Source organism: Pseudohongiella acticola, assembly GCF_001758195.1.
Classification (GTDB): Bacteria; Pseudomonadota; Gammaproteobacteria; order Pseudomonadales; family Pseudohongiellaceae; genus Pseudohongiella; species Pseudohongiella acticola.
The window spans coordinates 2,249,026-2,306,696 of the sequence record NZ_MASR01000001.1; the positions used below are offsets into that span (position 1 = coordinate 2,249,026).

51 protein-coding genes and 1 other RNA gene (2 of these 52 only partly in view) are annotated in these 57,671 nt (G+C 55.8%); 28 read left to right on the forward strand and 24 right to left on the reverse strand.

Translation table 11 applies throughout. From position 1 onward, the window contains the following. From PHACT_RS09590 to fba, 6 genes are all read left to right on the forward strand, one after another. On the forward strand, positions 1-191 hold the final stretch of the coding sequence (locus PHACT_RS09590) for a helix-turn-helix domain-containing protein (protein ID WP_070117358.1). It extends 217 nt beyond the left edge of the window; the window shows 191 of its 408 coding nt (coding positions 218-408); its start codon lies beyond the left edge, outside the window; it ends in the stop codon at positions 189-191. After that, complete coding sequence (locus PHACT_RS09595; protein ID WP_070117361.1) at positions 188-1,498, forward strand: type II toxin-antitoxin system HipA family toxin; 1,311 nt, start codon at positions 188-190, stop codon at positions 1,496-1,498. The genes PHACT_RS09590 and PHACT_RS09595 overlap by 4 nt, the downstream gene beginning before the upstream one ends. Before the next feature lie 136 nt (positions 1,499-1,634). Beyond that, complete coding sequence (gene tkt / locus PHACT_RS09600) at positions 1,635-3,632, forward strand: transketolase (RefSeq protein WP_070118276.1); 1,998 nt, start codon at positions 1,635-1,637, stop codon at positions 3,630-3,632. Positions 3,633-3,651: 19 nt separating this feature from the next. After that, positions 3,652-4,668: a type I glyceraldehyde-3-phosphate dehydrogenase gene (gene gap, locus PHACT_RS09605; protein ID WP_070117364.1), complete on the forward strand. Its 1,017-nt coding sequence runs from the start codon at positions 3,652-3,654 to the stop codon at positions 4,666-4,668. 41 nt (positions 4,669-4,709) lie between these two features. Continuing rightward, positions 4,710-5,906, forward strand: a complete 1,197-nt coding sequence (locus tag PHACT_RS09610; RefSeq protein WP_070117366.1) for a phosphoglycerate kinase — start codon at positions 4,710-4,712, stop codon at positions 5,904-5,906. 89 nt (positions 5,907-5,995) lie between these two features. Continuing rightward, positions 5,996-7,042: a class II fructose-bisphosphate aldolase gene (fba, locus tag PHACT_RS09615; RefSeq protein ID WP_070117368.1), complete on the forward strand. Its 1,047-nt coding sequence runs from the start codon at positions 5,996-5,998 to the stop codon at positions 7,040-7,042. Positions 7,043-7,531: 489 nt separating this feature from the next. Here fba and serA read toward each other — a convergent pair whose 3' ends face one another. Next, entirely contained in the window at positions 7,532-8,761 is a 1,230-nt protein-coding gene (gene serA / locus PHACT_RS09620; protein WP_070117370.1) for a phosphoglycerate dehydrogenase, read from the reverse strand. A gap of 103 nt (positions 8,762-8,864) precedes the next feature. On the opposite strand from serA, the gene PHACT_RS09625 reads away from it, so the two are divergent. Beyond that, on the forward strand, positions 8,865-10,262 hold the full coding sequence (locus PHACT_RS09625; protein WP_070117372.1) for an FAD-binding oxidoreductase: 1,398 nt from the start codon (positions 8,865-8,867) through the stop codon (positions 10,260-10,262). Positions 10,263-10,506: 244 nt separating this feature from the next. Then, positions 10,507-10,716 carry a cold-shock protein gene (locus PHACT_RS09630; protein ID WP_070117378.1) on the forward strand — a complete coding sequence of 70 codons (210 nt, stop codon included), beginning with the start codon at positions 10,507-10,509 and terminating at the stop codon, positions 10,714-10,716. 185 nt (positions 10,717-10,901) lie between these two features. Here PHACT_RS09630 and rpiA read toward each other — a convergent pair whose 3' ends face one another. Next, positions 10,902-11,573 (reverse strand): ribose-5-phosphate isomerase RpiA, encoded by a 672-nt coding sequence (gene rpiA / locus PHACT_RS09635; protein ID WP_070117382.1) that lies wholly within the window; start codon positions 11,571-11,573, stop codon positions 10,902-10,904. 47 nt (positions 11,574-11,620) lie between these two features. Between rpiA and ilvA the strand changes: the two genes are divergently transcribed. Beyond that, positions 11,621-13,210: a threonine ammonia-lyase, biosynthetic gene (gene ilvA, locus PHACT_RS09640; protein ID WP_083264486.1), complete on the forward strand. Its 1,590-nt coding sequence runs from the start codon at positions 11,621-11,623 to the stop codon at positions 13,208-13,210. A 44-nt stretch (positions 13,211-13,254) separates the two neighbouring features. Here ilvA and ppnP read toward each other — a convergent pair whose 3' ends face one another. Then, positions 13,255-13,569 carry a pyrimidine/purine nucleoside phosphorylase gene (ppnP, locus tag PHACT_RS09645; RefSeq protein WP_070117386.1) on the reverse strand — a complete coding sequence of 105 codons (315 nt, stop codon included), beginning with the start codon at positions 13,567-13,569 and terminating at the stop codon, positions 13,255-13,257. Between the two features lie 136 nt (positions 13,570-13,705). Next, positions 13,706-14,581, reverse strand: coding sequence for an archaetidylserine decarboxylase (asd, locus tag PHACT_RS09650; RefSeq protein WP_070117389.1), 876 nt, complete (start codon positions 14,579-14,581; stop codon positions 13,706-13,708). A gap of 191 nt (positions 14,582-14,772) precedes the next feature. Here asd and motA point away from each other — a divergent pair, with 191 nt between their 5' ends. Next, on the forward strand, positions 14,773-15,624 hold the full coding sequence (gene motA, locus PHACT_RS09655; RefSeq protein WP_070118277.1) for a flagellar motor stator protein MotA: 852 nt from the start codon (positions 14,773-14,775) through the stop codon (positions 15,622-15,624). A 34-nt stretch (positions 15,625-15,658) separates the two neighbouring features. Further along, positions 15,659-16,603: a flagellar motor protein MotB gene (gene motB, locus PHACT_RS09660; protein ID WP_070117392.1), complete on the forward strand. Its 945-nt coding sequence runs from the start codon at positions 15,659-15,661 to the stop codon at positions 16,601-16,603. 23 nt (positions 16,604-16,626) lie between these two features. On the opposite strand, the gene rsgA is transcribed toward motB, so the two are convergent. Next, positions 16,627-17,715 (reverse strand): small ribosomal subunit biogenesis GTPase RsgA, encoded by a 1,089-nt coding sequence (gene rsgA, locus PHACT_RS09665; protein ID WP_070117397.1) that lies wholly within the window; start codon positions 17,713-17,715, stop codon positions 16,627-16,629. Between the two features lie 126 nt (positions 17,716-17,841). Here rsgA and orn point away from each other — a divergent pair, with 126 nt between their 5' ends. After that, the gene (gene orn, locus PHACT_RS09670) at positions 17,842-18,393 is read left to right on the forward strand and encodes an oligoribonuclease (RefSeq protein WP_070117403.1); all 552 of its coding nucleotides are present in this window, start codon (positions 17,842-17,844) and stop codon (positions 18,391-18,393) included. On the opposite strand, the gene queG is transcribed toward orn, so the two are convergent. Both queG and PHACT_RS09680 read right to left on the reverse strand, forming a co-directional pair. Continuing rightward, positions 18,383-19,477: a tRNA epoxyqueuosine(34) reductase QueG gene (gene queG / locus PHACT_RS09675; RefSeq protein ID WP_070117407.1), complete on the reverse strand. Its 1,095-nt coding sequence runs from the start codon at positions 19,475-19,477 to the stop codon at positions 18,383-18,385. The two genes, orn and queG, sit on opposite strands and share 11 nt — an antisense overlap. Before the next feature lie 45 nt (positions 19,478-19,522). Next, positions 19,523-20,674, reverse strand: a complete 1,152-nt coding sequence (locus PHACT_RS09680) for a methionine aminotransferase (protein ID WP_083264488.1) — start codon at positions 20,672-20,674, stop codon at positions 19,523-19,525. Positions 20,675-20,793: 119 nt separating this feature from the next. On the opposite strand from PHACT_RS09680, the gene ovoA reads away from it, so the two are divergent. Next, complete coding sequence (gene ovoA, locus PHACT_RS09685; protein WP_083264489.1) at positions 20,794-23,196, forward strand: 5-histidylcysteine sulfoxide synthase; 2,403 nt, start codon at positions 20,794-20,796, stop codon at positions 23,194-23,196. A gap of 6 nt (positions 23,197-23,202) precedes the next feature. Here ovoA and PHACT_RS09690 read toward each other — a convergent pair whose 3' ends face one another. Further along, a complete protein-coding gene (locus PHACT_RS09690; RefSeq protein WP_070117413.1) occupies positions 23,203-24,210 on the reverse strand; it encodes an LLM class flavin-dependent oxidoreductase in 1,008 nt (335 codons plus the stop codon). 291 nt (positions 24,211-24,501) lie between these two features. Between PHACT_RS09690 and PHACT_RS09695 the strand changes: the two genes are divergently transcribed. The 3 genes from PHACT_RS09695 to PHACT_RS09705 all read left to right on the forward strand — a co-directional run bounded on the left by PHACT_RS09695 (position 24,502) and on the right by PHACT_RS09705 (position 29,810). Beyond that, positions 24,502-25,545: a hypothetical protein gene (locus tag PHACT_RS09695; RefSeq protein ID WP_139141495.1), complete on the forward strand. Its 1,044-nt coding sequence runs from the start codon at positions 24,502-24,504 to the stop codon at positions 25,543-25,545. 105 nt (positions 25,546-25,650) lie between these two features. Next, positions 25,651-26,517 (forward strand): hypothetical protein, encoded by an 867-nt coding sequence (locus PHACT_RS09700; RefSeq protein ID WP_070117423.1) that lies wholly within the window; start codon positions 25,651-25,653, stop codon positions 26,515-26,517. A 107-nt stretch (positions 26,518-26,624) separates the two neighbouring features. Next, on the forward strand, positions 26,625-29,810 hold the full coding sequence (locus PHACT_RS09705; RefSeq protein ID WP_245730674.1) for an error-prone DNA polymerase: 3,186 nt from the start codon (positions 26,625-26,627) through the stop codon (positions 29,808-29,810). On the opposite strand, the gene PHACT_RS09710 is transcribed toward PHACT_RS09705, so the two are convergent. Next, positions 29,793-30,743: a DMT family transporter gene (locus tag PHACT_RS09710; protein ID WP_083264490.1), complete on the reverse strand. Its 951-nt coding sequence runs from the start codon at positions 30,741-30,743 to the stop codon at positions 29,793-29,795. The two genes, PHACT_RS09705 and PHACT_RS09710, sit on opposite strands and share 18 nt — an antisense overlap. A gap of 141 nt (positions 30,744-30,884) precedes the next feature. Here PHACT_RS09710 and PHACT_RS09715 point away from each other — a divergent pair, with 141 nt between their 5' ends. Then, positions 30,885-32,087 (forward strand): HD-GYP domain-containing protein, encoded by a 1,203-nt coding sequence (locus PHACT_RS09715; protein ID WP_070117434.1) that lies wholly within the window; start codon positions 30,885-30,887, stop codon positions 32,085-32,087. A 46-nt stretch (positions 32,088-32,133) separates the two neighbouring features. Here PHACT_RS09715 and PHACT_RS09720 read toward each other — a convergent pair whose 3' ends face one another. From PHACT_RS09720 to PHACT_RS09745, 6 genes are all read right to left on the reverse strand, one after another. After that, positions 32,134-33,744: a DNA polymerase Y subunit UmuC family protein gene (locus tag PHACT_RS09720; protein ID WP_070117436.1), complete on the reverse strand. Its 1,611-nt coding sequence runs from the start codon at positions 33,742-33,744 to the stop codon at positions 32,134-32,136. After that, complete coding sequence (gene imuA / locus PHACT_RS09725; protein WP_070117438.1) at positions 33,738-34,490, reverse strand: translesion DNA synthesis-associated protein ImuA; 753 nt, start codon at positions 34,488-34,490, stop codon at positions 33,738-33,740. The genes PHACT_RS09720 and imuA overlap by 7 nt, the downstream gene beginning before the upstream one ends. 377 nt (positions 34,491-34,867) lie before the next feature. After that, positions 34,868-35,503 carry a 5-formyltetrahydrofolate cyclo-ligase gene (locus PHACT_RS09730; protein WP_211284389.1) on the reverse strand — a complete coding sequence of 212 codons (636 nt, stop codon included), beginning with the start codon at positions 35,501-35,503 and terminating at the stop codon, positions 34,868-34,870. Between the two features lie 41 nt (positions 35,504-35,544). Beyond that, positions 35,545-35,723: non-coding RNA, 6S RNA (ssrS, locus tag PHACT_RS09735), on the reverse strand. A gap of 103 nt (positions 35,724-35,826) precedes the next feature. Next, positions 35,827-36,150, reverse strand: coding sequence for a cell division protein ZapA (locus PHACT_RS09740; RefSeq protein WP_070117440.1), 324 nt, complete (start codon positions 36,148-36,150; stop codon positions 35,827-35,829). Positions 36,151-36,163: 13 nt separating this feature from the next. Further along, positions 36,164-36,379, reverse strand: coding sequence for a TIGR02449 family protein (locus PHACT_RS09745; RefSeq protein ID WP_070117441.1), 216 nt, complete (start codon positions 36,377-36,379; stop codon positions 36,164-36,166). A 110-nt stretch (positions 36,380-36,489) separates the two neighbouring features. Here PHACT_RS09745 and pepP point away from each other — a divergent pair, with 110 nt between their 5' ends. Both pepP and ubiH read left to right on the forward strand, forming a co-directional pair. After that, a complete protein-coding gene (gene pepP / locus PHACT_RS09750; RefSeq protein ID WP_083264491.1) occupies positions 36,490-37,848 on the forward strand; it encodes a Xaa-Pro aminopeptidase in 1,359 nt (452 codons plus the stop codon). A 55-nt stretch (positions 37,849-37,903) separates the two neighbouring features. After that, positions 37,904-39,217 carry a 2-octaprenyl-6-methoxyphenyl hydroxylase gene (gene ubiH / locus PHACT_RS09755; RefSeq protein WP_070117443.1) on the forward strand — a complete coding sequence of 438 codons (1,314 nt, stop codon included), beginning with the start codon at positions 37,904-37,906 and terminating at the stop codon, positions 39,215-39,217. Between the two features lie 35 nt (positions 39,218-39,252). Here the strand turns inward: ubiH and PHACT_RS09760 are convergent, their stop codons facing one another. Both PHACT_RS09760 and PHACT_RS09765 read right to left on the reverse strand, forming a co-directional pair. Then, complete coding sequence (locus PHACT_RS09760; protein WP_083264492.1) at positions 39,253-39,687, reverse strand: DUF1499 domain-containing protein; 435 nt, start codon at positions 39,685-39,687, stop codon at positions 39,253-39,255. 56 nt (positions 39,688-39,743) lie between these two features. After that, complete coding sequence (locus tag PHACT_RS09765) at positions 39,744-40,211, reverse strand: MaoC family dehydratase (RefSeq protein WP_070117445.1); 468 nt, start codon at positions 40,209-40,211, stop codon at positions 39,744-39,746. 123 nt (positions 40,212-40,334) lie between these two features. On the opposite strand from PHACT_RS09765, the gene PHACT_RS09770 reads away from it, so the two are divergent. From PHACT_RS09770 to PHACT_RS09805, 8 genes are all read left to right on the forward strand, one after another. Further along, positions 40,335-41,570, forward strand: a complete 1,236-nt coding sequence (locus PHACT_RS09770; RefSeq protein WP_070117448.1) for an FAD-dependent monooxygenase — start codon at positions 40,335-40,337, stop codon at positions 41,568-41,570. Positions 41,571-41,780: 210 nt separating this feature from the next. Then, positions 41,781-41,981: a hypothetical protein gene (locus PHACT_RS09775; RefSeq protein WP_070117451.1), complete on the forward strand. Its 201-nt coding sequence runs from the start codon at positions 41,781-41,783 to the stop codon at positions 41,979-41,981. Between the two features lie 242 nt (positions 41,982-42,223). Then, positions 42,224-42,961 carry a class I SAM-dependent methyltransferase gene (locus tag PHACT_RS09780; RefSeq protein ID WP_070117455.1) on the forward strand — a complete coding sequence of 246 codons (738 nt, stop codon included), beginning with the start codon at positions 42,224-42,226 and terminating at the stop codon, positions 42,959-42,961. Between the two features lie 112 nt (positions 42,962-43,073). Beyond that, complete coding sequence (locus PHACT_RS09785; protein ID WP_070117457.1) at positions 43,074-44,873, forward strand: ABC transporter ATP-binding protein; 1,800 nt, start codon at positions 43,074-43,076, stop codon at positions 44,871-44,873. 198 nt (positions 44,874-45,071) lie between these two features. After that, on the forward strand, positions 45,072-48,212 hold the full coding sequence (locus PHACT_RS09790; protein ID WP_070118284.1) for an efflux RND transporter permease subunit: 3,141 nt from the start codon (positions 45,072-45,074) through the stop codon (positions 48,210-48,212). Positions 48,213-48,214: 2 nt separating this feature from the next. Further along, complete coding sequence (locus PHACT_RS09795; RefSeq protein ID WP_070117463.1) at positions 48,215-49,537, forward strand: efflux RND transporter periplasmic adaptor subunit; 1,323 nt, start codon at positions 48,215-48,217, stop codon at positions 49,535-49,537. Between the two features lie 48 nt (positions 49,538-49,585). Next, positions 49,586-50,314 (forward strand): SDR family oxidoreductase, encoded by a 729-nt coding sequence (locus PHACT_RS09800; RefSeq protein ID WP_070117466.1) that lies wholly within the window; start codon positions 49,586-49,588, stop codon positions 50,312-50,314. A gap of 77 nt (positions 50,315-50,391) precedes the next feature. Continuing rightward, complete coding sequence (locus PHACT_RS09805) at positions 50,392-51,276, forward strand: SMP-30/gluconolactonase/LRE family protein (protein ID WP_070117468.1); 885 nt, start codon at positions 50,392-50,394, stop codon at positions 51,274-51,276. A 21-nt stretch (positions 51,277-51,297) separates the two neighbouring features. On the opposite strand, the gene PHACT_RS09810 is transcribed toward PHACT_RS09805, so the two are convergent. From PHACT_RS09810 to PHACT_RS09825, 4 genes are all read right to left on the reverse strand, one after another. After that, positions 51,298-52,431 (reverse strand): GGDEF domain-containing protein, encoded by a 1,134-nt coding sequence (locus PHACT_RS09810; RefSeq protein WP_083264494.1) that lies wholly within the window; start codon positions 52,429-52,431, stop codon positions 51,298-51,300. A gap of 123 nt (positions 52,432-52,554) precedes the next feature. Continuing rightward, a complete protein-coding gene (gene ahpF / locus PHACT_RS09815) occupies positions 52,555-54,108 on the reverse strand; it encodes an alkyl hydroperoxide reductase subunit F (protein WP_070117472.1) in 1,554 nt (517 codons plus the stop codon). 166 nt (positions 54,109-54,274) lie between these two features. After that, entirely contained in the window at positions 54,275-54,838 is a 564-nt protein-coding gene (gene ahpC, locus PHACT_RS09820; RefSeq protein ID WP_070117474.1) for an alkyl hydroperoxide reductase subunit C, read from the reverse strand. 306 nt (positions 54,839-55,144) lie between these two features. After that, positions 55,145-55,498 (reverse strand): DUF6164 family protein, encoded by a 354-nt coding sequence (locus PHACT_RS09825; protein WP_070117475.1) that lies wholly within the window; start codon positions 55,496-55,498, stop codon positions 55,145-55,147. A gap of 51 nt (positions 55,499-55,549) precedes the next feature. Here PHACT_RS09825 and PHACT_RS09830 point away from each other — a divergent pair, with 51 nt between their 5' ends. Beyond that, positions 55,550-56,521, forward strand: a complete 972-nt coding sequence (locus PHACT_RS09830; protein WP_169819435.1) for a TraB/GumN family protein — start codon at positions 55,550-55,552, stop codon at positions 56,519-56,521. A gap of 52 nt (positions 56,522-56,573) precedes the next feature. On the opposite strand, the gene PHACT_RS16335 is transcribed toward PHACT_RS09830, so the two are convergent. The 3 genes from PHACT_RS16335 to PHACT_RS09845 all read right to left on the reverse strand — a co-directional run. Then, positions 56,574-56,747 carry a hypothetical protein gene (locus PHACT_RS16335; RefSeq protein WP_169819436.1) on the reverse strand — a complete coding sequence of 58 codons (174 nt, stop codon included), beginning with the start codon at positions 56,745-56,747 and terminating at the stop codon, positions 56,574-56,576. A gap of 65 nt (positions 56,748-56,812) precedes the next feature. After that, a complete protein-coding gene (locus PHACT_RS09840; protein ID WP_070117480.1) occupies positions 56,813-57,421 on the reverse strand; it encodes a DUF3501 family protein in 609 nt (202 codons plus the stop codon). A 14-nt stretch (positions 57,422-57,435) separates the two neighbouring features. Continuing rightward, positions 57,436-57,671: the 3' portion of a rubrerythrin family protein gene (locus tag PHACT_RS09845; protein WP_070117482.1), read on the reverse strand. Its footprint extends 184 nt past the window's final position; 236 of the gene's 420 nt are visible here — the last part of the coding sequence; its start codon lies off the right edge, out of view — the gene reads right to left on this strand; its stop codon occupies positions 57,436-57,438.

Here is a 57,671-nt window from a genome sequence, read left to right on the forward strand (position 1 = left end):
GTCTGGCAGCGCTTGATGTTGCCATTCCTCCGCCAACGCCACGACCCATGGAGATGTTGCGAAATCAGCATAAGCGACCGCAGCGCGTGCGGGCCCGCCAGCCTGCTGCCGGCTCAACCGGTGCCGACACACAAGCGCCCGGCAAGAGCCAGGCAGTGAAACCCTGGGCCTGGGGGGATGAGCGAAAATGACCACGCTGGCGCAGGTCAACCTGTGGGGCAGCACGATCGGGGCGGTGGCACTCGACGAACAGTCTGGGTTGGCCGGTTTTGAGTATGACGAAGCATTCGCGCACAGCGGAATTGAGCTGGCGCCGCTGCTGATGCCATTGCCGGGTGCGAGCAAACAGGTATTTCGTTTCCCGGCGCTGGCGCCGCATACCTTCCACGGCTTGCCTGGTCTGCTGGCAGATGCACTGCCTGATCGATTTGGTCATGCCCTGATTGATGCCTGGCTTGCCAGCCAGGGCCGTCCGCCCGATTCTTTTAATGCCGTGGAAAGGCTGTGTTATGTCGGCCGTCGTGCGATGGGGGCATTGGAATTTGCGCCGGTAACCGGACCGCGAGCCAGTGGCTCGCAGCGCGTGGATATTTCGCAATTGGTTGACCTGGCCTCGCGGGTGCTGAGGCAGCGTCAGCATTTCAGTTCCCGGCTGCGTGAACAAGACCCGACCGGTATGCGCGATATTCTGCGCGTGGGCACGTCGGCCGGCGGAGCACGCGCCAAAGCCGTGATCGCCTGGCATCCGCAGACGGACGATGTGCGCTCGGGGCAATTGGACGTGGCTGCCGGCTATCAGCACTGGTTGATAAAATTTGACGGCGTCAGCGCCAACCGCGACAAGGAGCTGGCTGACCCCAAAGGTTATGGGCAGATCGAATATGCCTACTCGCTGATGGCCCGCGACGCAGGCATTACCATGTCCCAATGTCGGTTGCTGGCCGAAGGTGGACGGCAACACTTCATGACGCGGCGCTTCGATCGCACTGATAGTGGGGACAAACTTCATATGCAGTCGCTGTGCGCCATGGCACATTTTGACTACAACGCAGCAGGCGCCTACAGCTATGAACAGGCACTGCAGGTCATGCGCCAGCTTGGTCTGTCGTATGCCGAGGTCGAGCAACAGTATCGGCGGATGGTGTTCAACATCATCATGCGTAATCAGGATGATCACACCAAGAACATTGCATTCCTGATGGATCGTCGCGGACAGTGGTCATTGTCACCGGCATTCGATCTGACATTTTCCTACAATCCCGAAGGCGACTGGACGTCGCGCCACCAGATGCGCCTGAACGGAAAACAGGATCACTTTACCCTGCTCGACTTTAAAGCCTGTGCCCGTATGGCCGGTCTCAAGCGAGGGCGGGCCGAGGTGATCATTGATGAGATCACGGCGGTGGCCCGGCGCTGGCCGGAATACGCTGACCGGGCGGGTGTTGACGCCGAGTGGCGTGACCGGATTCTGCCACTGCTGCGACTGAATTTCCTGTAAGGGCGATGGCGATGCAATCGGCTATCTGCGGAAACGGGCCGGATATGTCTGGAAAATAAGGCCCAACTGCGGGAAAATACGCTTTTTCTACGACCCGAACCCCGCGTACAGGAGCTCCACTCGTATGTCCACCCGACTGACCTCGCGCAGAGAATGCGCCAATGCCATCCGTGCCCTCGCCATGGACGCAGTCCAGAAAGCCAATTCCGGCCACCCCGGAGCGCCGATGGGCATGGCAGATATTGCCGAAGTTCTGTGGAATGATTTCCTGTCCCATAACCCGGTCAACCCGCAGTGGATGAATCGCGACCGCTTTGTCCTGTCCAATGGTCACGGATCCATGTTGATCTATGCCCTGCTGCACCTGAGCGGATACGACCTGCCCATGTCGGAGCTTAAAAACTTCCGGCAACTGCACTCCAAGACTCCCGGTCACCCGGAATACGGATACACGCCGGGCGTGGAAACCACCACCGGGCCTCTGGGTCAGGGCATCGCCAATGCGGTCGGTATGGCGATCGCCGAGAAAACCCTGGCGGCCCAGTTCAACCGTCCTGATCATGACATTGTCGATCACTTTACCTATGTTTTTGCCGGTGATGGCTGCCTGATGGAAGGTGTTTCGCACGAAGTGTGTTCACTGGCCGGCACCCTGGGACTGGGCAAGCTGATCATGTTCTATGATGACAACGGCATTTCCATTGATGGCGAGGTTGACGGCTGGTTCACCGACGACACCAGCAAGCGTTTTGAATCCTATGGCTGGCATGTACTTGCCATTGACGGGCACGACGCCGAGCAGGTCAAAACAGCCATTGAAGCGGCCCGAAAAGAAACCGCACGCCCCACCATCATCCGCTGCAAAACCGTGATCGGATTTGGTTCGCCCGCCAAGAGTGGCACCGCCGGTATTCATGGCGCGCCGCTGGGCGACGATGAAATCGCGGCGACCCGCAAGCAACTGGGCTGGGAGCACGCGCCATTTGAGGTGCCGGAAAATATACAGAAGGACTGGGACGCCCGCGAACGCGGTTTCCAGGCAGAAACGCAATGGAAAGAAAAATTGGTGCGCTACGAAGAAGCTCACCCTGATCTGGCCGTCGAGTTGGTTCGCCGACTCAAAGGCGAGTTGCCAGGCCACTTTGCCGAGCGCGCCGCCGAGCATATCGCGTCGTGCCAGGAAAAAGGCGAAAGCATTGCCTCACGCAAGGCATCACAAAACAGTATCGCAGCCTTCGGCGAGATTCTGCCGGAACTGATTGGCGGCTCAGCCGACCTTGCCGGCTCCAACCTGACATTGTGGAAAGGCAGCGTTCCCATCAGCGACAGCGCCGATGGTAACTACATCTATTACGGTGTGCGTGAATTCGGTATGACTGCCATCATGAACGGGCTGGCACTGCACGGCGGTTTCATCCCCTACGGCGGTACCTTCCTGATCTTTATGGAGTACGCGCGTAACGCCGTGCGAATGGCTGCGCTCATGCAACAGCACACCATTAATGTGTACACGCATGACTCCATTGGCCAGGGCGAAGATGGCCCTACCCACCAGCCGATAGAACAGCTCGCCAACCTGAGATCAACGCCCAACATGTCGGTCTGGCGCCCCTGTGACGCCGTGGAAACAGCCGTGGCCTGGAAACACGCCCTGCTGCGCAAAGACGGTCCGACATCCCTGGTGTTCTCACGCCAGGGTCTGCCGCATCAGACACGTGACAGCGAGCAGTTGGCCGGGATAGAGCGCGGTGCCTATGTGCTGGAAGACTGTCAGGGTCAACCTGAACTGATCATCCTGGCGACCGGCTCGGAAGTGGCGATTTCGCGGGATGCGGTCAAATCCCTGCAGGACAAGGGTGTGAAAGCGCGACTGGTCTCCATTCCCTCAACTGACGTGTTTGACGCGCAGGATGCTGACTATCGCGAGAGCGTGCTGCCATCTGCCGTGCGCAAACGCCTGGCAGTGGAAGCGGCTGGCGCTGATTACTGGGCCAAATATGTCGGTCTGGACGGCGCCATGGTTTGTATGACGAGTTTTGGTGAGTCGGCGCCCGGCGCTGCATTGATGGATGCGTTTGGTTTTACTGCAGATAAAATTGTCGCTAAAGCCAATACCCTCCTGTCAAACGCCTGACGTAAAACGGAAATGTAATATGCCCTATCGGCTGGCGATCAATGGTTATGGCCGAATCGGTCGTTGTGTCCTGCGTGCGTTGCATGAAAGTGCCGCGCACCCGGATCTGCAGATCGTTGCCATCAATGACCTGACTGATGCCCGTACGCTGGCGCATCTGACCCGCTACGACAGTACCCATGGTCGATTCCATGGCGATGTATCGCTGGATGATGCGGGTCACCTGGTTATTGATGGCAATAAAATTGCCCTGCTGTCACAGTCGGATATCAGCGAACTGCCCTGGCAGCAACTGGATGTCGATCTGGTGCTGGAATGCACCGGGACCTTTAATGATCGAGCTACCGCGGAGCAGCATTTGCGTTCAGGTGCCGGTCGTGTCCTGTTCTCGCAGCCGGCACAAAGCGATGTTGATGCCACCGTTGTTTATGGCATCAACCATGATGTGCTGCAGGCATCGCACCGGGTGATTTCGGCCGCGTCCTGCACCACCAACTGCGTGGTCCCGGTGATTCAGTGCCTGGATGAAGCCTTTGGTCTGGAGTATGGCGTGATTACAACCATACACTCGGCGATGAACGATCAACCGGTCATTGACGCCTATCATCATCAGGACCTGCGCAAAACCCGCAGCGCTGTGCAGTCGATTATTCCGGTGGACACCGAAATTGCAAAAGGCATTGGTCGTATTCTGCCTGAGCTGGACGGACGTTTTTCGGCACAGGCGATGCGGGTGCCTACCCTGAACGTGTCAGCCATCGACCTGACGGTGACGGTACGCAATGCCGCAGACATTGCCACCGTCAACAAGGCGATCAGAGCGGCGGCGGCGCGCTCCATGCCACAGGTGCTGGCATGCACTGATGAACCCCTGGCGTCATGCGACTTTAATCATGACCCCAGATCTGCGATTGTAGATCTGAGCCAGACCCGGGTCAGCGGGCCGCATCTGATCAAGGTGCTGGCCTGGTTTGACAATGAATGGGCCTATGCCAATCGTATGCTGGATGTGGCCAATCTGATTCGGCAATTGTAACTGCTTTGACGACTTCTGGTCTGGGAGGACCGCGTAGACTCATGACAACATCTTCAGGCACGATCAAACGGATGCAGGACCTCGATCTTCGCGGTAAACGCGTACTGATACGGGAGGACCTGAATGTCTCGGTTAACAATGGCCAGGTCGGCAATGACACCCGGATTGTGGCGGCATTGCCGGCGTTAAGGATGGCACTGGAGGCCGGTGCCAGACTGATGGTGATGTCACACCTGGGCCGTCCGGATGAGGGTGTGGCCATCGCCGACCAGCCGGACGCGTCGCTGGCGCCAGTGGCGGCACATCTGGGGCATCTGCTGGACATTGATGTGCGCCTGGTCGCGGACTATCTGGATAACCCGCGTGACGCTGAGCCGGCAGAGGGCGAAATGGTGTTGCTGGAGAATGTCCGGATCAACCAGGGCGAAAAGAGCAATGACGAGGCATTATCGAAACAGTACGCGTCTTTATGTGATGTGTTTGTCATGGACGCCTTTGGTACCGCGCATCGAGCCCAGGCCAGTACTCACGGTGTCGCCAGATTTGCCCCGGTGGCATGCGCCGGACCCTTGCTGGCCGGTGAACTGGATGCGCTGGCTAAAGCGCTGGAAAAACCCGAGCGCCCAATGCTGGCCATCGTCGGCGGTGCCAAGGTGTCGAGTAAACTGAAAGTGCTGGAAAGCCTGGCAGAAAAAACCGATCAGCTGATTGTTGGCGGCGGCATTGCCAATACCTTCCTGCTGGCGGCCGGTTATCCAGTTGGCAAGTCACTGGTGGAAACCGACCTGGTTGATACTGCCCGGGACCTGATGGAAAAAACCAGTATCCCGTTGCCGGTTGATGTGGTGGTCGCAAAAGAGTTTTCTGCGGATGCGCAAGCCACCATCAAAAAAGTCGATGATGTCGCTGATGATGACATGATTCTGGATATCGGGCCGAAAACCGCAGCCCGGCTCAAGGACATTATCGCGGGCATGAAAACCATTATCTGGAACGGACCATTGGGTGTGTTCGAGTTCGATGCCTTTGCCGGTGGCACTGAAGCAGTGGCCAGGGCCGTTGCCGACAATGCCGGTTTTTCCATCGCCGGTGGCGGTGAAACCATCTCTGCAATCGACAAATTTGGCATCACTGACCAGGTGTCCTACATTTCCACCGGTGGCGGCGCCTTCCTCGAGTTCGTGCAGGGTGATGTGCTGCCGGCAGTAGCGATGCTGGAAACACGTGGAGCCGATTGATATACAAAATTTTTGGCCAGTGTCGTGCGACTATGCATCCGACACTGACAATACGAAATTGGAATTGGAACTAACAAGAGGAATTTAACATGGCACTTATCAGTCTTCGTCAATTGCTGGATCATGCCGCCGAGAACAGCTATGGCGTGCCGGCATTTAATGTCAATAACCTGGAACAGGTGCGTGCGATCATGGAGGCGGCTCACGAGGTCAACAGTCCGGTGATTCTGCAGGCGTCAGCCGGTGCACGAAAATATGCCGGTTCCAATTTCCTGCGACACCTGATACTGGCTGCTATCGAAGAGTTTCCGCATATTCCGATTGTCATGCATCAGGACCACGGTGTGTCGCCTGCGGTTTGCCAGCGTTCCATTCAGCTGGGATTTTCATCGGTAATGATGGATGGGTCGCTGGGTGTGGATGGTAAAACGCCGATGGATTACGACTATAACGTGGATGTGACCCGCAATGTGGTGCAACTGGCGCATGCCTGTGGTGTCTCGGTGGAAGGCGAAATTGGTTGTCTGGGCTCTCTGGAAACAGGTATGGCTGGTGAGGAAGATGGCATCGGTGCTGAGGGCAAACTGACCCATGAGCAGATGCTGACGGACCCGGAAGAGGCGGCGTCGTTTGTTGCTGATACCGGTGTTGATGCGCTGGCCATTGCTGTTGGTACCAGCCATGGTGCCTACAAATTCAGCCGTCCGCCGACGGGTGATACGCTGGCGATTGAGCGCATCAAGCAGATTCATGCGCGCATCCCTGACACGCACCTGGTCATGCATGGGTCGTCGTCGGTGCCGCAGGAGTGGCTGGCCATCATCAATGAGTTTGGTGGTGAGATTCCGGAAACTTACGGTGTCCCAGTCTCGGAGATTCAGGAAGGCATCAAGCACGGTGTGCGCAAGGTAAACATCGACACGGACCTGCGTCTGGCGTCGACGGGCGCTGCGCGTAAGTTCCTGGCGGAGAACAAGTCGGAGTTTGATCCGCGCAAATTCCTGATCCCGACCATGAAGGCGATGAAGGGCATTGTTAAAGATCGTCTGGAAGCATTCGGTACGGCGGGGCACGCCAGTCGCATTGGTAAGATTTATACGCTTGAGGAAATGAGCGATAAATACGGTTTGAAGTAAGCGCTGTACTTGTCTGAGACCGGGCAGGCCAACGGAGGGAGGACGTCAGACCGACCACCTCCTTTGTCCGTCCACCCGGCGCTTGCGGAACTCGACCTCGCTGCTACGCAGCCCGGGACTCAAACAGTCCTCGCGCTATTTCGGGTGGACGGACAAAGGAGAATACGTGGCCTGATTGGTCCGCCGTGCTTCCTCCGATACCCTGCCCTAGTGCCATTCGTCGAACTCTGCGATTCCGTTCCTGTGTAGGAGCTTATCTGCAGTAGTGCCTGAATCTGGCACAAGGGCGGGGCGGGGGTAGGTGGTGTCGGACCAATCAGGCCGCGCTTTTCCTTTGTGTTCACAGCCGATCAGCGGGAGGACTGTCTGAGTCCCGAGCGCGCAGCGCGAGGTCGAGTTCCGCCCCGCCGGCTGTGAGCGCAAAGGAAGCGGTCGGTCCGAGGCCACCTACCCCCGTCCCGACCGCCCTGAATTAAAACAAAGAACAACTTACCAGAGAACACGGCATCGAATGGTGCCAGTGATCTCCTGCAGTTTGTCCAATGCGATGTCACTGTCCTCTTCTGCTATGTCCATGACAACGTAACCGATTTTGTCATTGGTCTGCAGATACTGCGAACAGATATTGATGCCGCTTTCCGAGAAGATGCGGTTGATCTGCGACAGGACACCTGGCACGTTTTCGTGAACGTGCAGCAGACGATGCATGCCCGGGTGCGACGGCAGGGCCACTTCCGGGAAGTTAACCGAGGTAATGGACGAGCCATTGTCACTGTAGCGTACCAGTTTCTCCGCGACCTCCATGCCAATGTTTTCCTGGGCTTCCATGGTGCTGCCGCCCACGTGCGGTGTCAGAATGCAATTGTCGTACTTGCGCAGTGGCGAGATGAATTCCTCATCATTGGAACGCGGCTCAACCGGGAATACGTCCACGGCGGCTCCGGCCAGTTGTCCCGACTCCAGCACGGCAGCCAGCGCGTCGATGTCGACCACTGTGCCACGCGAGGCGTTGATCAGGATGCTGCCTTTTTTCATCCAGCTTAATTGTTCTTCGCCAATCATATTGGCGGTCTGAGGTGTCTCCGGCACATGCAGGCTGATCACATCACAGGTCTGCATCAGTTCCTTCAGGGACGGCACCTGCACCGCGTTGCCCAGGGGCAGTTTGGTGACGATGTCATACAGGTAAACCTTCATGCCCATGGACTCGGCCAGCACACTGAGCTGCGAGCCGATGTTGCCATAGCCAACTAAACCCAGTTTTTTGCCCCGGGTTTCAAAAGAGCCGGTGGCGACTTTCTGCCAGTTACCCAGGTGAGCCTGTGCATTCTTTTCCGGTACGCGGCGCAGCAGCAGAATAGTCTGACCGATAACCAGCTCGGCGACGCTGCGGGTATTGGAATAGGGTGCATTGAACACCGGTACGCCGCGTACCAGTGCCGCCTTGAGATCGACCTGATTGGTGCCGATGCAGAAACAGCCGACAGCCTGCAGCTTGGTTGCTGCCTCAAACACGCGCTCGGTTAACTGGGTGCGGGAGCGGATACCAATAAAGTGTACATCCTTGACCTTTTCAACAAGATCGTCTTCGGACAATGATGTCTTCAGGTATTCGATATTGGTGTAACCCGCTTCATGCAGGGTATTGACGGCACTCTGGTGCACGCCTTCCAGCAACAGGAAACGAATTTTGCTTTTATCCAGAGACGTAGATTTCATATCGGTGCGGTATCTCTCAGCAGGTTCTGTCAGAGGGCTCTCAAGTGCGAGGCGCACTATGGTACCATAAACACTGTCAGTAACATAAAAGGTAATCCTGGTAATGAGCGCGATGCAGCAGACGTTGGCGGCCTCCCTGGCTGAAATTGTAGGACCGGATCGGGTCAACATTGATCATGAATCCCTTCAGGTTTTTGGCAAGGACTGGACAAAGGTGCATGAGCCCAATCCCGCCGCGATCGTCTTTCCCGGATCCATTGAAGAAGTACAGGCATTGGTACGTCTGGCCAATAAACAGGGATTTGCGCTGGTGCCATCGGGCGGTCGCACCGGTTTGAGTGGTGGCGCGGTGGCGGCCAATGGCGAAGTTGTGGTTGCCTTTGATCGTATGAACCAGATTCTCGACTTCAGTGCCGTTGATCGTCAGGTGGTATGCCAGCCAGGTGTTATCACCGAGCAATTGCAGCAATTCGCTGATGACAAGGGTCTGTTCTATCCGGTTGATTTTGCCTCGTCCGGCTCCAGTCAGATTGGCGGCAATGTCGCGACCAATGCAGGCGGCATCAAGGTGATTCGCTACGGTCTGACCCGGGACTGGGTGATGGGCATGAAAGTTGTTACCGGCACCGGCGAGTTACTGGAGCTGAACCATGGCCTGGTAAAGAATGCCACCGGTTATGATCTGCGGCATCTGTTTATCGGTTCGGAAGGCACGCTCGGGTTTATCGTTGAGCTCACCATGGCGCTGGCAACACCGCCCAAAGATCCAACGGTGCTGGTACTGGCAGTGGATGATCTGGAATCCACCATGCATGTGCTGCAGGCATTCCAGGGTGCGCTGGATATCTGCGCGTTTGAATTCTTTTCCGAAAAAGCCCTGCGGCATGTGATGGCGGAAAAGGGTTTGCAGCGGCCGTTTGCGACCGAGGGCACTTTCTATGCCCTGATCGAATTCGAGAATACCAGTGAAGCCGTGCTTGAGTCGGCGATGTCGGTGTTTGAGCACTGTGTTGAGCAGGGCTGGGCGCTGGATGGCACCATGAGCCAGAACATCACCCAGGCCCGTGCTTTGTGGCGCCTGCGTGAGGACATCTCGGAGACCATATCCCGATTCACACCCTATAAGAACGACATCTCGGTGCAGGTGTCCAGGGTGCCGGCTTTCCTGAAAGAAGTAGACAATATCGTTACTGCACAGTATCCCGACTTTGAAATTATCTGGTTTGGCCACATTGGCGATGGCAATGTGCACCTGAATATTCTTAAACCTGATGCGCTGCCCAAGGAAGAATTTTTCCGACAATGTGGCGAGGTCAGTTATGACATCTTCGAAGCCGTTAAATCCTACGGTGGCAGCGTGTCGGCGGAGCACGGTGTTGGCCTGCTGAAAAAGCCCTATCTGCAATACAGTCGTAGCGAAGGTGAGATTGCCTGCATGAAGGCGTTAAAGCAGGTGTTTGACCCGAATAAAGTGATGAATCCCGGGAAAATTTTTGATTAAAGTCGGGCACTTGGCGAATTTATGAGACGGGCATCACACTTTTAACGATAATTTTATTGAAAAAGCGGATATTTCGTCGTTTTTCGTTAATAACTGTATTCCCAGCGACAAAATATAGCGGTACACTGCTTTTAGGGTTCAGTGTCGAATCCAGCAGTTGTCACATTTGTCAACTGTGTTAATAAATTCGGGATCCGCTGGAAACGTTTTCTGGTCAGTCCCTTGGAAATAGCAAGAGAGCAATATGTCACAGCAAGTAGAAGGTACCGTTAAGTGGTTCAATGACGAGAAAGGTTTCGGTTTCATTGAGCAGGAAGGTGGAAAGGACGTATTCGTCCATTTTAGTGCCATTAACGGTACTGGAAGGAAGACGCTGCACGAAGGCCAGAAAGTTACTATGGAAGTAACTCAAGGCCAGAAAGGGCCTCAGGCAGAGAACGTAAATCCTCTGTAAAATACGAAAACGCAGGGCGTAAAACCCCTGCGTTTTTTTATTCGCCCAGCATCATTTAATATCCTGGCTGTTTAGAATAGCTGGGAGAATTTCTCTTTCTCCTCATACGCACGGCGTCGTACGAATCGAGCCGGGCGCGTTTACGACCGGCGTATTGTATTCAGCCGTCGGCCTGGGTGAAAACACTACCGGCTCATGGTTTTGAGACCGTCTTTTCCGCCCAGAATCAGTTTGTCCGCAGGCCGCATGGCAAACAACCCATTAGTCACTACCCCGGTTATCTGATTCAGCTGTTGCTCCAGTTTTCTGGGGTCGACGATACTCATGTTGTGAATATCGATGATAATGTTGCCATTGTCAGTGACAAACCCTTCCCGGTAAACCGGATCGCCTCCCAGTTTTACAATCTCGCGCCCCACGTGACTGCGAGCCATCGGTATGACTTCCACCGGCAGCGGAAAATGGCCCAGCACATCAACCAGCTTGCTGTCGTCAGCAATGCAGACAAATTCTTTGGCAACTGCCGCGATGATTTTTTCCCGTGTCAGGGCACCGCCGCCGCCTTTGATCAGATGCAGATGTTCGTTGGTTTCGTCAGCACCATCGACATAAACACTGATTTCCGGCGCCGAGTTCAGGTCGATGACAGCTATGCCGAGCGCCTTAAGACGCCTCGCGGTTTCTTCCGAGCTGGCGACCGTCGCCTGAATGTCGTGTTTGAATTCGCCCAGGTATTCAATAAAAAAATTAGCCGTGGAACCGGTGCCAACGCCGACCACAGTGCGCTCATCCAGACGACTTTTTACGTAGTCTGCGGCTGCTTTTGCGACCGCTTTTTTGAGTTCATTCTGGTCCATGCTGATTTCCTGTGCTTTGCTGGCAATAAAAGGGGACGAAGGATATTATGATTCGCCATAATATCCTCCGTCCCCTTTTATTGCCACCTGAGAGGACCCGGAACAAGGCCGCAGACATGGACAAGTACGTAAAAGATATTCTCTCGGCACGTGTCTACGATGTTGCCATCGAGAGTCCGATCCATAAAGCTGCCTCCCTGAGCCGGCGCCTGGGCAATGATGTCTGGCTCAAGCGCGAAGATCTGCAGCCCGTTTTCAGTTTCAAGCTCCGTGGTGCCTACAACAAAATGTCCCGGCTATCGCCGGAAGCGGCCAAACGTGGCGTGATCGCTGCCAGTGCCGGCAATCATGCCCAGGGTGTGGCGCTGGCGGGCACGACACTGGGTATCAAGACCATCATTGTCATGCCGGTGACCACGCCGGCCATCAAGATAGACGGCGTTCGTGCGCGCGGGGGCAAGGTGATTCTGCACGGGGATACTTATAACGAAGCTGCCGAGTTCGCCATGAAACTGGTGGCAGAAAAATCCTATACCTTTGTTCACGCCTTTGATGATCGTGATGTCATTGCCGGTCAGGGTACCGTAGGCCTGGAGATTGTCCGGCAACACAGTGGTCCGCTCGACGCCATTTTTGTCCCCGTCGGCGGCGGCGGTCTGATGGCAGGCATGGCGGCCTATATTAAATATATTCGACCGGAGATTCGGCTGATTGCGGTCGAGGCGGAAGACTCCGCCTGTCTGAAAGCGGCGTTGGAGGCCGGTCGGCGGGTAAAGTTGTCACAGGTCGGTCTGTTTGCCGATGGCGTCGCGGTCAATCAGGTGGGCAAAGAAACCTACAAGATTCTCCGGCACTGTGTTGACGAAGTAGTAACGGTGACCACGGATGAAATTTGTGCTGCCATCAAGGATATTTTTGATGACACGCGCGCGGTCACAGAACCTGCTGGCGCGGTCGCGGTTGCAGGCCTTAAAAAAGCAGTACGTGAGCAGTCACTTCAGGGAATGAGCCTGATGGCACTGGTGACCGGCGCCAACGTTAACTTTGACCGGCTGCGCCATATTTCCGAACGCGCGGAGCTGGGCGAGAGCCGGGAAGCGGTGTTTGCGGTTACTCTGGACGAAAAGCCGGGCAGTTTTCGCCGCTTTGCCCGGGTACTGGGCAAACGCAGCGTGACTGAGTTCAATTACCGATACGGGGACGCCACCGCCGCGCAGATTTTTGTTGGCATTGAAATCGATGACCCGATTACCGGTCGTGACAAATTGGCTAGAGCATTGCGTAACAAAGGTTTTGACGTACATGACATGACCGACAACGAAGCCGCCAAGCTGCATATCCGGCACATGGTGGGTGGGCGTAGCGACAAGGCATTGAACGAACGGGTTTTCCGTTTTGAGTTTCCGCAACGACCAGGCGCCCTGCTGACCTTTCTGGATCTGCTGGGTGAACAGTGGAACATCTCCATGTTCCACTATCGTAACCACGGCGCCGCCTACGGACGTGTGCTGGTCGGATTGCAGGTGGCGCCGGAAGATGCCACTGCCTTTGATGACTTTGTTCGCAAGATTCCTTACCAGTTTCAGGAAGAAACCCGAAACCTTGCCTACCAGACTTTCCTGGGGAGTCAGGCCTAGACGGGCTGGCAACAAAACGGCAGCGCGGACATTGCTGTCGGTGATCAGCCGATATAGGAGCAGCAGTAGTCGGTTACCGTCATCACCTTGATGTCGAAGGCTGAGTCGGCCGGCACTTCAAACGTATCGCCGCCAGCAATCTTGCGCCACAGGTCTTCGCCGGGCAGCAGAATTTCCACCTGGCCGGACAGAATTTCCATGATTTCCTTTTTCTCGGTACCAAAACGGTATTCGCCCGGCATCATGATGCCCAGAGTCTTGACGTCACCGTTATCGAATTCGACAACCCGGCTGGTGACCTTGCCGTCGAAATAAATATTGGCGGCTTTGACGACCGTTACATTTTCAAATTTGTTCATAATCAGCTCTCATCAGATTGATTGCTTCTCGGCGAAGCCGGTGTGCCGGGTTTTCAGTCGCGATACAGACCGGGTTTGAACGACCGTCCGGGCGGGCGATTTTAGCGGGTTCGTTGGCGTTCGACCAGCCTGTGCTTCAGTCGTGGGGGGCTGATCTGGCAATGGCGGTGCCAAGCATACTGCCCATATTGATGTCGCTGCCTGCTGCCAGTGCCGCATTGAGTTCAACGCGGTTCTCGGCAAAGACGGCGATGACAGTAGAGCCAAGTTTGAACCGGCCCATCTCTTCGCCCCGGGCGATCTGCACAGCCGGTCGTTGCAGCCGGTAGTCGGTTTTGTGCAGGCCATGCCGTGCAGGGCAGACCTGGCCGGCCCAGACTGTATCAACACTGCCTACGATCATGGCGCCAACCAGAATCAATGCCATCGGACCGCAGTCAGTGTCAAAAATGCAGACCAGGCGTTCATTGCGGGCAAACAGACTGTCCACCCGCTGCGCCGTCAGCTGGTTTACCGAGAACAGTTTGCCCGGCACATAGGTCATTTCCCGCAGTACGCCCGGTAAGGGCATATGAATTCGATGATAGTGACTGGGTGACAGATAAATGGTGGCAAAACAGCCTTCGTCAAACTCTGCTGCCAGGTCGGCATCGCCACCGAGCAGGGCCTGCAGGCTGAAGCGCCGACCTTTGGCCTGTAACAACAGGCCTTCCCGCACTGGCCCCAACTGGCTGACAATACCATCGACGGGACTGACGACACTGGTGTCATCCCCTGCAATGGGCCGAGCGTCGGCTCGGAGGGCCCGGGTGAAGAATGCATTAAAACTGGCATAGGCTGACGGGTCGGGTTCCTGAGCCTGGCTCATGTCGACCTTGTAGCGGCCGATAAACCAGCGTATAAACGGCGCCTTGACCGCCGGCCACTGGCAATCTGCCAGTTTACCCGCCAGTCGCGAAAGCAGGTGCTGTGGTGCCAGATACTGAAGCAGAATAAAAAGTGAGTCGGTCATGAAAATCCTGTTCGTGCAGCCGCCTGCGCGGGCTGACATGTTCGTCCATCAAGTAGGTCAGGCGTCAGCTTAATCAAGCCGGTGCAAGGGTACAAGTTTGGCGTATTAATGCCCGTTGAGCTAATGATTTCCCGATTTTGTCCGATGTAAAAGAAGCGGCGCAATTTATCCCGTTGGAGGTTTCGCAGGTCATGTTGTTTATTATCGGTTTTGTTGTTGTGACACTGAGCGTCGCCGGCGGCTATGTCATGCACGGTGGTATTCTTGCTGTGTTGTGGCAACCCTCAGAATTCATTATTATTTTTGGTGCCGCCTTTGGTGCTTTCCTGATCTCCAACAGCATGCATCTGGTCAAGGAAACCGGTAAACGCCTGCCGCGCGCGATATTTGGATCGGCCACCAACGAAAAATTGTATCTCGACCTGCTGGGACTACTCTTTGATATTTTCAACAAGGCGCGGCGCGAAGGCATGATGTCAATTGAAGGCGACATTGAAGTGCCAGCGGAAAGCGGCCTGTTTACCCGCTATCCGGCACTGCTCAAGGACAAACGCATTATTGAGTTTCTGACTGACAACCTGCGCATCATGACCACCAGCAACATGGCTCCGCACGAAATTGAGGCCATGATTGAGTCTGAAATTGAAACCCAGTTGCACGAACTCAGTGAACCCTCACATGCAGTGCACCGGGTTGCCGATGGTCTGCCCGGCTTTGGTATTGTGGCCGCGGTTCTGGGTATTGTTATTACCATGCAGAAGCTGGGCGGTCCGCCCGAGGCATTGGGTCAGAGTGTGGCGGCGGCCTTGATTGGTACCTTTGTTGGTATTTTTGCCGCTTATGGTTTTATCGGGCCGATGAGCAATCGTCTGGCGGAAGTTGCCGAAGAAGAAATCAAGATGTTTGAATGTATCAAAGCCGCCATCGTGGCGACGTCTAATGGCTTGCCGCCGCAACTGGCCGTCGAGTTTGCTCGCAAGACACTGTACTCCGGAGATCGTCCCTCCTTCTCTGAACTGGACGAACACATCCGTAGCCGCTAAGCGGCACTGAATCTAATCGCGGAAGATAATCGTTGTGGAAAAAGCAGAACAGACCATTGTCATTAAACGCGTCAAAAAGGTGGCCGGCGGCCATCACGGTGGTTCGTGGAAAATTGCCTTTGCTGACTTTGCGCTGGCGCTGATGGCGTTCTTTCTGGTGCTGTGGCTGATCGAAAGCACCACCGAGCTTGAGAAAATGGTGATTGCCGGTTATTTCTCCGATCCACGTAGTCTGGCCAGTGATGGGGACGGCGGCACACCCTACGTACTGAATCTGGAAGGGCGGCCGCTGACGCTGCCTAATCAGGGTTTGAGTCTGGCGCTGGTGCAGGAAGACCAGGAGCAGGCAGTGGAAGCAAGCGAAGAGCTTGAATCCTTTGAATATATTGAACTTGCTCGACTGCGCGAAACCCAATTGCTGCAAAGCCTGCAGGGTCAGATGGAAGAAGTAATCGGCGGCAACCAGGAGTTTGAGTGGTTCTCCGACAGCGTGAGTATGGAAGTCACCGAAGAGGGTCTGAGCATTCAGATCATTGACCGGGAGAATCGCCCGTTGTTCAACTCAGGTTCTGATCAGATGCAGCCTTATGCGCTGGAAGTATTGTGGGCCATGGCCAATGTTCTGGAAGACATCCCCAACAAAATCAGTATTTATGGTCACACCGACAGCGTTCCGTTTGGCAACGATCTTGCTCAATACAGTAATTGGGAATTGTCTGCCGATCGTGCCAACGCCGCGCGCCGGGCACTGGTGGAAGGCGGTCTGGACTATAGTCAATTTGCACAGATCATCGGCATGGGGTCTTCGTTACCGCTGTTGCCCGACGCCCCCACTGATGCCGCCAACCGTCGTATTGTCATCATGGTGCTGAACCAGTTGGCGCAGCAACGGATCCTGGAGGGGACACGTGACTCTGAACTGGATGGTGGTGCGCCGCCGGATGAAGTGCTGCCGTCAGACCTGCCAGAGATTTTCTGATAGCCCCGGTTCGCGCCCAGGCTTCAGTTTCTGTCCAGCTCCTGCAGGATATGATGATAACTGCTCAGACGTGAAGCCTTTATTTTTCCCTGTTTGACCGCCGCCAGCAGCGCGCAGCCCGGCTCCTGTTGATGCCGGCAATCACGGAAGCGGCACTGACCGATATATGGGCGAAACTCAACAAAGCCATACATCAGCTGTTCTGCCTCAATGTGCCACAAGCCAAACTCACGAATACCCGGTGAGTCTACCAGATCGCCACTGCCTGGCAGGTGGTAGAGCCGGGTGGCGGTCGTGGTGTGAGTGCCTTTTTCGCGGCCAATGGCACGGCCTTTGGACAGGCCGCCGACATCGGCGGCACCGGCGTCATTGTCGTCATCGTCGATGCCACGCAGGGTGTTGATCAATGACGACTTGCCGACCCCGGATTGCCCGACAAATACGGCGGTTTCGCCACTGAGTAACTCACGCAGGGCATCAATACTATCGGGCTGATGGCAGGACACGCGCAGGGTGTCGTAACCAATACCGGCATACAGTTTCAACAGGTCCGATACTTTTAATGCCGCGGCATCGTCGGCGTCTTGACTGGTTTCTGCGGGCATCAGATCGCATTTGTTGAGTAGCAGCAAGGGTTTCAGACGCAGGTGCTCAATGGCCACCAGATAGCGGTCAAGCAGATTGCCAAACGGCTCGGGCACTGGCGCGAACACCACCACGACGCGATCAATATTGGCAGCGATACTGCGCTGCTCGCCACGGGCATTGGGCCGGCTCATCGCTGAATGGCGCGGTAGCAGGGCCACGATAATGCCGGTGCTGTTTCCGGTACTGTCGCCTTCCGACTGCCAGATGATCCGGTCACCGGTCACCAGTGGTGGCAGATTGCTGCGCTGGTGACAGCGAAAGAGTTGTCCGCGGGTGTCCGGGCTTAATGATTCCACGTCCAGTTGCTGGCCGTAATGACAGACTATCAGCCCTTCCTGTTCCGGGCCCAGGCTGGACTCATCAATGCCCGCATCGGCCACGGGTTCGTCACCGCGTTTGCCACGGGCTGTCTGCTGGCTGCTGATGCGCCGCAATTGCTGTTGGTTCAGTCGTCGTTTGGCCATGATCCGGCATTCTATTACAATGGCTGTCCTGTGAGACCCCGCTGGGCTAAAATAAAGCCATCTTTAAATTCGGCTGCCCATGTTTCGGCGGCCACGCCGCGATAGACCCAACCTGGACAAATAATCATGCCTGTTGTTGATAAAAGCAAAACCCTGATCTGGATTGATATGGAAATGACTGGTCTGGAGCCTGACACTGACCGGGTTATCGAAATAGCCACGATAATCACCGATGCTGATCTGAATATCCTGGCCGAGGGCCCGGTGGTTGCGGTGCACCAGTCAGACTCGGTACTGGCGGGCATGGATGAGTGGAATCAGCGCACCCATGGCGATTCCGGCCTGGTAGCCCGGGTGCGCGCGAGTTCGTCAGACGATGCCGATGCCGAGCAGCAGACGCTGGATTTCCTGCGCGACTATGCTGAAACCGGCAGCTCACCCATGTGTGGCAACAGTGTGCATCAGGACCGGCGTTTTCTGGTCAAATACATGCCCACGCTGGAGGCGTTTTTCCACTACCGTAATCTGGATGTCAGCACCGTCAAGGAGCTGGCACGGCGTTGGCGCCCGGAGTTACCGGCGGGATTCAACAAGAACAGTAGCCATCAGGCTCTGGATGACATCCGTGACTCGGTTGCCGAACTGCAGTATTACCGCAAACACTTCTTCAAGCTTTAGTCGCGTCTGCTCTGAGCGCATGCTGGCGCAAGGCCCACGCCACATGTTCGCGCACCAGCGCAGACGGGTGATGCTGTCGGCTTTGCAATGCATTCAGCACTGGAATGGTGCTGGGCGCATTGCCCAGACCAACGGCCAGATTACGCAACCAGCCTTCATAACCGGTACGGCGAATCGCTGAGCCTTCGGTGTTGCGCAAAAACGTTTCTTCGCTCCACATAAACAGGTCACTGAGATCGGTATTGTCGAGGCCATGACGGGGCGCAAAATCGGTTTCCGACGTGAGCTGACTGAATTTATTCCACGGGCAGATCAGCTGGCAATCATCACAGCCAAACACACGATTGCCAATGGCAGCACGCAATGGCTCGGGAATGCTGCCTTTCAGCTCAATCGTGAGATAGGAAATGCAGCGCCTCGCGTCCAATTGGTTGGGTCCAACAAAGGCCTGTGTCGGGCAGATGTCGAGGCAGGCAGTGCATGAGCCGCAGTGGCCGGTGACCGGTGCATCGATGGGCAAAGGCAAGTCGGTAAACAGCTCGCCGAGGAAAAACCAGGAGCCGGCCTTTTTGTTCAACAGCATGGTGTTTTTGCCGATCCAGCCCAGCCCTGCTTTTTCCGCCAGCGCACGTTCCAGCACCGGCGCGCTGTCGACAAATGCCCGGTAACCCATGGGGCCGGCAAGCTCAGTGATACCGTCCGCCAGCTTCTGAAGACGTTTTCGAATCAGTTTGTGGTAGTCGCGTCCGCGGGCATAGCGTGAGATGTACGCGCGCTCCCTGTTTTTAAGTGGAGTAAGTGATTGCTCCGCACTCAGGCTATAATCCATGCGAACACTGAGTACACGAATGGTGCCGGGGTGCAGAGATTCGGGATGCAGACGCAAATCCCGGTGATGTGACATGTAGTCCATATCGCCATGAAAATTGCGCGCCAGCCAGGCATCAAGGTGGGGCCGGTAAGCGCTCAGGTCGATGTCGGTGACAGCCAGTTGCTGAAAGCCCAGCGCTAACGCCAGCTCCCGAATCCTGGGAAGCAGCGCTGACGCCTGATCCGGCGGCAAGGTGTGAGTGTCAGCTGTCATCGGGTTGGCTCTGGTCGGGTTGTCATGACGTAAAATGCCACAACCTTAGAGTGCGCGCAGCACCTTGGCGGCGGCCTCCAGCGTGCTGTCATCTTTACAGAAACAGAAACGAATGATGCGGCTGTCGGGGTTTTGCGCATAAAAGGGAGACAGCGGAATGGCGGCCACGCCCTTGTCCTCACATAACCAACGGACAAACTCCATGTCGGGCAGGTCGCTGATCGCGCTGTAATCCACACACTGGAAATAGGTGCCGGTCGATGGCGTGAAGGCAAAACGCGAATCTGCGATCAGACGCCCAAAAGTATCGCGTTTCTGCTGGTAAAAATCAGGCAACTGCAGATGATGCTCGGGACAGTCGCGCATGAAGTCGGCGATAGCATACTGAATAAAACTGGTCGACGTGAAGGTGACAAACTGGTGCACTTTGCGGAACTCTGCTGTCAGCGCCGGGGGCGCGACGCAGTAGGCGGCTTTCCAGCCGGTGGCATGGTAGGTCTTGCCGAAGGAGAATACGGCAAAACTCTTTTCCTTTAGTTCGGCATGACACAGTACGCTTTCATGGCGTTCGCCTTCGAATACCATATGTTCGTACACTTCGTCCGACAGCACCCAGAGGTCACGATCGCGAATCAGTCCGGCCAGGGTGTCGAGATCCTGCCGTGTCAATATCGAGCCTGTGGGGTTGTGCGGGGAATTAATGATGATCAGCCGGGTGCGGTCATTGAGCCGATCGGCGACCTGAGTCCAGTCGATGGCCCAGCTCTTGCCGGCGACCGGAGGCAGCATGGGAATATGCACGGGTACCGCACCGGCCAGCCTGACCGCCGGATCGTAGGAATCGTAGGCGGGATCGAACATGATGACTTCATCGCCGTCGCCGACAGTGGCCTGAATGGCATCAAACAGAGCCTCGGTGGCACCGGACGTCACCGTTATTTCCTGATCTGGATTCACACGACAGCCGTATAGATCGTCAACTTTGATGGCTATCTGTTCGCGCAGCTCATCTACTCCGGTCATGGCCGCATACTGGTTGCGACGATCATTCAGGTAGAATGAAACGCGCTCTCGCAGCGCTGCCGGACAGTCAAAATCAGGGAAACCCTGAGACAGGTTGATGGCATTATTGGCCTGTGCCATTTTCGTCATGACCGTGAAAATGGTGGTGCCGACCTGAGGGAGTTTGCTGCGCAAAGTGGTAACCTCTCCAGAAGCGAGTTTTGGCAGAGTCTACACGATCTGCTGCCGAACCCGAAAAGCAGATAAAAATTGTACCCGGTACAGACTTCGAACAGAACACAGGATACCCGCTAATGACCCGAGCCTTAGCTGACTCAGATGCCGACACAAAAGTCGTCACCCCGTCGTCGACGCAAGCCAGAAAACCGGGTGCTCAGGGCCCGGGTCCGCAGCATGAGCCACGCTGGCAGGGTCAGCGAGCCATCAGCCTGCCTGGCCTGGATATCACCGCTGGCCGGCAGGCGTTGCTGGATTATTTTGAAAATACCTGGAAGCTGACCGAAACCCTGTTCTCGGCGCTGGTCAGTGAAGAAGCCTATTTTGTCAGGCCATACCACAAGACCCGGCACCCGCTTATTTTTTATTATGTGCACCCGGTAACGTTTTACATCAACAAGTTGCTGGTGGCAGGTTTGATCGAAAAACCCCTGAATCCGCACTTTGAGATTCTGTTTGAAACCGGTGTCGACGAAATGAGCTGGGACGACCTGCATGATGGTGAGCAGGAAATCTGGCCGACAGTTGCGGAAGCACAAGAATATCGGCGTCAGGTCTATCAGACCGTACGTCAGCTGATCAGCACGGCGCCGGAATTCGACAGACCAATTACCATGGACAGCCCCGGCTGGGCATTGGTCATGTGTTTCGAACATGAACGTATCCATCTGGAAACATCCAGTGTATTGATGCGGGAACTGCCGCTGAAGTACCTGCGCGCGCCGCAGCAATGGCCGGATTTACCGCTGGCCAAAAATCCGCCGGCAGGTTTCACCCGGCCGGTGGCCGGGCTGCATTACCCGGCCGAAAACCCGATGCTCGACGTGGCAGGCCAAACCGTCAGTGTCGGCAAACCCAGAGATTGGCCTACCTTCGGCTGGGACAATGAGTATGGTACTGACACCCGGGCCGTGTTGCCTTTTCGTGCCAGTCAACGCCTGATCAGCAACGGTGAGTTCTATGAATTTGTCAGTTCAGGTGCTTACCTCGAGGAAAAATACTGGAGCGAACAGGGCTGGGCCTGGCGCCGGTTCCGGAACACGCGCTGGCCATCGTTCTGGGTGCAGGATGGTCCGGTGGGGTCGCATCAATACAAATTGCGGACACTTTTTAATGTTGAACCCATGCAGTGGGACTGGCCGGCCATTGTCAACTATTACGAGGCCAAAGCGTATTGTGCCTGGCGCTCCGCCCGTGACGGCGTCAATTCACCTTATCGGTTGGCCAGTGAAAAAGAACACCTGGCGCTACATGACGATGAATGGCTGTCGGCGCGACAGGGACAGGCCGAAGCAGACGAACTGATCAGCCGCGACCCGGTCATGCATGACCGGCAGTCGATGGCGCCGGGCAGCCGCACGATCAACCATAATCTGCACTATGGCAGTGAAGGCTCGGTGGAAAAATTTGCGGCCAACAACAAGGGTTTCCATGATGTGCTGGGCAACGTCTGGCAATGGAGTGAAGACACCTTTCATCCGCTGCCGGAATTTGCCATACATCCTTACTATGTCGATTTCAGCTCGCCCTGTTTTGACGGCGAGCACCAGATGATCATGGGTGGTTCATTTATCAGCACCGGTGATGAGGCCAGTATCTGGGCACGCTTTCATTTTCGTCCACACTTTTTCCAGCATGCAGGCTTTCGCCTGATCCAGGGCGAAGACAACACGCCTCGTCAGGACGGCGGCAAACGTTATGAAACCAGTGCGCTGGTTGACCAATACATGTTATTTCACTGGGGCTCACGAACGGAGCAAGGCGACACAGAAATCAAGGCCAGCGTTGGCCATCCGGATACCCGCATGTTTATGGAAACGATGGCGGAACTGGTGGGAGACTTTGCCCACGCCTATGAATCGGTTCTGGATCTGGGCTGTGCCACCGGTCGCGCGAGTTTTGAACTGGCGCGACGTTTTAATCGTGTGCTGGGCCTGGATTATAGTCAGGCATTTATTGATGCTGCCGATATCATGCAGCGCCAGGGCAGTCTGGCTTACTCCCGGCTGGAAAGTGGCCGTCACACCACGCCCATGGTGGCGCGTGTGCCTGACGCCATTGATCGCTCGCGGGTAACATTTATTCAGGGTGACGCGACCCGGCTTGCAGCCGCTGGCATTGGCGCAGGCAACAAGCAGGGTGAACGTTTTGATGCCGTGCTGATGAGCAACCTGTTGTGCCGGTTGCCTGATCCGGCAGCCTGTTTACAGCAGTTCACCGGACCCGATGCGCTGCTACGTGACGGTGGCATTCTGGTACTGTCTTCACCCAATACCTGGATGGAACAATATACGCCGGTAGACGCCTTTGTTGATGGCGCTGACAGTGAAGAGGCGTTGGTCAGGCTCGGCGAACTGTTGCCGGGTTATGAGCTGGTACACCATCAGGACCTGCCGTTCATGATTCGCGAACATCGCCGCAAGTACGAATACATTGTCAGTCAGGTCTCTGTATGGCGCAAGCTACCGACTCAACGTTGACCGGTGTCAGGCACTGGTGGTCCGTCCACTGAGTGCCTGGCAGGCCTGGCCAGCAATACCAACACTGGTCAGACGTTTCTGGTGATCAAAGATATGCGCGCTGAACATGATTTCATCAACGCCGGTGCGATCAATAAAGTTGCCTATACCCTTTTTAACGTCCGCCATATCGCCAACAATGGCTTCGCTCAGCGCGTGGGCGGCGCCCGCCAGTTCGGCAGCAGAAAAGTGTGTTTCGATATTCTCCAGCGGCGGTTTTAACGGCCCCGGTGTGCCTCGCCGCAGTGCAATAAACTGTTGCTGGGTGGAACTCATCAGCAGGCGCGCTTCGTCCCGGCTGGACGCGGCATACATGGGCACTGCCGCCATGCAGTACGGTGATTCAAGTTGCTCGGAGGGGCGGAAGCGTGCGCGGTAGAGGTCCAGCGCCTGCATCAGGTGATCGGGCGCAAAGTGGGACGCAAACGCAAACGGCAGACCCAGCGCCGCAGCCAACTGGGCGCTGAACAGGCTGGAACCGAGCAGCCACAATGGTACTTTCAGGCCCGCTCCGGGCACGGCCTGCACCGCCTGACCGGGAGCAGCCGGCTGAAAGTATCCCTGCAGCTCCTGCACATCACGCGGAAACTGGTCAACGCTGTCCTGATAACGCCGCAATGCCTGCATAGTCAGTGAGTCCGTGCCCGGTGCACGGCCCAGCCCCAGATCGATGCGGTCCGGATACAATGATGCCAGCGTGCCGAACTGCTCTGCCACCATTAATGGCGCATGATTGGGCAGCATGATGCCACCAGACCCGACCCGAATGCGTTCTGTGCCTTCTGCAACGTAGCCGATAGCCACGGCAGTGGCGGCACTGGCTATGCCGGTCATGTTGTGATGCTCGGCCAGCCAGAAGCGCTGGTAACCGCTGGTTTCTGCCGTCTGTGCCAGACTGCGTGAATTCAGCAATGCCTGGCGTGGGGTGCTGCCCAGCACCACCGGTGCCAGATCAAGCAGGGAATACGGGATCATGGAGTCTCCAGATAAGGATAAAATTTCGCTGGCAATTTAACATGCCCGGGGTCCCGGGGTATAACACTGCGCATGAAGGACCACGGCACAGCATCGAGTTACTGTCAGCAGTCTGACGTCCAAAACCGTCTTTATATCGGGTATGGCTTGCGGCAGGCTTGAATATTGGTGGGGGCTGGATTACTCTGCCAAGTCCATAATTTGTGCATCTATTACCCGATTTTCTGGAGATTTGTTACCGCAGGGAATGCTGAGGAACAAGTTGAAATCAAGCTCTCTGAGGAGATAAACGTGAAAAAACAGACTATTTTATCAGCAGCAATAGCAGCTCTAGTGGCCGGTTCCCTGGCCCTGACGGCTATTACCACGCAGGCTGCTGACAACGGTGACGATTACGAAGCCCCTCGCACTGAATGGGGTACACCCGACCTTCGCGGCGTATGGAACTTCAGTTCCAACACCCCGCTGGAGCGTCCGCGCGATTACGGCGACCGTCAGTTTTACACGACCGAAGAAGTAATTGCCCGTGATGAGCGCGCCGCCGCAGCCGCAGCCGCCACCGATGGCAATTCATCCCAGGGTGGCGTGGGTGGTTACAACCAGTTCTGGGTCGAAGGCAATCCACAGGACGTGAACCTGAGAACCTCCATCCTGACCTATCCGGAGGATGGCCGTATGCCAGCCCGCGTTGAAGGTGCCCCGGTGGCGTTTGGTGGCCTGGGTCCGGACTACAATGGTGAGCGCCCAGTGCGTGTTGTTGTCGGCGGTATCGCCAAAGACGGCCCGGAAGACCGTGGCCTGTCCGAACGCTGCCTGTTGGGTTTCAACTCGGTGCCGCCGTTCATGCCCAGCATGTACAACAACAATGTGCAGTTGTTCCAGACCGAAGACCATTTTGTGATTCTTAACGAAATGATCCATGAGGCACGTATCGTACCGATGGATGGCCGTGATCATGTGTCGGAAAACATCACACAGTGGACCGGTGACTCGCGCGGTTACTGGGAAGGTGACACCCTGGTGGTGGAGACCCGCAATTTCAACAGCAAGAGCCAGACTTTCCGTGGTACCGGTATCAGCTCCAACAAAACGTTGACAGAGAAGTTTACCCGCGCTGCTGACGGCGTTGTTGAGTATGAATTCACCGTGGAAGATCCCAAAGCCTTCGAAGACAAGATCACCGGTGTTGTGCCCATGTTCCGCGCCGATGGCGAGATGTTTGAGTATGCCTGCCATGAGGGCAATTACGGCATGATCAATATTCTGCGGGGTCAGCGTGTGGAAGACGGCACCTGGGATCACGAGAACAACCGGGCCATGCGCCTGGGGCAGTGATCCTGTTACGGGAATAGACCTTTAACCAATTATGCCGCGGGCCAGCCAGCGTCGTTGCACCACCTGGCTGACCTGTTCCGGTAATCGACAAAAACAAGGTAGTTCATGAAAACACAATTAAAGACATTTTTTGCAGTAGCGGCGACCGCCGCTGCGGTCAGCGCGTTCTGGGTGACTCAGGATGTTTCACAGGCGCAGAACGCGTCGCGCACCGAGATTCCCCGCACGCCTGATGGCAAGCCCAACTTCAGTGGTATCTGGCAATCGATGAACACCGCGTACTGGGATCTGGAGCCGCATGAGGCGCGTCACGGCCAGTTGTCTGCGTTGCAGGCCGGTGCTCATCTGGCGGTACCGCCCGGTCTGGGTGTGGTGGAAGGCGGTATGCTGCCCTACAAGCCTGGCATGCGTGATGCCAAAGAAGAAAACCAGGCCAACTGGCTGGAACGTGATCCGGCAACCAAATGTTATCTGCCGGGTGTGCCGCGTGCCACCTATCAGCCGTACCCATTCCAGATTTTCCAGGCCCCTGATGCCACCCTGATTTCCTACCAGTTCGCTGGCGCGGATCGCATTGTGTACATGGATCGCCCGGAGCTGGAAGCACAGGTCGACAGCTGGATGGGTCACAACAACGGTAGCTGGGATGGTGACACCCTGGTCATCGATGTGACCGGTCAGATGCCCGATACCTGGTTTGACCGCTCCGGTAACTACCATAGTGGTTGGGAAATGCACGTGCAGGAGCGTTATACCATGCTTGATCGCAATACCATTGCGTATCAGGCGACTGTAAACGACCCCAATGTCTACGAGCGCCCCTGGACCATCAACATGCACCTGTACCGTCATCAGGACGAGAACATGCAGTTGCTGGAATACAAGTGTGTCGAGTTCGTGGAAGAGCTGTTATTCGGCGACCTGCGTGCACCGGGTGATCCGATAGGCGATGGTATTACACCGATAAACTAAGAAAAACTATCTGCCTTGACTACGTTTTCTTGATGTTGCGTTTTTCAGGCATTTAAAACACCGACAAAATACTGTATAAATATACAGCCGTTTTGTCGGTGTTTTTTATGCGCGCAATAACCCCTCCTGCCGAGATGTCACCAGACTATGCCGAGCTGCATTGTCTGAGCAATTTCTCTTTTCTGCGTGGCGCTTCTTTTCCCGAAGAGCTGGTCAATCGGGCCCTGGAGCTGGGTTACCGGGCACTGGCCATCACGGATGAGTGCTCTGTCGCGGGCATTGTACGCGCCTACTCTGCCTTAAAGTCTGCGGGCGAAGTGGCTGCCAACTTCAAATTACTGATTGGCACTGAACTGCACTGCCAGGACGGATTGCATCTGGTGCTGTTGGCGCGCAGCCGGCGTGGTTACGGTCAGTTGTGTACCTTGATCAGTGACGCACGTCGTGGCGCTGACAAAGGTGAATACCTGCTGACACGGGCCATGCTGGAGCGCTTTGAAAATGACGACTGTCTGGCGCTGTGGATACCCCCGGCGCACACCTGCTGGAGTCAGTCTGTGGTGTCAGCAGGGCAGCCGTGCATTGATGCCTTTGCCACGGATTTGCGCTGGCTGGCCGGGCGTTTTCCGGATCGGCTGTGGATCAGTGCCCAGTTGTTTCTGGACGCCGATGATCGGGCCAAACTGGCTGCGTTGCAGGCACTGGCAGCGGATACCGGTTTGCCCCTGTGTGCCAGTGGCGGCGTGCAAATGCACCATCCGCGGCGGCGACCACTGCGCGATACGCTGACCGCAATACGGTTAGGCACACCGGTATCCGAGCTGGCGTTTGCCCTGCCCGCCAATGCCCAGCAGTGTTTGCGCACCCGGCAGACGCTGGCGCGGTTGTTTCCGGCCCCGCTGTTGCAGGAAACCCTGCGTGTCGCTGAACAGTGCCATTTTTCACTGTCTGAACTGCGTTACGAATATCCCAGAGAACTGGTGCCAGCGCGGGAAACGCCGCAAAGCTGGTTGCGGCATCTGACACACACAGGCATGAAGCAGCGCTGGCCCGCCGGTGTGCCGGCTAAGGTAAGTACACTGGTTGAACGGGAGCTTAGCCTGATCGCCGAGCTTGGCTATGAACATTTTTTCCTGACGGTACACGACATCGTGGTGTTCGCCCGCAGCCGCAATATCCTGTGCCAGGGGCGCGGTTCGGCCGCCAACTCTGCGGTCTGTTATTGCCTGGGAATCACCGCCGTTGATCCCGACAGACTGAGTCTGTTGTTTGAGCGATTTCTGTCCAAAGAGCGTGATGAACCACCCGATATTGATGTCGATTTTGAGCACGAACGCCGTGAAGAAGTCATTCAGTACATCTATCAGAAATACGGCCGGCATCGTGCCGCCCTCGCCGCAACCGTCATCTGCTACCGGCGCCGTAGTGCCATCCGTGATGTTGGCAAGGCATTGGGGTTGTCGGCCGCGCAAATTGATTTTCTGCTGGATATCCTGCGCATGGACAGTGACGGTGAACCGGTCTGGCTGGAGCCGGTGCCTCTGCCTGCTCCCCTGTTCAAGCGGCTGGTGTACCTGGTGCAACAGATCATCGGTTTTCCGCGCCACCTGTCGCAACATGTCGGTGGTTTTGTGATCAGCGAAGGCCCGCTCGCGCAACTGGTGCCGGTGGAAAATGCCAGCATGGCCGGGCGCACGGTTATCCAGTGGGAAAAGGATGATCTGGAGACGCTGGGTCTGTTGAAAGTGGATGTGCTGGCGCTGGGCATGTTGACGGCCATACGCAAGGCGCTGGATCTGGTTGGTCACACAAGCGGTCAGCCGTTGACGCTGGCGCAGGTGCCGGCAGAGGACGCGCAGACCTACGACATGATCTGTCAGGCAGATACAGTAGGGTTGTTCCAGATTGAATCGCGGGCACAGATGAGCATGCTGCCCCGCCTGCGTCCGCGCAGTTATTATGATCTGGTTATCCAGATTGCCATTGTCAGACCCGGCCCCATTCAGGGCGACATGGTGCACCCCTATCTGGCACGAAGGCAGGGCCTGGAACAGGTCAGCTATCCCAGTGAAGACGTGCGCGGGGTGCTGGCAAGAACGCTGGGCGTACCGATTTTCCAGGAGCAGGTGATGCAGATCGCCATGGTTGCCGCCGGTTTCAGCGGAGGCGAAGCCGACCAGTTACGTCGTGCGATGGCAGCCTGGAAGCGTAAAGGCGGGTTGGAACCGTTCCGGGACAAACTGATTCAGGGCATGCTTGCCCGCGGTTATGAAGAAACCTTTGCACAGCAGATATATCAACAGATAAAAGGTTTCGGTGACTATGGTTTTCCCGAATCCCACTCTGCCAGTTTTGCCCTGCTTGCCTATGTCTCAGCCTGGCTTAAGTGTCACCATCCGGCTGCGTTTGTGTGTGCCCTGCTCAACAGTCAGCCGATGGGATTCTATGGGCCATCGCAACTGGTGCAGGATTTTCAGCGTCATGGCGGTCAGGTGCTGCCAGTAGATGTGCAGTTTAGCGAGCAGGACTGCACTCTGGAGCCGGTGGCTCTGGCCGGGGCAGCGCACCAGTTCAGCTTGAGGCTGGGTTTGCGTCTGTTAAAAGGTTTGTCGGACAACGGTGCCAACGCCATCCTGCAGGCCAGAGCAGTGGCTGCATTCAACAGCATTGCCGATCTGGTGCGACGTGCCCGACTGTCACAATCTGATCGTGATGCCCTGGCAGCCGGCGATGCCCTGAAAAGTCTGGCTACTGATCGCTACCGGGCGTTCTGGGATGCCAGTGCCGTGGAGGAACTGCCACCATTGTTTGCCGTTCTCGGTGAGCATTACCGGCGTTCAGCAGATAATCTGGATCTGATGTTGCCCCGCCCCAATGAGGCGCAGGATATTGTAGCGGACTATAATCAGACCGGGCTCAGTCTGCGGCGACACCCGCTGGCGCTGTGGCGACAGCACCTGAGTGCGTATGGTGTGGTCAGGGCCGATGAACTGTCTGCCCTGTCCGATCGGCGGGCAATCAAGACCGCAGGCCTGGTGACCTGTCGGCAGCGCCCTCAGACTGCATCGGGCGTGACTTTTCTTACGCTGGAAGACGAAAGTGGTTTCATCAATGTGGTGGTGTGGCCGCAGTTATTGCAGCGCTTCTATCGCCCGGTGCATGAGGCCAGGTTGCTGGGCGTGGCCGGCTACCTGCAGCAGAGTGATGGTGTCATTCACGTTGTCGCGCGTACGGTGGTTGATCTCAGTGACTGGTTGGGCGAAATGCAGGTGCCGTCACGCGACTTTGCGTGACGGTGAGCGCATCAGCCAGGGATAGACCAGTACCACGGCGATGATAATGGCAGCACCCAGATAAAAACGCACACTCAGTTCCTGCTGCTCACCCAGCAACAGCGCCGCCAGGATGATGGCGTAAATGGGTTCAAGATTGACGGCGAGAGCGCTGGCATAGGCAGACAGATGACGTAATGCCATCAGCGACAACGCAAAAGGCAACAGGGTACAACCAAAGGCCAGTACCGCCAGCCACAGCAGGTCGTTACCCTGAGGAACAGCAAAAATGGAGGTGCTGGTGTCCAGAATACCCGCCACATTGCCAGCTTCGTTGAGTGAAGCAGCGATCAGTCCGATCACCACCAGCAAGGCGCAGCCGGACGCCATTTCGATGGCGGTGACACTCAAGGGATCGGCGCGCAGGATAAAGCGTTTGTTCAAAGCGGCAAACAGCGCCACGAACATGGCAGAAACAATGCCCATGATGATGCCGGTGTTCATGCTCTGTGGTGTGCCGCCAACCACCAGCACGATGCCAGGCAGTACCATCAGTCCCAGCAATAGTTCCTTGAGCTGGAAGCGTCGCCCGGCCAGCACTGGCTCCACCAGTGACAGAAACACAGGCACGGTGGCAATACAGGTGACTGCCACCGACGCATTGGAGAGTTTGATGGCGCCATAGAAGGTAAGCCAGTGCAGCGCAACCAGCATGCCGATGGCAGCATACACCAGCAACAGTGATGGTTTGAGCGACAGTACTGTGCGCCAGATCATGGGCAGCAAAAACAGGCTCAGGGCAACCAGTCCCATGCGCCATAACACCAGCGGCAGCGCCTGCAGAGTGATGAGTTTGCCGAGAATGGCCGTAAAGCCCCATAATACAACGCAGGCATGAATCTGTATCCAGGCCTGCATGGTGGCTTTTTCATCGGCGGGTGGGATTGCTGGCATGATTTTAAAATAAAGACGTGGCAGTGGGTGAGCGACGATAAGCTTATGGCAGGCATTCTAACACTATCGTAGCGTATCGTGACCCGCTATCATGCCTACCCGAATCGGACTCTTTAGTATGAATGTCGTGACAGTACAAGCATGATTAAAAAAATACCCGTCAAGCAGTTGCAACTGGGCATGTTCATCCATGAGATGCATGGATCCTGGCTCAGTCATCCATTCTGGAAATCCAGTTTCCTGCTGGAAGACCCTGCTGACCTGGTCAAAATCAATGGTTCCGGTATTGCCGAGATCAGCATTGATCTGAGTAAAAGCAGGCAGGCGCCTGCTCAGACCGCCCGTGAGCCCGAAGCACCCGCCTCTGTCGCTACCCTGCCACCGGAAGCCAAAACTGCAGCGCTCAGTTTCCATAACGAACTCAATCGCGCCCGCAAACTGTGTGATCGTTCCAGGCAAGCGGTGATGACAATGTTTGCTGAAGCGCGCATGGGCAACACCGTTTCCATGGCAGATGCCCGGGCCATGGTTGACGAGGTCACCGAGTCGGTAAACCGGCACCCACTGGCGCTGATTACGCTGGCACGATTAAAAACCTCGGACAATTATACGTACATGCATTCGGTAGCCGTATGCGCCATGATGGTGGCGCTGGCACGAGCGCTGAAAATGACCGAAGAGCAAGTGCGCGATGCCGGTTGTGCAGGCTTACTGCATGACGTTGGCAAGATGGCGGTGCCAGATAAAATTCTTAACAAACCCGGTAAGCTGACTGACGAGGAGTTTATCGTTATCAAGTCGCATCCGGAAAAAGGTCAGGATATTTTACTTCGTGCGGGCGACATTTCAGCAATGGTTATTGATGTCTGCCTGCATCATCACGAAAAATGTGATGGCAGTGGTTACCCTCATGGATTAAAAAGTGAAGAGATCAGCATTTTTGCCCGCATGGGTGCCATCTGTGATGTATATGATGCAATTACGTCTAACCGGCCCTACAAAAAAGGCTGGGGTCCGGCAGAGTCTTTGCAGAGGATGGCGCAATGGAAAGGTCATTTTGATCCGGCTTTGCTGCAGGCCTTTGTCAAGGTTGTTGGTATCTACCCGATCGGATCACTGGTGCGTCTCAAGAGTCAGCGTCTTGCAGTGGTTGTTGAGCAAAACGAAAAATCAATGTTGAAACCGAAGGTTAAAGTATTTTTTTCTATACGATCCAAAATGCCGTTGCCGCAAGCCGTTGTTGATATGGCCCTGCCTGGGCTGGAGGATGTCATTGAAGCGCGTGAGCATTTTGAAAACTGGAACTTCCCCTACATGGAAGATCTGTGGCAGTCAGCGCTTTGACAGGGTTTTGGTTGTCATTGCTGTATGTTGCAACCCGCTTTAACCTTTAACCAAAAAATCCATGCAGGTACCAGGCCGTCGAATTCTGTTCCGCGCCACCGGCATGCGCCAGGTCCTGATAGACCCAAAGCAGGTTGCCTTGTGTGTTGGCAGCCACATAATAATCCCGCCGTATACCCTGTTCCTGCCACCATCGGGTTTCGATGCGGCGTGGGCCGCGCAATAATGTCAACGGTGACCGGTAGTGCAGCTGCTGGTTCCGGATTGCCAGTGGACGCGGTGGCTGCAATAACCAGCATGGATTGTGGCTGTTGATAGTGACGCTGTTTCCGGTTAGCAGGCTTTCTTCTGATGGCGGTGTCAAATATGACACCATGCGTGTGGCAGACTCGGGACAGTAATCAGGTTTTAGCAGCAGTCGCTGAACCGCGTGGCTGCCGAGTTTTGCCGCCAGCGTATCAAGCAGTTGTGAGCCGTCCCGGCTGTCATGCCCCCGGGTCTTCTGCTGAACGCCACCGTCCGGCTTGAACAGCGTGAAATGTGTGACGTGTAAGGTGATCGCGTAAACTTCACCAGCAAAATTCATTCCGGTCAGTTGCGTTTCCAGTAACAGCAGGAACAGCCGGGCACTGCGTTCTGCCTTGCGAACATTGACCGTGATGTTTTCATGACGAGTGTCGCCGCCTGTGTCATGATCGCTGTTGCCTTGCCCGGAACTGCCATAGTCGAGCACAAACATCAGTTGGTCAGTGCACAGATGTTTTTTCTTCAGAAAATCCTCAAGCCGGTGCAGTAATTTTTCACAGACATTGATAATCTGCTGTGTGGAATATAAACCATGATCGCTATCGACACTGTCATGATAAACCGGTTTGGCCTGCCAGCGCTGACGTAGCCCGGGTCGTAAACCGAGGCAGCTCTCAATATAGTCACTGAAATGCCGGCCGAATCTGATACGCATTTCCGGCAATGGAAGGCGCCATATATCCCGTAAATAGAACAGTCCGCAATTGGCGAGTTTTTTTCGAACCCGAACGTCAATGGCAAGGGCGTTGGTGGGAATGCTACCCAGGCGTGAGCGCAGGTCATCGGGTCTGGCGATAACCGATTGCTGTCCGGTGCGGGCCAGCAACAGACTGGCGCTGGCATTGGGGGCGACCGCCTGCACAAAATTGGTGTGCGAGAGCTGTGTCTCAATACCGGATTCAATTTGCTGCCGGATGGATTTAAGGCCGCCAAAATAGCGCAGGCTTCTGCCAACTTCCAGCACCAGAGCGTCATTTCCATCAAGGCTGATGTAGTCGCTGATCTGCTGGCACTGTTGTGCCACCAGCGAGATCAACGATATTTCATCATGCTGTTTCGTATGTGGCTTTGTCTGTGCGTTTGCATGTGGGTCAGCAATTCGGGTGTCGGGCAGTGCCGGGAAATAAAGCGCATACCAAAGGCTGGTGCGCTTGCGGTGTGTTGCCGGCGCGCGCCGCAGGTTTTGTTGTGATTGTCGCTGTGCTTTGTGCTGTAGGTTCTGTTGCGCTTTTTTCGGTGCGTTTTGTTGTGCGCTTGGCTGTTCAGGGAGGCTGACTGGCAGCCTGTTGCCAGCGCGGGTACTGACGCGCGGTTTACCGGCAAGCGCTCTGCTTTGCCGGCGGCCTAGCATGGCAGCTTAATGCGCACCCGTCCCTGCTTGTGGCTGCCGCGTGCTTTCAACAGTTGCACGTCCATGTTGCGATAACCGGCTTCGGTGACGGGTGCGCTACTCAATTGTAACTGCAGCGTTGATGGTGAGTGTGCTGCCGGTCGCTGATGAAACAGCACTCCCAGCGTATTGCCTTCACGTGCAGCCAGTTGCAGACGGCGAATAACCCGGGCGCTGAGCCAGTTCTGCCAGGCCAGCACGAGGCCGCATTCCTGCGATTGCAGGGCTTTTTCAATGCTCCACAATGCCTGATTGCAGCTGGCCTGGGCCGGCACCACAAAGCTGTTGCGGGTATTGACGCCCATCTGGGCCAGGGCGGGCCCGTGTAGCGGGTAAGGTGGTGCAATCCAGAGAATGGAAGAGGATTGTTGCTGGCTGCGGTCCCGCAACAGCGGTGCCAACAGCTGTAATTCGCCGATACCAGCCTGTTTGTTGATGACTTCAATCAAACCGGCCTGTGGCCATGCTCCCCAGGGCAACAGGGCGTCGAGCTCGGCGTGGCCGGTACTTTGGCCTGCGCCGTTGTCGGTGATCTCGTGGTCAGCAAACAGGTCATCAGCCAGCAGCGAGTGGCGGGCGCCGGGGTTATCAACGGCGGTGTTGTGCTGATTGCTGCCGCGCCACAAATCCTGCGTTTGCTGCAGTAACTGGTCCACCTTGTGCTCCGGTGTGGGCGCGCTGATGTTTGTAGGGGCGGTTGTGTTCATGTGTTTGCTCCGGTGCCGGTCAATGAGTCAGGCGTCGTGGAGCTGTAAATATATACAGTATATTTATTTCAGGCAAGTGCCGATACAGAGATAAGGCCAGAAATTTAGTTAAAAAGGTGTAAAAATTTTGCAATCAAGCATTGTCAAGCCCTTATTATTATATTATTGTTCAGCACGTTAGCAGGTTTATCTTGATAACGTATTAGATGACAGGCTTAATTAGCTGGAAAATGGAATAATTAAAAATTTAAATAGTTAAAAGTAGCGGACATCTCATGAAACGCAAACCAGATATGCTATTGGTCGTTGTTGTTCTTTTTGGACTCAGTGTCCTGATTAGCGGCGTGGCGCAAAGCGGTCTTCTATAAATCGATAATTTACAAAGCTTTACGATTTTTGATGGATTTATACCGGCGAGGCGTTGCCAGCGCATCAAGCGGAACATCCCAGGCAGAAGGCGCAATTCCTTCTGCCACTTTCTGACACTCGTGACCCAGCCCTGTCAGGGCGGGCCGGCGACATTTGCCGCGCCTGAAGGCAAATGTACGGTCATAAAACCCCTTGCCCATGCCGATACGATTACCGGCCTCATCAAACCCCACCAGTGGCAACAGCACCAGATCCAGTCTGCGTGGTGACACGCTGTGTTTTAACGCCGCTTTTGGCTCCGGAATGCCCCAGCGGTTGTAGGCCAGTCGGCTGCCGGGCCAGATCCGGACAAACACCATGTGATCATCTTTGATGGGGTGCAGTACCGGCAGATAACAGGCTTTGCCTTGTTGCCATGCCAGACGCAGTGCCGGCAGGGTAACAATTTCGCCATCCACAGCCTGGTAAAAAGCAATATGACGGGCACCCTGCCAGAGCCCTGTATGGCGCAACTGTCGGGTGAGGCCGAGCGCGGCATGGCGTTGCTCACTGAACGAAAGTTGACGTCGCGCACGTCGCAGGCGTTGACGCAAGGCCTTGCGTGTTTCAGGTGATTGCTGCGGGATGGATGATGAAGGTTTCATGCATTGATCATGTCGGATTGATCAGGGGCTGCAGCGAGTGGAAGCCACCCAGAGTACCGCTGCCGAAATAGTCCTGAACCCACAGGTTCAGGTGGTGGCTCCAGCGATGTATCAGGCTTTCCGTCGTGCGGACATGCTCAACAACATCATTGCGAAGAGCCTCCGGAGTAACAGATATCGGCTCAAGAACATTTTCAGCTGGCCTGTACTCCAGGTGACTATGAATCGAGTATATAGAAGTTATTTTGGGGTATCGAGTAAAAGCGGCAACTTTTTTGTAACAGCTTTCGTAACAGTGCCGGCCGGGGTACCAGCGGCAAGATTTACAGTTCGATCTGGCGGGCGTTGTGCAATGCGCGTTCGATTTTATCTTCCAGATATTTGATCTGCTGCGCGGTGCTGTGACGTGCTTCATTGATCTGACGATTTTTCTGCAGCAACTCGTGGGTAATATTCAGTGCTGCCATCACGGAGATTTTTTCCAGGCCATGAATCGTGCCGCGTGCCTTGATTTTGCGCATGTTTTCATCAAGGTGTCGGGCAGATTTGAGCAACGCATCCTGCTCTGACGGCGGACAGCTGATCTGGTATTCGCGATCAAGGATCTTGACCACAACCGTGCTGGCTTCTTCCTGAAGATTGCTCATAAAGTTTTCACACTCAGGCGCTTTGCGACTGTTCCATGGATCTCAGACGGCTGAGGACTGATTCCAGGCGGCTCTTGGCCTGGCGGTTGTTCTCCAGTAGTTGCTGACGTTCCGTTTGCCAGTTATGCTGACTGGCGCGCAGCAACTGGTTCTCCTGCTTCATGGCAGCGCACAATGCGATCAGGGCATTGATTTTTTCGTCAAGGGTATTGAATTGATCGTCATTCATATCGATTACGTACGCAGGAAGCCCCGCCGACCGGTTCCGTTACTGGACCCTTACTATAGAGAGCTGGTTGTAGGCGGTCAATAACGCGAGACACAATCTCAGGAAAATGTATGGCAAAAGCTAAATTACAGCACCCGCAGCGTGCCACCGGGGCCGATCTTTATGTGCAGGCCAGGAAGCGCCGCCGCGCCCTGATGGGCAAACTGGGCAAAAACAGTATTGCCCTGCTCAGCGCAGCACCCCAACGCACACGCAGCAATGACACCGAATATCCATACCGTCAGGACAGCGATTTTTATTACCTGACCGGCTTTACCGAAGATGATGCCGTGCTGGCCCTGATCCCCGGGCGCAAGCAGGGCGAAGTTGTGATGTTTTGTCAGCCCAAGGACAAAACCAAAGAGCTCTGGACTGGCATTCTGACCGGGCCGGAACAGGCAAAAAGCCGCCTGCTGGTGGACGAGGCTTACCCCATCGGCATGATGGATGAAATCCTGCCCGGCCTGATGGACGGCTGTGAAACACTGTATTACTGCATGGAACGTGAACCGGCTTTTGATAAGCGCATCAGTGGCTGGGTGAAAAACGTCCGCAGCCGGACACGCATGGGCGCCAAAGCACCGCAGCAGCTAATTCTGCTGGACCCGCTGTTGCATGAGATGCGCCTGTTCAAGAGCAAAGCCGAAATCGCTTTGATGCAGCGCGCGGCCGATATTTCTGCGCGTGCGCACAAGCGCGCCATGCTGGCCGCGCGTGAAGGTCGCCATGAGTATCATCTGGAAGCAGAGCTGGTGCATGAGTTCATGATGTCGGGCAGTCGCGCGCCCGCGTACAACAGCATTGTCGCCGCGGGTGCCAATGCCTGTATTCTGCATTACATTGAAAACCGGGACCCGTTGCGAAACGGTGACCTGGTGCTGATTGACGCCGGTTGCGAATATGAATATTACGCCGCGGATATCACGCGCACATTTCCCGTCAGTGGCCAGTTTAGCGCCGAACAAAAAGCCCTGTATGACATCGTTCTCAAGGCACAGCTGGAAGCGATCGCGGTCACCCGTCCCGGCGTGCCCTGGGATGAACCTCACCATGTCACGGTCAGGGTGATCACCCACGGCCTGATCGACCTGGGCTTGCTGAAAGGGGATGCAGACAGGCTGATTGCAGACGGTGCCTATCGTGATTTTTATATGCATCGCGCGGGCCACTGGCTGGGCATCGACGTGCATGATGCCGGCAGTTATCTGGACCGGGATAAACCCCGGCGTCTGGAACCTGGCATGGTGACAACAGTGGAGCCGGGCATTTATGTATCGCCTGACAACAAAAAGGTTGCCAAAAAGTGGCGCGGTATTGGCATTCGCATCGAAGACGATGTGCTGGTCACCAAAACCGGCAACAAGGTATTGACCGACGGCGTGCCCAAAACCACCGAGGCTATCGAAGCGCTGATGGCGCAACGGGCATAGGCCTGCACGGGAACAGTGGGCGGGAGACAGTGGGCAGGAACAGAAAGTACGGACCATGACAGACAAAAAACTTAACGCGGAATACGATATTGTCATTGCTGGCGGTGGTCTGGTCGGAGGCAGCTTTGCGCTGTTGCTGGATCAACTGGCCCGGCACAGCGATCTGAGGGTATTGTTGCTGGATGCCGCGCCGATGGCAAAACCTGACGCTAAAAATGGTGATACCGGCGCTGATTTTGACGCGCGCAGCACGGCACTGTCCTGGGGTAGCCGCCTGATTTACGAACAGGCCGGTTTCTGGTCGGCGCTGGCCCCTGGCGTTACCGCCATCCGTGATATTCAGGTGTCCGATCGTGGACATTTTGGCGCAACCCGGCTGCACAGTGCCGAGGTCGGCGTAGAAGCGCTGGGTTACGTTGCCGAGAATCACCACCTGACGTGCGTGCTGCAACAGGCATTACAGGACAGTTCGCGCCTGACCGTGTGTGCGCCAGCCAGTGTTGAGCATATTCAGCCCCTCAGTGATGGCGCCATGTTGACCATTAAAGGTGCTTCACTCGATAACATCAGGACCCGGCTGCTGGTGCTGGCGGACGGCGGGCGCTCGGGTCTGTGCCGGCAACTGGGTATCACTATGCAGCAGAAGCATTATGGTCAGCAGGCGCTGATCTGTAATGTTGCCTTTGCCAATGACCACCGGGGGCAGGCCTTTGAGCGCTTTACCGATACCGGTCCGCTGGCCATGTTGCCGCTGTCAGACCACGGGGTCGGGCGTGAACGGCAGCATCGGGGCGCACTGGTCTGGACCCTGGCTGACAGTGACAGCAATCAGGGTGAGGGCAAAAGCGACAATGCCTCCTGTAGTGCAGAGCGCATATTGGCATTGCCGGAGGCTGATTTTATTGACACCCTGCAGCAGCGATTTGGCTGGCGGTTGGGCCGGATTACTCATGCAGGCGCCAGGTCACTTTTCCCGCTGAGTCTGACCGTGGCGACCGAGCAGATACGCCCCGGTATCGTGTTGCTGGGCAACGTTGCCCACACGCTGCATCCAGTGGCCGGTCAGGGATTGAATCTGGCATTACGTGATGCGCGCGCGCTGGCCGAACTGATTGTCAATGCGCACCAGACCGGGGAAAATCCGGGATCAATGGCGGTGCTGCAGGCTTTTCTGGCGGCCCAGTCCGGCGATCAGGCCAATACCATTGCCTTCAGCGATCTGACCACGCGCCTGTTTTCCAACGCGCGACCGACACTGGCGTTGGGGCGCAACCTGGGCCTGTTACTGATGGACCTGATGCCACCCGCCAAAGGCTGGTTCGCCCGTCAGGCTATGGGCATGGCGGACCGAAAATCCATCAGGCGTTAAACCAGCCTGGCTTGAACTGACTAAGCCGCGACCCATTAACTGCCCATCAGCTCACGAATGTTTTCCACGCGCTCGCGATTGACGCCAAGGTCACTGTGTCCCAGGCGCGAGGCTGAGCGCACGTGCACTTGATCTGAGGCAGGGTCTGCCAGAAATTCGACATCGTCGACAAAACCCATCAGCCGGCTGGTAAATTCGGCATGAATGTAATTGCCGTCGTCGGTCACGATGGCCGCCTGAGGCAGTTCTGCAAGCGCCGCGCGTACGGCGTCCATATCGCCGGTCAACGGTGCAATGCCATGGCTGTCGCGCTGATCAAAACTGGACACACAATTGGGTGAGTCCGGGCAGGTCGACAGCTGGTTGTTCTGCACACCAAGGGTCGTTGGCCTGTCACCGGCGCAGGAGATAAGCGTCAGTAGTCCCACAATCATGAGTCCTCGTGCAATGTTGCGTAATGGTTTATGCATGGTTGCTATCCTGAATGAGTTGTTTCTAAATGAGTCGCCCCGACAACGCTGACTGTTCAGCCGGTGACGGCCAAGCTCAATGACTCGGCAATCAAGGCCGGCTTTTCCTGGTTTTCGATCTCCACGGTCACCTGGTGCTTGATCAGATACTGGCCGGGGTTCTTTTCGGTGATACTGTGCATGATAAAGCGGGCACGAATACGCGAACCAATGCGCACCGGGTTCAGGAAACGAACTTTGTCGAGTCCGTAGTTGATGGTTATTTTGGTGCCAGCCAGGCGCACGGTGCCAGCTTCGGCGCCCAGCATGCTGAGCAGCGACAGGGTCAGGTAGCCGTGGGCAATGGTGCCGCCAAACGGCGTTTCCACTTTGGCGCGCTCTTCGTCCAGGTGAATGAACTGATGGTCACCGGTGGTATCGGCAAATTGATTGACCTGTTCCTGGCTGATGGTGTGCCACTGGCTGAGGCCGGTTTCCGTGCCGATAAGGGCTTGTGCCGCGTCCAGGCTCATTTCTGCTGTCATGGATGATAGACTCCTGCTGTTAAGGCTGATTTGATACGGTTATGATAATGCCTAATATAGACGATGCAGCTAAAGACAGATAGGGCAAACCGGGTGATTCAGGCAAAGCAGAATGAAGAGCGAATGAACGACCACGATATCGTGATCGTGGGCGCTGGCATCACCGGCGCAGCGATGGCGCTGGCGCTGGCGGACAGTGGCCTGCGCATCGCCATGATTGATGCGCGGCCTCTGCAGTCCCGGCCCGATTCGCCTGCCGATATCGCGGGCTTTGATCCTCGCGTCAGCGCCATGACCGCCGCCTCGCAACGTCTGCTGAGCCGTCTGGATGTGTGGCAGGCCATGCCGGCCGATCGTCTGTGTGCCTACACGCGCATGCACGTTCATGAGGCGGATGGCACTGGCAGTATTGATTTTGCTGCGCACGATATCCACGCTCCGGAGCTGGGCCATATCATTGAAAACAGCGTCCTGACCGGCGCCCTGCATGAGGGGCTGCAACAGTTGGCAGAGGCAGTCGACAGCTCAACCCGCCTGACCCTGCTGGCACCGGCAACGCTGAGTGCTTACCGTTATGATCCGGATACCGGCGCGCATCTGACGCTGGATGATGGCCAGCAGATTACTGCCGGCCTTCTGATCGCGGCCGATGGTGCGAATTCCCCGATGCGGCACATGGCCGGCTTCGAGACCCGGGAGTGGGATTATGAGCACCATGCCATTGTCACCACCATCAGGACGCGCGATCCGCACCGGCTCATGGCGCGGCAGTGTTTCATGGATGACGGCGTACTGGCCTTTCTGCCGCTGACGTCTTCGGACACCGAAGGCAAGGATACCGGGCATTATTGTTCCATTGTCTGGTCGCTGGTGCCGGAACGGGCGCAGGCGTTGATGGCCATGGACGATGCTGCTTTCTGTCAGGCCTTGAGCCGGGTCAGTGAACACTGGCTGGGGCCGGTGGATGAGTGCGCGCAGCGTTACAGTTTTCCGTTGCGTCAGCGTCACGCCCGGCATTACTTCCGGGAGGCAGTGGTATTGATTGGCGACGCGGCTCACAGTATCCATCCACTGGCTGGACAGGGCGCCAATCTGGGGTTGCTGGATGTGCAGGTGCTGGCCGAAGAACTGATCCGTGCAACCCGGACCGGGCGTTCGCTGACTGATCCCATGGTACTGCGTCGTTATCAGCGCCGCCGCAAGCCCCACAATCTGGCCATGATGGCCATGATGGAGGGTTTCAAGCGCCTGTATGCCGATCAGCCGCTGGCAGTGCGCTGGCTGCGCAACACCGGCATGCGTGCGGTTGATGGCTGGGCTGGACTGAAGAACCGTCTGATACGTGAGGCCATGGGCTAAAAACTGGCCCGGCGCTGACTTTCTGCGTCGCTCTGACGCCTGCATCCCCGCAGTCGTGCGTTGCCAGCGCTTCATTTTAAACAGGCTGCCTCGATAACGTTTTTAATGTCCGATACTGAAGAAGTAGTGTTAAAGCTTTCCCCGGCGCGGACGACACATTAAGTGGGTCTATCAGTCTGCCAATCAGTTTACGGGGTCTGCCGGAAAGTCATGAGTTACGATACAAGCCGCGACACCGTCTGGCCGTTTGACGTGGATCTCAGCGCGTTGGATACCGGCAGCATCACCAATATTATCCTTGATATCGAGAACCATCTGCCGTTGTTGAAATCAGAGGGTGATATGAAGGAACTGTTACGCGTCAAAAAGCTCTTCGAAGAAGAGTTGATGGAGTCGCGACGTCTGCATTGATCGTCCCCGCTGTCTGCACCTGTTCCACTGCTTCTGCTTCCTGCCTTCCAGTTATCGCCATTTTGCCCTATGCTGTTATGTCTCTGGCCACGATTGCTGACGCGATTGTGGTGTCTGTTTGTCTGGTTGCTAACGCGCTCAGTGCTGTTATTGCGCTCAGGGCTGCTAACAGGCCCCAGACAGACCAGGTCGCGTATGACAACGACATGTTTATACAACAATCATAGTGAAGGGGAATCGCAATGAAGAAGATGACAAGCATATTCGCAGCGCTGATGCTGCTGGTGACGTCAGCCTATGCAATTGATGAAGCACGCCTGACGGCGGCGCTGAATGGCCCTGATCGCGCAGATGAAGACAAGGCCCGCGATGCTGCACGCCAGCCGGTGGAAGTGCTGAGTTTCCTGGGCCTGGAAGAAGGCATGACAGCGATGGATATCATGGCCTCCGGTGGCTGGTATACCGAAGTGCTGTCGCACGCGGTGGGTTCGGAAGGCACCGTATTGATGCAGAACAGCCCGCGTTCGCTGGGTATGCGCAACACCGAGGAGGCCGTACAAGCCCGTCTGGCGGATAACCGTCTGCCCAACGTGCAGCGCGTAAACGCCGACATGAGTGATTTGGGTGTCGAACCAAATTCGGTGGATTTTGCACTGACAGCGCTGAATTTCCATGATCTTTACAACAACAGTCCGGAAGCGGCCCAGGCCATGTTGCTGGCCGTTAAAGATGCGCTGAAACCAGGCGGTATTCTGGGTGTTATTGATCACCGCGGTAACGAAGGCGCGGATAACGCCGCCCTGCACCGTATCACTCAGGAAGAGATCGAACAGGCGCTGTTTGACGCCGGTTATGAAAGTGTCGCTGCCAGCGATTTGCTGGAAGCAGAGGATGACCCGCGTACGACCGGTCCGTTTGATGCAAGTCTGGGTCGCAATACCGATCGTATTCTGTTGCGCGCGTACAAACCTGAGATGTAATGTCGCGAAAACATTAAAAAAGCGCCACGGCGCCTGAGCCGGTCGACCGAATGTTGAAAGACGTATTATTGTGAAAAACACCTTGTCACAGGCAAGGCCGGTCGCCTGGCTCATGCGCTTTGTATCGGTATTCCGCTACAGTGGCGTCGCCATTGATATTGTCTGGCGCAGCAGCGCCGGGCTGACCATCGCCATGGCGATGGTCACCCTGATTGCCGGGGTGTTGCCAGCCGCCATTGCCTGGGTCGGTCAGCTCATTGTCGATACGGTGGTTACCGCCATTGATGCAGAGGGCGCCGCGCGCGAAGCGGCCACTGACGCTCTGCTGTTCTATATTATGCTTGAGCTGGGCCTGGTTGTGCTGATGACCGGCGCACAGAAAGCCAATACGGTCTGCCAGTCGGTGCTGCGTGCATTGCTGGGCAATCAGGTCAACGTCATGATCCTGGAAAAGGCATTGACGCTTGAGCTGGCCAACTTTGAAGACTCCGAATTCTACGACAAGCTGGTGCGAGCTCGCCGCGAAGCGTCCAGTCGCCCGTTAAGTCTGGTCATTGCCACCTTTGATCTGTTACGTGACGGCATCTCGCTGGTCAGTTATGGCTTCCTGTTGTTCCAGTTTTCGCCCTGGGCCGTCTTGCTACTCGGGCTTGCCGGCGTGCCGGCATTCATGGCTGAAGCCAAATACGCCGGTGAAGCCTTCCGCAATCAGCGCCGCCGCTCCTCAGAGCGCCGGATGCAGATCTACCTGGAGATGGTGCTGACCCGCGAAGACGGCGTCAAAGAGGTCAAGCTGATGCAGCTGGGCCGGCTGTTCCTGCAGCGTTATGTCGAAATCTTCCGCAGAATATATAAAGAAGATCGCAACCTGGTATTACGCCGTGGCTTCTGGGGTTATGCACTGGGGCTGATCGCCAGTGTGGCATTCTATTTTGCCTTTGGCTGGGTAGCCTTTGCGGCGGTAGCCGGTACCATTACCCTGGGTCAGATGACCATGTATATCGCCGTGTTCCGACAAGGCCAGGGTGCCGTCACCAGTTGCCTTACCTCCATCAACAAGATGTACGAAGACAATCTCTACCTGTCCAATCTCACCGAGTATCTGGGGCACAGCGTCGCTGAACCGACGGGGGATAAAACCGAAGGCCCGTTGCCGGACGACGGCATCCGTTTTGAAAATGTCAGCTTCCATTACCCGGGCTCAGCGACACCGGCACTGGATTGTATCAATCTGCATATCAGGGCCGGCGAAAGCCTGGCCATTGTCGGTGAGAACGGGTCTGGCAAAACCACGCTGATCAAATTGTTGACACGCCTGTACACACCCACCGAGGGTCGCATCCTGTTTCAGGGCCTTAACTTGCAGGACTGGGATATTGACGCGTTACGGCAGCGTGTTGGTGTCATCTTTCAGGACTTTGCCCGTTATCAGTTGAAAGTCGGCGAAAATATCGGGGTTGGTGATGTTGACTACCTGACCGATCGGCCACTGATTACCGATGCAGCGGAAAAAGGCCTGGCGGCGGATTTTATCAAGCAGATGCCGACGGACTACGATACCCAGCTTGGCACCTGGTTTAAGGATGGCAAAGAGCTGTCAGGTGGGCAATGGCAGAAAATCGCGTTGTCACGCGCATTCATGCGCAGCCAGGCAGACGTACTGATTCTGGACGAACCCACGGCGGCCATTGATGCCAAAGCCGAAGCCGACATTTTTGCGCATTTCCGTGAGCTGACCGCCAACCGTATCTCCATTATCATTTCCCACCGATTCTCCACTGTGAGAATCGCCGACCACATCATTGTGCTGGATCAGGGCAAGGTTACCGAGCAGGGTAATCATGACAGCCTGCTCGCCAAAGACGGTCAGTACGCCACCCTGTTCGAGCTGCAGGCCAGAGGTTATCAGTAGGCCTGGCGACTCTGATCTCAAGTGGTGAAAATCACCACCTGTTAGCCCAATTACCGCTGCCTGCCAGTCGGCTTTTTCGCCACACCCAAAAATAGACCATATAAAACAAAGGGTTAAATTCTGGCACGATCTGTGAATTGTCTTTGCTAAAGGGACGGGTTGTCCCTGGCAAAAAAACAGTCACAGGCCGTGTTTAAAATGAACAAGACAAGCATCATCGATGTTTTCACCCGCCACAAAGTGGCTGCCAATCTGGTCATGATCATGATGATCCTGTCGGGGTTGTGGGCATCCAGTCGCATCAATACCCAGCTCGATCCGTCCGTGGAATGGCCGGGCATCATTATCAATGCGAGCTGGCCCGGTGCCTCTGCTGAAGATGTGGAACAGTTGATTGTGGTGCCGATTGAGCAGCAACTGCGCACGCTGGTGGGCCTGCAGCAGATGTATTCCAGCAGCACGCAGGGCTCGGCCAGCATTCGACTGGAATTCAGTTTTGATTCCGACATGGGCAAGATCATTGATGATGTCAACGATCGTATTGCCCGGGTAAGAAACCTGCCCGCGGACATGGAGCCGATTGTTGCTCGCCGTGGTACCAATTATGAAAACATCGCCTCTCTGCTGGTTTCCGGTGGTCGTTCGGTAGCCGAGCTGGCGCCGATGGTGCGCCAGTTTGAGCGCGAACTGTATGCTGCCGGTGTCGACCGCATCGAGTTCAGCGGTCTGCCAGAAGAAGAGTTGGCGATCCAGGTGTCCAGCGCCCGTCTGCTGGCGATGAATACCTCACTGGACACACTGGCTGCTGAAGTCAGGCAACGCAGCGCCGATGTACCGGCGGGCACAGTTGCCCGCGACCAGGGTGAAATGCAGCTGCGCGCGCTGGATCAGCGTCGCGACATCCGTGAGTTTGAGCAACTGGAAGTGCGCGTGCCAGGCACCGGCGAGCTGGTTCGTCTAGGTGATGTCGCCAGCATCGACAAACGTGCGCGCGCCGGTCAACCGGTGTTGAGTCAGAACGGTCTGCCCGCGATTGAAATGAACCTGTACCGTATTACCGACTCCGATGCCATGCTGTCCGCACAGGCACTGCAGGCCTGGCTGGATGAGACCCGACCAGGGTTACCCGAAGGCATCACCGTCGAGGTCTATCAGGAGGTCTGGTTGCTGTTGAAGGAACAGCTGGAGGTCATTGCCAGTAACGCCTGGTCCGGTATGGTACTGGTTGTCCTGACGCTGTTTGTTTTCCTAAATACCCGTACCGCGTTCTGGGTGACGGCGGGCATACCGGTCAGTTTTCTGTTCGCAACCATGCTGTATTTTTATATCTTTGATGGCAGCATCAATATTCTGGCATTGATTACCTTCATCATGGCGCTGGGTATTGTTGTAGATGATGCCATTGTTGTGGGTGAGGATGCAGTCAGCCTGTTTGAACAGGGTCATTCACCGGAAGCGGCTGCATCCGGTGCCGCCAAACGTATGTTTATGCCGGTGATGACATCGTCCCTGACCACACTGGCCGCCTTTGTCCCCCTGTTGATTTCCGGCGGGGAATTGGGTGCAGTCATTGCCACCATGCCGATGGTGTTGTTCTGTGTCATCGTGGCCTCACTGGTGGAGTGTTTCCTGGTGTTGCCGGCGCATCTCAAGCATGGCTTTGCCCGCATGGATCGTGGCCAGCGTTCGGCCTTTCGGGAGAAGTTTGACCGCTTCTTCTACGGATTCCGTGACCGTTTCTATCGACCCGTACTGGAGCTGGCGCTGGCGCGACCGGTGGCAACGCTGTTAACTGCGTTCGGCTGTGTCATCCTTGCCTTCAGTCTGATCATCAGCGGCCGGGTCGGGGTAAATTTTGTCACCGGTGTCAGCCTGCAGATGCTGGAAGCAAACGTGAATTTTACGGTCGACGCAACGCCGCAGCAGCGTAAATCATTTATGGGGCACCTGGAGCAGACGTTGCAGGCGACCAACGCCAAGCACGGCGACAACAATATCAATGGCTACTTTGTCCGGTTGAATTCGGCGCTATTGAATCAGGAGCGTAAAACCGGCCTTCAGTACGGCTCCATGCGTGTCGAGTATGCCTGGGAGGATGTCTACTCGCTGGCACCGCAGCCTTTTGTTGAGCAATGGCGGGCTCAGGTAGTGACACCGCCTTACGTAGAACAATTGGTGCTTGAGGTACGTGGTGGTGCCAATGGCGGCGGGCCAGATATGTCGCTGGTGCTGCGAGGCAATGATCTCGACAGCCTCAAGCAGGCCTCGGAGGAGCTGCAGGCAGCACTGGCCAGTTATGAAGGGGTCGATAACATCTACGACAACCTGCCTTATGGCAAGGATCAGATGATTTTCTCGTTGACTCCCCAGGGCAAATCGCTGGGTGTGACTACTGCGGCGCTGGGACAGCAGTTGCGAGCAGCTTACTACGGCAGCCGGGTGCAGATATTCAATCAGAACAACGCCGAGCTGGAAGTGCTGTTGATGCTGCCCGATGCTGAGCGCGACCATATTGCATCGCTGAATCAGTTCCCGGTGCGCACTCCTGCAGGTGACATCGTGCCATTGGGTCAGGTGGCATCCTTAAGTACACGCCGTGGTATAGATGTCATCAATCACAATGGTGGTTCGATGTCGGTCATGGTCAGTGCCTCGGTGGACAGTCAGCAAAACAATGCTGAACGGATTCTGGCAGACGTCACCGATGGAGCGTTGCGCGACATCAATCAGCGCTACGGGCTGAGTTCGAATCTGGGCGGCGCCAGTCTGTTCAATCAGCAGTTGATGGCTGCGATGCAGTTGGGTGCGGTACTGACGTTGGTGTTCATCTACCTGATCCTGGCGTGGTCGTTTGCCTCCTACACCTGGCCACTGGCGGTTCTGATTGCCATCCCGCTGGGGCTGACCGGCGCCATTGCCGGGCACTGGGTAATGGGTGTGGACCTGGGCGTGATGACCATGCTGGCATTCTTTGCACTCACCGGTGTGGTGGTCAATGATTCGATTGTACTGGTGAGTTTTTTGCGCCGCGAGCTTGCCAACGGCATGGCGCTACGAGACGCGGTACGCACGGCAGCGTTGGCACGTTTTCGCGCTGTGATGCTGACCTCACTGACTACCGTAGCGGGCCTGTCACCGCTTATGTTTGAAAGCTTCAGTCTGGCAATCTACATGGTGCCTATTGCCATTACCTTATGTTTTGGCCTTGCGTTCGCAACGCTACTGGTGCTGTTGGTGGTGCCGGCGCTGATCATACTGATTGAGAACTGCAAGAACTCTCTGTCGCGCTTGTTGACGCGAACAGTTAATTTGAACGTTGTGTCACAAAAAGGATTGTGATTATGAAGATGCAATATTTCCCGGGCCGGACCCTGGCCCGATTCCGCTATCTCGGCGCCAAGGCTGCCGGTGTACTGGTGTTTGGCATGTTGCTGCTGTTGAGCATGCTGGTGATTGCCACCGGGCCCAAAGCCGAGCCGGTTGAACGGGCCGAGCGTGAGTGGCCGGTTTCATACCGTGAAGTCAGTCCGGGTCCGATCGCGCCGACCATTCAGGTGTATGGCAAACTGGAAACCGATCAGTCGGCGACATTGCGCGCCGGGGTAACGGCAACCGTGGCGCAGGTACTACGACGCGAGGGCGAATGGGTCGAAGCAGGCGAAACCCTGTTACGCCTGGATGATGCTGAGGTGGCGTTGGCACAGCAGTCCGCCCGTGCGGCGCTTTCCAGCGCGGAGGCGGCGCTGCGTTCAATACGCAATCAGCACCAACTGGCGCGTGATCTGGGCCTGCACCATGAAGCCCAGGCCGAGCTGGCGCGCGAAAAGTTGCAGCGCTTTGAGTCTTTGCATGCCAGAAGTATGATTGCCGATGCCCAGCTTGATGATGTGCGTCATGAGGCCACCGAACGCGCCATGGTACTGGCACAACACCAGTCACGCGTGTCCGATTACCCGAATCAGGAACAACAGGCAGAGGCGGCAGTCGCTGAGGCCGCCGCGCGCCTTGGGCAAGCGGAACTTGACCGCCAGCATACCGACGTACGCGCGCCGTTCAGCGGTCGGGTAATAACACTGCATGTGGCGGCGGGTGACCGTATCAACGCTGGCACCTCCCTGTTGACAGTGGCCGACTATGCCGGTCTGCAAGTGCGAGCGCCAGTGCCGATGCAGATTGCACAGCAGTTGCGCCGCCATCTGGATAAAGGCAAAGCGGTGGTAGCAGAAAGTAATATTGCAGGTGAGCGCCTGGGTTTCAATTTACGGGGCCTGGCAGGCGAGGTTAAACCAGGCCAGAGTGGTATTGACGCTTTTTTTCATGTCGCGCCTGACTCCGTCATGGCCCTTGGCAGTGTTGTCAATCTGCTGATCGCGCTGCCGGAAGAATCCAATGTGGTCGCCCTGCCCATTCACGCAGTGTATGACAATAGCCGGGTCTATCGAATAGCCGATAACCGTTTGCAGGCGGTGGAGATCGAACGCGTCGGGGAGCGCATGGATAACGCAGGCAACTACCGGGTGCTGGTGCGTTCATCTGCCCTCAGCCGCGGTGATCAGTTGCTGGTTTCGCAACTGCCTACGGCAATGACCGGCCTGCTGGTCAAACCTTCGTCGGTTGAATCCGGCCAGCCAGCGGAACTGGCAGGACAGTGGTCAAGCTGGTAGCGAAATGATAAGGTCTGCGCCTGATGACCCTATCCTGAGGATGACAAGATGGCGCAGTTGCTGGAGCAGCAGGGAGTAATTATAACCGGTGGTACGCGCGGTATTGGCAAGGCCATTGCTGAAGCGGTGCTCGCCGAAGGCGGCCGGGTGTTGATCACCGGGCGATCGCAGGCCAGTGTTGACGAAGCGTTGGCTGCCAGCAATCATCCTGAGCTGTTTGGCATGCCTGCCGATGTTGCCAATGAAGAAGACACCGTTGCAGTATTTGCTCGCGCCGTCGAGCTGTTCGGAAAAGTCGACGCCGTGGTCAATAATGCCGGCATCGCGCGTGCAGGCGCGATACAGAACCTGCGCCTGAAAGACTTTCAGATGGTCATGGACACCAATCTCAACGGTGCGTTTCTTTACAGCCGTGAAGCGTTCAGGGTGATGAAAGACACCGGCGGTGGCCGCATCCTCAACATTGGCAGTATCTCCTCCGAGACCCCCCGGTTTGGTTCGGTGCCCTACACCACCAGCAAATTCGGTCTGCAGGGCATGACCCGCGCGCTCGCTATCGAAGGGCGTGAAATTGGCATTATGGTCAGCTGTCTGCACCCGGGCAATGTGCATACCGACATCTGGGACAAGGCGCCCAAATCTGTTGCCGATGAACCCAAAATGGCGGTGAAAGATATCGCCAGGGTTGCCGTACTGATGTTGAGCATGCCACAGAATGCCACCATCATTGATGCCACTGTGCTGGATCCACGGCAGCCGTTTCTGGGCCGTGGCTGAGTTATTCTGGTGGCGGGCCGAATAATATCAGCCTGCCACCAACCGACTAATTAACCATTCATCCGGAGTATGTGCTAATGAATAAATTTCTATTGCGATCGATTTTCGGCGTGGCCACTATTTTCTCCAGCTCATTGCTGGCGCAAAACATCGATCTGGTTGCCAGCGGTGCAGAAATTACATTATTGAAGGATGGGTTTGTATTTACCGAGGGCCCTGCTGCTGATGCTGACGGTAATGTTTATTTCTCGGATATTCCGACCAACACCAATTATGTCTGGACGACTGAAGGTGAGCTGGAGACGTTCAGGGAAAACACCAACCGTACCAATGGTCTGTTCTTCGACCGGGACTGGAACCTGTTTGCTGCCGAAGGTGGCGCAGGTCGCATCACGGCGGTTGATGATCAGGGACAGGCGACGGTGGTTGTCGGCGAACATGATGGTCAGCGTTTCAACAGCCCAAATGATCTCTGGGTTGATGGCAGTGGCGGTATTTATTTCACTGACCCGGTCTACGGTGATGAATCCAGCAACCCACAACCCGGCTACTATGTCTATTACCTGGCTGCAGGTGCTGACGCAGCCGAAGCGATCATTACGGATCTGGTGAAACCAAATGGCATTATTGGTACCCGAGACGGGGAAACACTTTATGTCGCCGACCATGTGGGCAATGCGACCTATGCCTACGACATCTCTGCTCCGGGCGAAGTCAGCAACAGACGCCTGATGGCGAGTCAGGGTTCGGATGGTGTGACGCTCGATGAACACGGCAATCTTTATCTGACCGGTGGCAACGATATCACCGTGTACAGCCCGGCCGGTGAATTGGTAGCAACGCTGACATTTCCGCTGGCGCCTGCCAATATGACTTTTGGCGGGCCGGAAAGAGATATTCTTTATGTGACTGCGCGCAGCAGCCTGTTTGCCCTGCAGATGAATGTTAAGGGCATGTATTAAAAAAGTATCGGCGGAATGTCGTTACTTGAGCTGTTTCGGGCGGAAAAACTGATATTGATTGCGCCCGGCAGCTTTGGCCTGATACATGGCGTGATCAGCCATGGTTACCAACTCTCTGAAATTTTCACCATGTTCCGGCGCCAGTGAAATGCCCATGGACAGGGCCGGAATCACGGTCTCGCTGTGAATGGTAACGGGCCTGGCAACAGCACTGCGGACCTTATCCAGAATCAGTTCCACGTCCTTGCCCTTGGAAATACCTGATAGCAGGATCAGGAACTCGTCACCGGCAATACGGACCAGTCGATCGGACTTGCGCAGTTGGCCGCTGATGGTATTGCCCAGATGGCGCAGCAGCTCATCGCCCAGATCATGACCATGTGAGTCATTAAAGGTCTTGAAGTTGTCCACGTCGACAAAGACCAGGCCTACACCGGCATGCTCCTGCTGGCTGAGTGTCCATAACTCATTAAAGTAGTGTTCCGCCATACGTCGGTTTGGCAGTCCGGTCAGATTGTCATGGTTGGCCAGGTGTTCAGCCTGTAATCTGGAGCGTGTGGCAGCGTCCATTTGCACGTGAAGGGCGTCCAGCAGTGCCAGCAGATCGGCCGCCAGCACGCGGATAATGAAACTGGCAGCCGATAAAATGATGCCATAGTCCACTAACCAACGATAATCGGTTGAGTCTTCCAGCCCGGTGCGCCAGCCATTGTTGGTTGCCCATAAAAGAATCGCCATATACCCAAGCATTGCCGCTAGTGCCAGATAAAACGCTCTCTGGCCCAGCATGATCATTGCAAACAGCAGGGCGACCGGAAAACCTATCAATGCCGAGGAACGCAGACCAACTCCGCCCCACATGGCCTGGGCTGTGCATACAAACATGACAATGAGTGTGAGCGTTGCGGCACTCTGAGCATAGCCTTTACGCAACAGCATCAGCGCTGTAATGAGAGAAAGAATGGAAAACAGAAGGGTAGGGACAACCGTAATCTTGGACTCAGCCAGGTTGAACGGTGTCAGAGCAACGAGCGCAATCAGCACCACAAGGATTGCCTGTTCAAGGCGTTTTTGTCGAATTCGCTGCACCGAGTCTGTGTGTCGTAGCTGCTTGTGTGGCGGGGGTTCATTCATGGAAAAGCTAGGATTTTGCATCCTCAGGTGTCCTGATTTTTTGGTTTGACCGTTAACTACGGACAGAACTATGCAGCGGATCAGCGCAGAAGGCAATCCCCATGTTCCGCCTCCTGCCGTTGTCAGGAGGCGGAAATCGCGGAATTAATGCCGGATCAGGTAATCAAATGCACTTAACGATGACCGTGAGCCCTCGCCCATGGCAATGATAATCTGTTTATAAGGCACATTGGTGACATCACCTGCCGCAAACACACCGGGGATATTGGTCTGCCCCTTGGCATCAATCTCAATCTCGCCGTATTTGCTGGTGGTCACCGTACCCTTGACCCATTCACTGTTAGGTAATAGACCAATCTGCACAAATATGCCTTCCAGCTCGACCGTGTGCAGCTCATCGCTGTTACGATCCTTGTACTCAATGCCTGTCACCTTCTGCTTGTCGCCCACCACCTGAGTGGTTTGTGCCGAGGTAATGACATCCACATTGGGTAGGCTGTGCAACTTGCGCTGCAGTACGTCGTCAGCCTTCAGCGAATCAGCAAACTCGATAACAGTCACGTGTTTAACAATGCCGGCCAGGTCGATGGCGGCTTCAATGCCCGAGTTGCCACCGCCTACCACAGCAACGCGTTTGCCTTTGTACAGTGGTCCATCGCAGTGAGGGCAGTAGGCAACACCTTTGTTGCGATATTCGGTTTCACCGGGCACATTCAGCTCGCGCCAGCGTGCGCCAGTGCTCAGAATGATGGTTTTTGAGCGTAGCGTGGCACCATTATCAAGTCTGATCTCATGCAGGCCACCGGCTTCTTCAGCCGGAATCAGGGCCGATGCCCGTTGAAGGCTCATGATATCGACATCATATTGTTTCACATGCTCTTCCAGCTGACGCACCAGCTTCGGACCTTCGGTTTCCTGTACCGAAACGAAGTTTTCGATACCCATCGTATCCAGCACCTGGCCGCCAAAACGTTCGGCAGCAACGCCAGTGCGAATGCCTTTGCGTGCGGCATAAATGGCTGCCGCAGCACCAGCGGGGCCACCGCCCACGATCAGCACATCAAACGGTTCTTTGCCGTTGATCTTTTCCGCTTCGCGTTCAGTGGCACCGGTATCGATCTTGGCCAGAATTTCGTCCACACCCATGCGTCCCTGGCCAAAGGCTTCACCGTTCAGATACACACTGGGTACTGACATCACCTGGCGTTGCTCAACTTCGTCCTGAAACAATGCACCATCAATGGCAACGTGCTTTATGTTGGGGTTAAGCACTGCCAGCAGATTCAGCGCCTGAACCACATCCGGACAGTTCTGGCATGACAGGGAAAAATAGGTTTCAAACACGAACTCGCCTTTGATGGCCTTGATCTGTTCAATCTTCTCGTCGCTCAGCTTGGGCGGATGACCACCGGTCTGCAGCAGGGCCAGCACCAGTGACGTAAATTCGTGACCCATGGGAATGCCTGCAAAGCGCAGGTGCATGTCAGCGTCCGGGCGTTGCAGAGCGAATGAGGGGCGGCGCTCGTCGTCACCATCTTCGCGTATCGTAATTTTGTCAGTCAGACCCGCGATGTCATGGACAAGGGTGCGCAACTCGTCGGATTTGGCGCTGTCATCCAGCGACGCAACAATCTCGAAAGGACGAGTGACTTTTTCCAGGTAGGTCTTCAACTGGGTTTTCATGTTGGCGTCTAACATCGGGGAAATCCTCTTTTACACGGCTATCCGTTAATAAACTGCGCTCAGTCGGTAATGCTCGGCACACGGTATGGGCGCAAATGACAGGCACAAAAAAGCCCGGACGGTGTTCGCGCCCGGGCCTTCGGGCTGAGATCATGCAAATTTTGCGATCAAAGCAGGTGGATCAGATCTTGCCGACCAGATCCAGAGATGGCGTTAGTGTGGCTTCGCCTTCTTTCCACTTGGCCGGGCATACTTCACCAGGGTGCTTGGCAACGTACTGGGCAGCTTTGATTTTGCGCAGCAGTTCAGAGGCATCACGGCCGATGTTACCGGCAGAAATTTCCATGACCTGAATCACGCCTTCAGGATCGATAATGAAGGTGCCACGCTCAGCCAGGCCAACTTCTTCGATCATGACTTCAAAGTTGCGGCTGATCACGCCCGTGGGGTCGCCCACCATTGGATATTGGATCTTGCCAATGGTTTCGGAGCTGCTGTGCCAGGCTTTGTGGGTAAAGTGGGTGTCGGTGGACACGCTGTACACTTCCACGTCACGGCTCTGCAGCTCGGCATAGTTGTCAGCCAGGTCGCCCAGCTCGGTAGGACACACGAAGGTGAAGTCGGCTGGATAGAAAAATACCACTGACCATTTGCCTTTGAGATCCGCTTCAGTGATTTCCACGAACTCGCCGTTATGGAAAGCAGTTGCTTTAAATGGTTTTACTTCAGTGTTGATCAATGACACGTTAACGCTCCTTTGCCGTGTAGCCGTTCCAGTGTGTGGTTGGCTGATTAATTTAACAGGGCCCATAATAGCGGCGAAGGCTGCTTAGGTAAAATGAAATATATGTTAGACAATGATACATAAAATGTATCATTGGTGGCGACAGCAGTTGGTTGAGTGAGTCTGGTGCTGGCACATGAGCCGGTCTGCCGGCCCCGCTAACAAAATTGATAGAAAAAAACGATTAATTAGCTTGTCACGGTCAGCTAAAGTCACTTAGAAGAAAAGAGTCATTTAAACGAACAGAGTCACGTCAAAGGACCGGGGTCAGTAAAAAATCAGAATCGATATGGCTGCCACAACAACAATGATAAACAGGTAGGCGATCACTTTAGCCGGATCCTCGCGCAACAGGCTGAACAGGGTGTCGGCGGTGCCGGCTGCTCTGTCGGCCTGGTACTGAGCCCGCATGCGCTGCTGGCGCTGTTGCTGGTAGTCATCAAGCAGGCTGCGAGCCTGCGCGTAGTCGGCGTTGTCATGCAGCCAGAGGCCTGGCATGGAGATGCCCCAGTTGCCTGCACTGGTTTCATAAAATGAAATGTCGTGTGCGGTCAGTAGTTCCCGCACTTCAGCAGCTTCGTCATCGGGCACATGACGCAGACGAAATAACAGTTTTGCCATAATTACCTATCAGGAGCAGCAATGGACAAGCGTTTATCAGTGAGGCGATCAATGGACAGTGTAACAGCAATGCCGCTCCGTGGCCGGGCCCGGGTTCAGATTCAGACCCAGGCAGGGGTCATGACACGGGCAAAAGCAACACTGCACAGAATGCTGTGCACCGTTGCGGCGACCCTGACACTGTTTGCCGTCAGCGTGCCGGTCAACGCCGAATCCTCGGTATGGCAGGCAAGCAAAGGCGACGAAACAGTGTTCCTTGGCGGCACCATACATCTGTTACGGGCCCAGGATTATCCATTGCCGGAGGCATATGCCGCCGCTTATGACGCCTCAGACCGATTGTTTTTCGAAATTGATCAAAGCCAGATGGCGGATATGGGCGTGCAGGCGCGCATGATGCAGCGGCTCACCTATCAGGATGAGCGCACGCTGCAGAGTGTGCTTGACGACGAGACCTATGCGGCGTTGGCAGCCTACGCCGAAAACGCAGGCCTGCCGATGGCCATGATGCAGAAGTTCAAACCGGGCATGCTGCTCACGACATTGTCACTGATCGAGTTCCAGAGCCGGGGTTTTACGCCTCAGGGGGTAGATGCCTATTACAGCACACGTGCCATGGGCGACGGTAAAACCCGTGGCGCGCTGGAAACCATTGATGAACAGATCGACATGCTGGCGGGTATGGGAGAAGGCTACGAAAGCGAATTTGTCGCTTATTCGTTGCGGGATCTGGAAACCATTGGCGAGGCCATGGACGAGATGTTGGTGGCGTGGCGCTCGGGCGACCTGGAAGCATTGGAGTCGCAGTTTATCAAGCCCATGCTGGAGGAGGCCCCGGAGTTATACGAGAGTATGCTGGTGGAGCGCAACAACAACTGGATGCCGCAGATCGAAGCCATGTTTGATGAGCCGGGCACCGAATTTGTTCTGGTTGGTGCGGCACACCTGGTCGGTGAGCATGGCGTGTTGGCAATGCTCTCGGATCGTGGTTACGAGGTCAGCAGGGTGGGCGCAGCAGACTAGCGATGGCTCGATTGCGGAGCCGGGCGACTATCGTCCGGCTCCGCAAGACGTGTCAATTTGCAGTTTTGTGACTCAGGATAATCTGGCGCGGACCACGGGTATGCGTCTGGCCGCTGGTGCCCGTTGGAATCTGCTGCACTTTGCCGCCTGATTTTTCGAAGGCCGCCATCTGGCGAGCCAGATCATCTCTGTCACAGACAGGCAGATCTTTCTTGGACTTGGACATAATACTGTCAACCTTGGGGCTTATCATGGAAAGTCCGCCATTATACATGATTTTTGACAGCGCTGTCAGTGCGCCTTGGTTGGCGTGAAGTCCTGACTGAGGGCATGGCTAACAGAGTCGGGCAAGGGATCAACGCGGCAACGGTATGCCGGATGATTGCTGAAGAGTGAGCAGCTAGCCCCCTTGAAGAGTGCGTCTATCATGGCTGGCTGAAACTCAAAACACAGAAAATGCACCGCTGAGGTTTTGCTCGGGACTGATTCTGCCGAGTCATTATTGGCGCTGGCCATGACCGGTTCATGGCCGTCAACCTGGATGCCGACGTGCTGCTCCAGTGCCAGTAGATCGCGCAGGATCTGATGTCGCTGATCCGGATCAGAAACCTCGATCATCAACGTGCATTTGAGATTGGTACCGTCGGGGATGAGTGGATTGTACGCCGCCAATTCCTGCTCAATGGCGTCATCGCCGCGCAGGTTTTCCGCATATACCATCTCCTGAACCTGGTATCTCATGGTCATCATGTCTTCGAAATGCAGCGTCACATGGGGCCCCAGCGCGACCCGGCGATTTTTCTTGTAGTCGATCATGGCCCGGCGCACGGCCGGTCGTTGACGCTGGTATTGATCCGGTGTGCTGATGTCCGCCACCGTCAGTTTGCTGTTGTCAGTCACACGCTTACCCCTGATTACTCTTCCAGCAGCTCCAGTGCTTTCTGAAAACGATTGGCATGAGAGCGCTCCGCTCTGGCCAGCGTTTCCATCCAGTCCGCGATCTCGTCAAAGCCCTCCTCCCGGGCATCTTTTGCCATGCCGGGATACATGTCAGTGTACTCATGCATTTCTCCGGCAATGGCTGACTTGAGGTTGTCGGATGTAGTGCCGATAGGCAGGCCGGTCACCGGATCGCCTGACGCTTCCAGGT

Bases quoted from the DNA above. Each gene is read 5' to 3' on its own strand.
- PHACT_RS09595 (WP_070117361.1), top strand. From the start codon at position 188: ATGACCACGCTGGCGCAGGTCAACCTGTGGGGCAGCACGATCGGGGCG.
- gap (WP_070117364.1), top strand. From the start codon at position 3,652: ATGCCCTATCGGCTGGCGATCAATGGTTATGGCCGAATCGGTCGTTGT.
- PHACT_RS09610 (WP_070117366.1), top strand. From the start codon at position 4,710: ATGACAACATCTTCAGGCACGATCAAACGGATGCAGGACCTCGATCTT.
- fba (WP_070117368.1), top strand. From the start codon at position 5,996: ATGGCACTTATCAGTCTTCGTCAATTGCTGGATCATGCCGCCGAGAAC.
- serA (WP_070117370.1), bottom strand. From the start codon at position 8,761: ATGAAATCTACGTCTCTGGATAAAAGCAAAATTCGTTTCCTGTTGCTG.
- PHACT_RS09625 (WP_070117372.1), top strand. From the start codon at position 8,865: ATGAGCGCGATGCAGCAGACGTTGGCGGCCTCCCTGGCTGAAATTGTA.
- PHACT_RS09630 (WP_070117378.1), top strand. From the start codon at position 10,507: ATGTCACAGCAAGTAGAAGGTACCGTTAAGTGGTTCAATGACGAGAAA.
- rpiA (WP_070117382.1), bottom strand. From the start codon at position 11,573: ATGGACCAGAATGAACTCAAAAAAGCGGTCGCAAAAGCAGCCGCAGAC.
- ilvA (WP_083264486.1), top strand. From the start codon at position 11,621: ATGATTCGCCATAATATCCTCCGTCCCCTTTTATTGCCACCTGAGAGG.
- ppnP (WP_070117386.1), bottom strand. From the start codon at position 13,569: ATGAACAAATTTGAAAATGTAACGGTCGTCAAAGCCGCCAATATTTAT.
- asd (WP_070117389.1), bottom strand. From the start codon at position 14,581: ATGACCGACTCACTTTTTATTCTGCTTCAGTATCTGGCACCACAGCAC.
- motA (WP_070118277.1), top strand. From the start codon at position 14,773: ATGTTGTTTATTATCGGTTTTGTTGTTGTGACACTGAGCGTCGCCGGC.
- rsgA (WP_070117397.1), bottom strand. From the start codon at position 17,715: ATGGCCAAACGACGACTGAACCAACAGCAATTGCGGCGCATCAGCAGC.
- orn (WP_070117403.1), top strand. From the start codon at position 17,842: ATGCCTGTTGTTGATAAAAGCAAAACCCTGATCTGGATTGATATGGAA.
- queG (WP_070117407.1), bottom strand. From the start codon at position 19,477: ATGACAGCTGACACTCACACCTTGCCGCCGGATCAGGCGTCAGCGCTG.
- ovoA (WP_083264489.1), top strand. From the start codon at position 20,794: ATGACCCGAGCCTTAGCTGACTCAGATGCCGACACAAAAGTCGTCACC.
- PHACT_RS09690 (WP_070117413.1), bottom strand. From the start codon at position 24,210: ATGATCCCGTATTCCCTGCTTGATCTGGCACCGGTGGTGCTGGGCAGC.
- PHACT_RS09700 (WP_070117423.1), top strand. From the start codon at position 25,651: ATGAAAACACAATTAAAGACATTTTTTGCAGTAGCGGCGACCGCCGCT.
- PHACT_RS09705 (WP_245730674.1), top strand. From the start codon at position 26,625: ATGCGCGCAATAACCCCTCCTGCCGAGATGTCACCAGACTATGCCGAG.
- PHACT_RS09710 (WP_083264490.1), bottom strand. From the start codon at position 30,743: ATGCCAGCAATCCCACCCGCCGATGAAAAAGCCACCATGCAGGCCTGG.
- PHACT_RS09715 (WP_070117434.1), top strand. From the start codon at position 30,885: ATGATTAAAAAAATACCCGTCAAGCAGTTGCAACTGGGCATGTTCATC.
- PHACT_RS09720 (WP_070117436.1), bottom strand. From the start codon at position 33,744: ATGCTAGGCCGCCGGCAAAGCAGAGCGCTTGCCGGTAAACCGCGCGTC.
- imuA (WP_070117438.1), bottom strand. From the start codon at position 34,490: ATGAACACAACCGCCCCTACAAACATCAGCGCGCCCACACCGGAGCAC.
- PHACT_RS09730 (WP_211284389.1), bottom strand. From the start codon at position 35,503: ATGAAACCTTCATCATCCATCCCGCAGCAATCACCTGAAACACGCAAG.
- PHACT_RS09740 (WP_070117440.1), bottom strand. From the start codon at position 36,150: ATGAGCAATCTTCAGGAAGAAGCCAGCACGGTTGTGGTCAAGATCCTT.
- PHACT_RS09745 (WP_070117441.1), bottom strand. From the start codon at position 36,379: ATGAATGACGATCAATTCAATACCCTTGACGAAAAAATCAATGCCCTG.
- pepP (WP_083264491.1), top strand. From the start codon at position 36,490: ATGGCAAAAGCTAAATTACAGCACCCGCAGCGTGCCACCGGGGCCGAT.
- ubiH (WP_070117443.1), top strand. From the start codon at position 37,904: ATGACAGACAAAAAACTTAACGCGGAATACGATATTGTCATTGCTGGC.
- PHACT_RS09760 (WP_083264492.1), bottom strand. From the start codon at position 39,687: ATGCATAAACCATTACGCAACATTGCACGAGGACTCATGATTGTGGGA.
- PHACT_RS09765 (WP_070117445.1), bottom strand. From the start codon at position 40,211: ATGACAGCAGAAATGAGCCTGGACGCGGCACAAGCCCTTATCGGCACG.
- PHACT_RS09770 (WP_070117448.1), top strand. From the start codon at position 40,335: ATGAACGACCACGATATCGTGATCGTGGGCGCTGGCATCACCGGCGCA.
- PHACT_RS09775 (WP_070117451.1), top strand. From the start codon at position 41,781: ATGAGTTACGATACAAGCCGCGACACCGTCTGGCCGTTTGACGTGGAT.
- PHACT_RS09780 (WP_070117455.1), top strand. From the start codon at position 42,224: ATGAAGAAGATGACAAGCATATTCGCAGCGCTGATGCTGCTGGTGACG.
- PHACT_RS09785 (WP_070117457.1), top strand. From the start codon at position 43,074: ATGCGCTTTGTATCGGTATTCCGCTACAGTGGCGTCGCCATTGATATT.
- PHACT_RS09790 (WP_070118284.1), top strand. From the start codon at position 45,072: ATGAACAAGACAAGCATCATCGATGTTTTCACCCGCCACAAAGTGGCT.
- PHACT_RS09795 (WP_070117463.1), top strand. From the start codon at position 48,215: ATGAAGATGCAATATTTCCCGGGCCGGACCCTGGCCCGATTCCGCTAT.
- PHACT_RS09800 (WP_070117466.1), top strand. From the start codon at position 49,586: ATGGCGCAGTTGCTGGAGCAGCAGGGAGTAATTATAACCGGTGGTACG.
- PHACT_RS09805 (WP_070117468.1), top strand. From the start codon at position 50,392: ATGAATAAATTTCTATTGCGATCGATTTTCGGCGTGGCCACTATTTTC.
- PHACT_RS09810 (WP_083264494.1), bottom strand. From the start codon at position 52,431: ATGCAAAATCCTAGCTTTTCCATGAATGAACCCCCGCCACACAAGCAG.
- ahpF (WP_070117472.1), bottom strand. From the start codon at position 54,108: ATGTTAGACGCCAACATGAAAACCCAGTTGAAGACCTACCTGGAAAAA.
- PHACT_RS09825 (WP_070117475.1), bottom strand. From the start codon at position 55,498: ATGGCAAAACTGTTATTTCGTCTGCGTCATGTGCCCGATGACGAAGCT.
- PHACT_RS09830 (WP_169819435.1), top strand. From the start codon at position 55,550: ATGGACAGTGTAACAGCAATGCCGCTCCGTGGCCGGGCCCGGGTTCAG.
- PHACT_RS16335 (WP_169819436.1), bottom strand. From the start codon at position 56,747: ATGTCCAAGTCCAAGAAAGATCTGCCTGTCTGTGACAGAGATGATCTG.